Source organism: Acidovorax kalamii (assembly GCF_002245625.1).
Classification (GTDB): domain Bacteria; phylum Pseudomonadota; class Gammaproteobacteria; order Burkholderiales; family Burkholderiaceae_C; genus Acidovorax; species Acidovorax kalamii.
This window is the reverse complement of sequence record NZ_NOIG01000013.1, coordinates 114,632-170,686: the sequence shown is the minus strand read 5'-3', so window position 1 is coordinate 170,686 and position 56,055 is coordinate 114,632. Positions and strand designations below refer to the sequence as shown.

Annotated in this window: 52 protein-coding genes and 1 pseudogene (2 of these 53 only partly in view); 29 read left to right on the top strand and 24 right to left on the bottom strand. The window is 60.2% G+C overall.

The window, feature by feature from the left end; genetic code table 11:
- Positions 1 to 122: the 5' end (the start) of an Lrp/AsnC family transcriptional regulator gene (locus CBY09_RS21595; protein WP_094291713.1), read on the bottom strand. The gene continues 370 nt to the left of window position 1, outside the view; 122 of the gene's 492 nt are visible here — the first part of the coding sequence; its start codon is at positions 120 to 122; the stop codon falls past the left edge of the window.
- Positions 123 to 257: 135 nt separating this feature from the next.
- Between CBY09_RS21595 and glmS the strand changes: the two genes are divergently transcribed.
- Complete coding sequence (gene glmS / locus CBY09_RS21590; protein WP_094291629.1) at positions 258 to 2,183, top strand: glutamine--fructose-6-phosphate transaminase (isomerizing); 1,926 nt, start codon at positions 258 to 260, stop codon at positions 2,181 to 2,183.
- Positions 2,184 to 2,530: 347 nt separating this feature from the next.
- On the opposite strand, the gene CBY09_RS21585 is transcribed toward glmS, so the two are convergent.
- Positions 2,531 to 4,051 carry an alpha/beta hydrolase family protein gene (locus tag CBY09_RS21585; protein ID WP_094291628.1) on the bottom strand — a complete coding sequence of 507 codons (1,521 nt, stop codon included), beginning with the start codon at positions 4,049 to 4,051 and terminating at the stop codon, positions 2,531 to 2,533.
- Between the two features lie 132 nt (positions 4,052 to 4,183).
- Here CBY09_RS21585 and CBY09_RS21580 point away from each other — a divergent pair, with 132 nt between their 5' ends.
- Together CBY09_RS21580 and CBY09_RS23555 are read left to right on the top strand one after the other, a co-directional pair.
- Positions 4,184 to 5,182 (top strand): helix-turn-helix transcriptional regulator, encoded by a 999-nt coding sequence (locus tag CBY09_RS21580; protein ID WP_165773962.1) that lies wholly within the window; start codon positions 4,184 to 4,186, stop codon positions 5,180 to 5,182.
- A 227-nt stretch (positions 5,183 to 5,409) separates the two neighbouring features.
- Positions 5,410 to 5,518: pseudogene (locus CBY09_RS23555) on the top strand (DNA/RNA non-specific endonuclease); the annotation flags it as partial.
- A 792-nt stretch (positions 5,519 to 6,310) separates the two neighbouring features.
- On the opposite strand, the gene CBY09_RS21570 reads toward CBY09_RS23555, so the two are convergent.
- The 8 genes from CBY09_RS21570 to CBY09_RS21535 all read right to left on the bottom strand — a co-directional run bounded on the left by CBY09_RS21570 (position 6,311) and on the right by CBY09_RS21535 (position 16,809).
- Complete coding sequence (locus tag CBY09_RS21570; RefSeq protein WP_094291625.1) at positions 6,311 to 7,636, bottom strand: MmgE/PrpD family protein; 1,326 nt, start codon at positions 7,634 to 7,636, stop codon at positions 6,311 to 6,313.
- 1 nt (position 7,637) lies between these two features.
- The gene (locus CBY09_RS21565; protein WP_165773961.1) at positions 7,638 to 8,381 is read right to left on the bottom strand and encodes an alpha/beta fold hydrolase; all 744 of its coding nucleotides are present in this window, start codon (positions 8,379 to 8,381) and stop codon (positions 7,638 to 7,640) included.
- Between the two features lie 144 nt (positions 8,382 to 8,525).
- Positions 8,526 to 9,503, bottom strand: coding sequence for a Bug family tripartite tricarboxylate transporter substrate binding protein (locus CBY09_RS21560; protein ID WP_094291623.1), 978 nt, complete (start codon positions 9,501 to 9,503; stop codon positions 8,526 to 8,528).
- A 99-nt stretch (positions 9,504 to 9,602) separates the two neighbouring features.
- On the bottom strand, positions 9,603 to 10,808 hold the full coding sequence (gene pcaF, locus CBY09_RS21555) for a 3-oxoadipyl-CoA thiolase (protein ID WP_094291622.1): 1,206 nt from the start codon (positions 10,806 to 10,808) through the stop codon (positions 9,603 to 9,605).
- A gap of 64 nt (positions 10,809 to 10,872) precedes the next feature.
- On the bottom strand, positions 10,873 to 12,936 hold the full coding sequence (locus CBY09_RS21550) for a 3-hydroxyacyl-CoA dehydrogenase NAD-binding domain-containing protein (RefSeq protein WP_094291621.1): 2,064 nt from the start codon (positions 12,934 to 12,936) through the stop codon (positions 10,873 to 10,875).
- On the bottom strand, positions 12,936 to 15,020 hold the full coding sequence (locus CBY09_RS21545) for an acetate--CoA ligase family protein (protein WP_094291620.1): 2,085 nt from the start codon (positions 15,018 to 15,020) through the stop codon (positions 12,936 to 12,938). The genes CBY09_RS21550 and CBY09_RS21545 overlap by 1 nt, the downstream gene beginning before the upstream one ends.
- A gap of 5 nt (positions 15,021 to 15,025) precedes the next feature.
- Complete coding sequence (locus tag CBY09_RS21540) at positions 15,026 to 15,826, bottom strand: enoyl-CoA hydratase/isomerase family protein (protein WP_094291619.1); 801 nt, start codon at positions 15,824 to 15,826, stop codon at positions 15,026 to 15,028.
- A gap of 17 nt (positions 15,827 to 15,843) precedes the next feature.
- The gene (locus CBY09_RS21535) at positions 15,844 to 16,809 is read right to left on the bottom strand and encodes a Bug family tripartite tricarboxylate transporter substrate binding protein (RefSeq protein ID WP_420807472.1); all 966 of its coding nucleotides are present in this window, start codon (positions 16,807 to 16,809) and stop codon (positions 15,844 to 15,846) included.
- Positions 16,810 to 16,990: 181 nt separating this feature from the next.
- Here CBY09_RS21535 and CBY09_RS21530 point away from each other — a divergent pair, with 181 nt between their 5' ends.
- The 6 genes from CBY09_RS21530 to CBY09_RS23785 all read left to right on the top strand — a co-directional run bounded on the left by CBY09_RS21530 (position 16,991) and on the right by CBY09_RS23785 (position 24,984).
- Positions 16,991 to 17,800, top strand: coding sequence for an IclR family transcriptional regulator (locus CBY09_RS21530; protein ID WP_094291712.1), 810 nt, complete (start codon positions 16,991 to 16,993; stop codon positions 17,798 to 17,800).
- 374 nt (positions 17,801 to 18,174) lie between these two features.
- Positions 18,175 to 19,254, top strand: coding sequence for a porin (locus CBY09_RS21525; protein WP_094291617.1), 1,080 nt, complete (start codon positions 18,175 to 18,177; stop codon positions 19,252 to 19,254).
- A gap of 191 nt (positions 19,255 to 19,445) precedes the next feature.
- Complete coding sequence (locus tag CBY09_RS21520) at positions 19,446 to 21,815, top strand: penicillin acylase family protein (protein WP_094291616.1); 2,370 nt, start codon at positions 19,446 to 19,448, stop codon at positions 21,813 to 21,815.
- Positions 21,816 to 22,221: 406 nt separating this feature from the next.
- On the top strand, positions 22,222 to 23,082 hold the full coding sequence (locus CBY09_RS21515) for an alpha/beta fold hydrolase (RefSeq protein WP_094291615.1): 861 nt from the start codon (positions 22,222 to 22,224) through the stop codon (positions 23,080 to 23,082).
- 101 nt (positions 23,083 to 23,183) lie between these two features.
- Positions 23,184 to 24,167, top strand: a complete 984-nt coding sequence (locus tag CBY09_RS21510; RefSeq protein WP_094291614.1) for a Bug family tripartite tricarboxylate transporter substrate binding protein — start codon at positions 23,184 to 23,186, stop codon at positions 24,165 to 24,167.
- A 229-nt stretch (positions 24,168 to 24,396) separates the two neighbouring features.
- Entirely contained in the window at positions 24,397 to 24,984 is a 588-nt protein-coding gene (locus CBY09_RS23785) for a hypothetical protein (protein WP_133066329.1), read from the top strand.
- 36 nt (positions 24,985 to 25,020) lie between these two features.
- Here CBY09_RS23785 and CBY09_RS21505 read toward each other — a convergent pair whose 3' ends face one another.
- Positions 25,021 to 25,923, bottom strand: a complete 903-nt coding sequence (locus CBY09_RS21505; protein WP_094291613.1) for a LysR family transcriptional regulator — start codon at positions 25,921 to 25,923, stop codon at positions 25,021 to 25,023.
- Positions 25,924 to 26,048: 125 nt separating this feature from the next.
- Between CBY09_RS21505 and CBY09_RS21500 the strand changes: the two genes are divergently transcribed.
- The 4 genes from CBY09_RS21500 (at position 26,049) to CBY09_RS21485 (ending at position 29,409) form a co-directional block, all read left to right on the top strand.
- Positions 26,049 to 26,846 (top strand): SDR family NAD(P)-dependent oxidoreductase, encoded by a 798-nt coding sequence (locus tag CBY09_RS21500; protein WP_094291612.1) that lies wholly within the window; start codon positions 26,049 to 26,051, stop codon positions 26,844 to 26,846.
- Between the two features lie 26 nt (positions 26,847 to 26,872).
- Entirely contained in the window at positions 26,873 to 27,838 is a 966-nt protein-coding gene (locus tag CBY09_RS21495; protein ID WP_094291611.1) for a Bug family tripartite tricarboxylate transporter substrate binding protein, read from the top strand.
- 53 nt (positions 27,839 to 27,891) lie between these two features.
- Positions 27,892 to 28,419, top strand: coding sequence for a carboxymuconolactone decarboxylase family protein (locus tag CBY09_RS21490; protein ID WP_205734191.1), 528 nt, complete (start codon positions 27,892 to 27,894; stop codon positions 28,417 to 28,419).
- Positions 28,420 to 28,503: 84 nt separating this feature from the next.
- Positions 28,504 to 29,409: an amidohydrolase family protein gene (locus CBY09_RS21485; RefSeq protein ID WP_094291710.1), complete on the top strand. Its 906-nt coding sequence runs from the start codon at positions 28,504 to 28,506 to the stop codon at positions 29,407 to 29,409.
- 320 nt (positions 29,410 to 29,729) lie between these two features.
- On the opposite strand, the gene CBY09_RS21480 is transcribed toward CBY09_RS21485, so the two are convergent.
- The gene (locus tag CBY09_RS21480; RefSeq protein ID WP_094291610.1) at positions 29,730 to 30,353 is read right to left on the bottom strand and encodes a tyrosine-type recombinase/integrase; all 624 of its coding nucleotides are present in this window, start codon (positions 30,351 to 30,353) and stop codon (positions 29,730 to 29,732) included.
- A 361-nt stretch (positions 30,354 to 30,714) separates the two neighbouring features.
- On the opposite strand from CBY09_RS21480, the gene CBY09_RS21475 reads away from it, so the two are divergent.
- On the top strand, positions 30,715 to 31,779 hold the full coding sequence (locus tag CBY09_RS21475) for a DMT family transporter (protein WP_094291609.1): 1,065 nt from the start codon (positions 30,715 to 30,717) through the stop codon (positions 31,777 to 31,779).
- 72 nt (positions 31,780 to 31,851) lie between these two features.
- On the opposite strand, the gene CBY09_RS21470 is transcribed toward CBY09_RS21475, so the two are convergent.
- Positions 31,852 to 34,260 (bottom strand): heavy metal translocating P-type ATPase, encoded by a 2,409-nt coding sequence (locus CBY09_RS21470; RefSeq protein WP_094291709.1) that lies wholly within the window; start codon positions 34,258 to 34,260, stop codon positions 31,852 to 31,854.
- A gap of 183 nt (positions 34,261 to 34,443) precedes the next feature.
- On the opposite strand from CBY09_RS21470, the gene CBY09_RS21465 reads away from it, so the two are divergent.
- The 3 genes from CBY09_RS21465 to CBY09_RS21455 all read left to right on the top strand — a co-directional run bounded on the left by CBY09_RS21465 (position 34,444) and on the right by CBY09_RS21455 (position 37,872).
- Entirely contained in the window at positions 34,444 to 34,635 is a 192-nt protein-coding gene (locus tag CBY09_RS21465; RefSeq protein WP_094291608.1) for a heavy-metal-associated domain-containing protein, read from the top strand.
- Positions 34,636 to 34,736: 101 nt separating this feature from the next.
- Positions 34,737 to 35,297: a Cu(I)-responsive transcriptional regulator gene (gene cueR, locus CBY09_RS21460; protein WP_338025277.1), complete on the top strand. Its 561-nt coding sequence runs from the start codon at positions 34,737 to 34,739 to the stop codon at positions 35,295 to 35,297.
- 202 nt (positions 35,298 to 35,499) lie between these two features.
- Positions 35,500 to 37,872: a heavy metal translocating P-type ATPase gene (locus CBY09_RS21455; RefSeq protein WP_094291607.1), complete on the top strand. Its 2,373-nt coding sequence runs from the start codon at positions 35,500 to 35,502 to the stop codon at positions 37,870 to 37,872.
- A gap of 30 nt (positions 37,873 to 37,902) precedes the next feature.
- Here CBY09_RS21455 and CBY09_RS21450 read toward each other — a convergent pair whose 3' ends face one another.
- Positions 37,903 to 38,502, bottom strand: a complete 600-nt coding sequence (locus CBY09_RS21450; RefSeq protein WP_094291606.1) for a Spy/CpxP family protein refolding chaperone — start codon at positions 38,500 to 38,502, stop codon at positions 37,903 to 37,905.
- A gap of 70 nt (positions 38,503 to 38,572) precedes the next feature.
- Between CBY09_RS21450 and CBY09_RS21445 the strand changes: the two genes are divergently transcribed.
- The 5 genes from CBY09_RS21445 (at position 38,573) to CBY09_RS21425 (ending at position 45,807) form a co-directional block, all read left to right on the top strand.
- Positions 38,573 to 39,241 (top strand): Crp/Fnr family transcriptional regulator, encoded by a 669-nt coding sequence (locus CBY09_RS21445; protein WP_094291605.1) that lies wholly within the window; start codon positions 38,573 to 38,575, stop codon positions 39,239 to 39,241.
- A gap of 33 nt (positions 39,242 to 39,274) precedes the next feature.
- Positions 39,275 to 39,730, top strand: a complete 456-nt coding sequence (locus tag CBY09_RS21440; RefSeq protein WP_094291604.1) for a hypothetical protein — start codon at positions 39,275 to 39,277, stop codon at positions 39,728 to 39,730.
- A 75-nt stretch (positions 39,731 to 39,805) separates the two neighbouring features.
- The gene (locus tag CBY09_RS21435) at positions 39,806 to 41,131 is read left to right on the top strand and encodes a TolC family protein (RefSeq protein ID WP_205734189.1); all 1,326 of its coding nucleotides are present in this window, start codon (positions 39,806 to 39,808) and stop codon (positions 41,129 to 41,131) included.
- A gap of 12 nt (positions 41,132 to 41,143) precedes the next feature.
- Positions 41,144 to 42,661 (top strand): efflux RND transporter periplasmic adaptor subunit, encoded by a 1,518-nt coding sequence (locus CBY09_RS21430; RefSeq protein ID WP_094291603.1) that lies wholly within the window; start codon positions 41,144 to 41,146, stop codon positions 42,659 to 42,661.
- Positions 42,658 to 45,807, top strand: coding sequence for an efflux RND transporter permease subunit (locus CBY09_RS21425; RefSeq protein ID WP_094291602.1), 3,150 nt, complete (start codon positions 42,658 to 42,660; stop codon positions 45,805 to 45,807). The genes CBY09_RS21430 and CBY09_RS21425 overlap by 4 nt, the downstream gene beginning before the upstream one ends.
- Positions 45,808 to 45,926: 119 nt before the next feature.
- Here CBY09_RS21425 and CBY09_RS21420 read toward each other — a convergent pair whose 3' ends face one another.
- Positions 45,927 to 46,430 (bottom strand): hypothetical protein, encoded by a 504-nt coding sequence (locus CBY09_RS21420; RefSeq protein ID WP_094291601.1) that lies wholly within the window; start codon positions 46,428 to 46,430, stop codon positions 45,927 to 45,929.
- A gap of 18 nt (positions 46,431 to 46,448) precedes the next feature.
- Positions 46,449 to 46,772: a heavy-metal-associated domain-containing protein gene (locus CBY09_RS21415; RefSeq protein ID WP_094291600.1), complete on the bottom strand. Its 324-nt coding sequence runs from the start codon at positions 46,770 to 46,772 to the stop codon at positions 46,449 to 46,451.
- A gap of 458 nt (positions 46,773 to 47,230) precedes the next feature.
- Between CBY09_RS21415 and CBY09_RS21410 the strand changes: the two genes are divergently transcribed.
- Positions 47,231 to 47,842, top strand: coding sequence for a LysE family transporter (locus CBY09_RS21410; RefSeq protein WP_094291599.1), 612 nt, complete (start codon positions 47,231 to 47,233; stop codon positions 47,840 to 47,842).
- Positions 47,843 to 47,868: 26 nt separating this feature from the next.
- On the opposite strand, the gene CBY09_RS23930 is transcribed toward CBY09_RS21410, so the two are convergent.
- The 5 genes from CBY09_RS23930 to CBY09_RS21400 all read right to left on the bottom strand — a co-directional run bounded on the left by CBY09_RS23930 (position 47,869) and on the right by CBY09_RS21400 (position 49,752).
- Complete coding sequence (locus CBY09_RS23930; RefSeq protein WP_165773960.1) at positions 47,869 to 48,024, bottom strand: hypothetical protein; 156 nt, start codon at positions 48,022 to 48,024, stop codon at positions 47,869 to 47,871.
- Positions 48,025 to 48,037: 13 nt separating this feature from the next.
- Positions 48,038 to 48,514, bottom strand: a complete 477-nt coding sequence (locus CBY09_RS23780; protein WP_133066328.1) for a hypothetical protein — start codon at positions 48,512 to 48,514, stop codon at positions 48,038 to 48,040.
- Between the two features lie 245 nt (positions 48,515 to 48,759).
- Positions 48,760 to 49,131 (bottom strand): hypothetical protein, encoded by a 372-nt coding sequence (locus CBY09_RS21405; protein ID WP_240515808.1) that lies wholly within the window; start codon positions 49,129 to 49,131, stop codon positions 48,760 to 48,762.
- A 63-nt stretch (positions 49,132 to 49,194) separates the two neighbouring features.
- Complete coding sequence (locus CBY09_RS23775) at positions 49,195 to 49,416, bottom strand: hypothetical protein (protein ID WP_133066327.1); 222 nt, start codon at positions 49,414 to 49,416, stop codon at positions 49,195 to 49,197.
- 27 nt (positions 49,417 to 49,443) lie between these two features.
- Positions 49,444 to 49,752, bottom strand: a complete 309-nt coding sequence (locus CBY09_RS21400; protein WP_056058069.1) for a hypothetical protein — start codon at positions 49,750 to 49,752, stop codon at positions 49,444 to 49,446.
- Positions 49,753 to 49,841: 89 nt separating this feature from the next.
- On the opposite strand from CBY09_RS21400, the gene CBY09_RS21395 reads away from it, so the two are divergent.
- The 4 genes from CBY09_RS21395 (at position 49,842) to CBY09_RS21380 (ending at position 52,757) form a co-directional block, all read left to right on the top strand.
- Positions 49,842 to 50,765 carry a DUF72 domain-containing protein gene (locus CBY09_RS21395; RefSeq protein ID WP_094291597.1) on the top strand — a complete coding sequence of 308 codons (924 nt, stop codon included), beginning with the start codon at positions 49,842 to 49,844 and terminating at the stop codon, positions 50,763 to 50,765.
- 236 nt (positions 50,766 to 51,001) lie between these two features.
- The gene (locus CBY09_RS21390; protein WP_094291596.1) at positions 51,002 to 51,295 is read left to right on the top strand and encodes a DUF4148 domain-containing protein; all 294 of its coding nucleotides are present in this window, start codon (positions 51,002 to 51,004) and stop codon (positions 51,293 to 51,295) included.
- A 276-nt stretch (positions 51,296 to 51,571) separates the two neighbouring features.
- Positions 51,572 to 52,375 carry a DNA/RNA non-specific endonuclease gene (locus CBY09_RS21385; protein ID WP_240515807.1) on the top strand — a complete coding sequence of 268 codons (804 nt, stop codon included), beginning with the start codon at positions 51,572 to 51,574 and terminating at the stop codon, positions 52,373 to 52,375.
- Positions 52,359 to 52,757 (top strand): HU family DNA-binding protein, encoded by a 399-nt coding sequence (locus tag CBY09_RS21380; protein WP_276208315.1) that lies wholly within the window; start codon positions 52,359 to 52,361, stop codon positions 52,755 to 52,757. The genes CBY09_RS21385 and CBY09_RS21380 overlap by 17 nt, the downstream gene beginning before the upstream one ends.
- A 120-nt stretch (positions 52,758 to 52,877) precedes the next feature.
- On the opposite strand, the gene CBY09_RS21375 is transcribed toward CBY09_RS21380, so the two are convergent.
- A complete protein-coding gene (locus CBY09_RS21375; RefSeq protein WP_094291594.1) occupies positions 52,878 to 53,147 on the bottom strand; it encodes a hypothetical protein in 270 nt (89 codons plus the stop codon).
- 78 nt (positions 53,148 to 53,225) lie between these two features.
- Here CBY09_RS21375 and CBY09_RS21370 point away from each other — a divergent pair, with 78 nt between their 5' ends.
- A complete protein-coding gene (locus CBY09_RS21370; protein WP_094291593.1) occupies positions 53,226 to 53,687 on the top strand; it encodes a helix-turn-helix domain-containing protein in 462 nt (153 codons plus the stop codon).
- 42 nt (positions 53,688 to 53,729) lie between these two features.
- Here CBY09_RS21370 and CBY09_RS21365 read toward each other — a convergent pair whose 3' ends face one another.
- Positions 53,730 to 53,966, bottom strand: a complete 237-nt coding sequence (locus CBY09_RS21365; RefSeq protein ID WP_094291592.1) for an MbcA/ParS/Xre antitoxin family protein — start codon at positions 53,964 to 53,966, stop codon at positions 53,730 to 53,732.
- Positions 53,967 to 54,095: 129 nt separating this feature from the next.
- On the opposite strand from CBY09_RS21365, the gene CBY09_RS21360 reads away from it, so the two are divergent.
- Positions 54,096 to 55,241: a hypothetical protein gene (locus CBY09_RS21360; protein WP_133066326.1), complete on the top strand. Its 1,146-nt coding sequence runs from the start codon at positions 54,096 to 54,098 to the stop codon at positions 55,239 to 55,241.
- Between the two features lie 237 nt (positions 55,242 to 55,478).
- Here CBY09_RS21360 and CBY09_RS21355 read toward each other — a convergent pair whose 3' ends face one another.
- Positions 55,479 to 56,055: the 3' portion of an NACHT domain-containing protein gene (locus tag CBY09_RS21355; RefSeq protein WP_094291590.1), read on the bottom strand. The gene runs 3,701 nt beyond the window's last position; 577 of the gene's 4,278 nt are visible here — the last part of the coding sequence; its start codon lies beyond the right edge, outside the window — the gene reads right to left on this strand; it ends in the stop codon at positions 55,479 to 55,481.

Genomic DNA, 56,055 nt, shown 5'->3' with positions numbered 1-56,055 from the left:
AGACAGGTGGGGGGCGACACATGCACCTGCTCGGCCAGCGCCTGGTTGCTTTGTGCGGCGTCGGTTTGCAGCAGGTTGAGCAGCTGCAGGTCGGTGGCATCCAGTGTGATTTGTTCCGTCATCATTGTTATTTTGAACTTAAATTTCATCAATGGGTTTCAATGAAATTTAAGTTCAAATTCATCTGAAAATTAATCAAACATTTCTTTTGTGGCTGCCTACCATCGCTCCATCGTTTTCCAACCAAGGCATTCACTATGTGCGGCATCGTCGGCGCAGTCTCCACGCGCAACATCGTTCCTATCCTCGTGCAGGGCCTGCAGCGGCTGGAGTACCGGGGTTATGACTCCTGCGGCGTGGCCGTGCACGGCGCCAGCATCGACGCCTCGCGCCACGGCACCGCACGTGGCGGCTTGCAGCGTGCCCGCAGCACGGCCCGCGTGGCCGAGCTGCTGGAGCAGGTGCAGGCCGAACATGTCGATGGCGCCACCGGCATCGCCCACACGCGCTGGGCCACCCACGGCGCCCCGGCCGTGCACAACGCCCACCCGCACTTCAGCCACGGCCTGGGCGTTGACGCTGCCACCCAGCAGGCGGGCCGCGTGGCGCTGGTGCACAACGGCATCATCGAAAACCACGAAGAACTTCGCCGCAGCCTGCAGGCACGCGGCTACGTGTTTGCCAGCCAGACCGACACCGAGGTCATCGCCCACCTGGTGGACAGCCACTACAGCGGCGACCTGTTCGAAGCCGTGCGGGCCACAGTGGCCGAGCTGCACGGCGCCTACGCCATTGCGGTGATCCACAAGGACGAACCCCACCGCGTGGTGGGTGCGCGTGCGGGCTCGCCGCTGATCCTGGGGGTTGGAAACGCAGGGGCGGAGCATTTCCTGGCCAGCGACGCGATGGCCCTGGCAGGCGTGACGGACCAGATCGTCTACCTGGAAGAGGGCGACCTGGTGGACTTGCAACTGGGCCGCTACTGGATCGTGGGCAAGGACGGCGCCGCGTTGACCCCCGCGCAGCGCCCCGTGCGCACCGTGCAGGCCCACAGCGGCGCGGCCGAGCTGGGCCCCTACCGCCACTACATGCAAAAGGAAATCTTCGAGCAGCCGCGCGCGATTGCCGACACGCTCGAAGGTGTGGAGGGCATCGTGCCCGAACTGTTCGACGGCGCGGGCCAAAACGGCCAGCCCGGCGCGGCTGCCTGGCGCGTGTTCAAGGAGATTGACAACGTCCTCATCCTGGCCTGCGGCACCAGCTACTACAGCGGCTGCGCGGCCAAATACTGGCTCGAAGAAATCGCCGGCATCCCCACCCAGGTCGAAGTGGCCAGCGAATACCGCTACCGCACCAGCGTTCCCAATCCGCGCACCCTGGTGGTCACCATCACCCAGAGCGGTGAAACCGCCGACACGCTGGCCGCGCTGCGCCACGCGCAGAGCCTGGGCATGCAGCACACGCTGACCATCTGCAACGTGGCCACCAGCGCCATGGTGCGCGAATGCAAGCTGGCTTACATCACGCGCGCTGGCGTCGAGATCGGCGTGGCCAGCACCAAGGCCTTCACCACGCAGTTGGCGGGCCTGTTCTTGCTGACGCTCGCGCTGGCGCAGAGCAAGGGCCGCCTGAGCGAAGAACAGGAAGCCGCCCACCTCAAAGCCATGCGTCACCTGCCCATGGCCCTGCAGGCCGTGCTGGCACTGGAACCCCAGCTCATCAGCTGGGCCGAAGACTTCGCCCGCATGGAAAACGCACTCTTCCTGGGCCGGGGCCTGCACTACCCCATCGCGCTGGAAGGTGCCTTGAAGCTCAAGGAGATCAGCTACATCCATGCCGAGGCCTACCCGGCCGGTGAACTCAAGCATGGCCCCCTGGCCCTGGTGACCAGCGCCATGCCGGTGGTGACGGTGGCGCCCAACGACGCGCTGCTCGAAAAGCTCAAGAGCAACATGCAGGAAGTGCGCGCCCGCGCCGGCGTGCTGTATGTGCTGGCCGATGGCGACACCCACATCGAAAGCAGCGAAGGCATCCACGTGATCCGCATGCCGGAACACTACGGTCCGCTGAGCCCGCTGCTGCACGTGGTGCCGCTGCAGCTGCTGGCGTACCACACGGCATGTGCGCGGGGAACGGATGTCGATAAGCCCCGCAACCTGGCCAAAAGCGTCACAGTGGAGTGAGCGTCAGATAGTGGCTGCGACCTCTGATCGTAAAAATAAACTCTGTAACCTGTAAATAAAACCTGTGATGGTGCAGCGCATCTGCACCGATGGGCTCCAAGCGCCTCAGTTGAGGCGCTTTTTTATTGTCAGATCACAAAGCTATGGGGGAGTTGGATGCTTTGAGTTCATCGCACCCTGACTGGGGTGCATTCGACCGTTGCTTTTCAATGGTTACTCATCAATCGGCTGGCGAACGCACCACAGGCATGGACCATCTTCGTCAACGGTGGAACAGTTGTTCAGAAGCAGTGCACCCAACACGAGCAAGGTGCACGGACCATTGCGTTTCGAAGCACGCTGGCTGCTCACGGTTGAGCGGCCAGAACGTTCTGAAAGTAGCTGCGCGCCGCAACTTCGCACAGCGGATACACCAGGAATGGGTGGTATGCAAACGCGACAGCTTGCGCTGGGTCGGTTTTTGCTGCGATGGCCGCATTGATGGTTTCCGCCTTGGCCTGGGTGAAAGCCGACTTCACCGATGCGAACGGATCGTGGGGGCCCGACGGCGTCGAGTCGACATCGAGCACGGTCAAAAGCGATCGCGACATCCCCTTGGCGAGAAAGTAAGCCTCGGCCGCCTCGGTGTTTTTCGAGAACACGACAGGGTCGGCATTGCCGCCGCACAGCATCGTGGGCACGTTGGGCGCGTACGTGCGCAAATCGTTCTTGAGCATGGCTTTGCGCAGCGGATGCGCGGGCGTGCAAGGCGAGGGCATGCCCGCAGCGGTGTTGCAGGGGTTCTGCTCCGCGTCGCGCAGGTAGCCTGTGCGGAAGCTCGATTTGATCAGGTTGCCTGGTCCGAAGTACGGAGCGAACTGCGGCGCCGAGGGGCCCGGCATGGAATCCGCCGCAAACAATGCAGCCGCCGGCAGCTTTCCTGTGGCCAAGAGATTCGTGATCGTTGCACCCGGTCCCGGCAGCAGCGATTCGATGCCAGTTGCATACGGCGCCTCATACAGATCGCTCGGAGACGCATACAGCCCGCCATAGGATTTTTGGTAGCTGGTGAAGGTGAGCGGCAGAAACACGGTGCCAAGCATCAGCGGGCTGCCGGCAAAGACCGTGTCAGAAACCAACGACATGGCATACGGGCCCGCCCCGCTGGCCAGCGCGGTGACCTGAAATTCGGAAGCGTAGGTCGTCTGCATCGCGCGCTGTGTGGCCATCGAAACGTGGCCTCCCTGAGAGTAACCCGTAATCAGCAGTTTGTTGGATGGCTGCGCTCCGACGGCCGAAAACGCTTTCTTGGCGGCGCGCATGCCATCCACCATGTCATTAGCCTGCTGCTCTGCATTGAGGTACGGGTGGTAGCCCAGCGATGACGTGCCGTAGCCTGCGTAGTTCGGCGCGACCACGATGAAGCCTTGTGCGGCATAGGTGGCGGCGGGCACGCTGGCCTGGAAGAAATCACGGATGTTGGCCATGTTGAAGGCCTTGTCCGTTTCGGTGCCGTGCGCATACAGCACCACCGGACGTGGGCCGGAACAGGCTGAATCGGAGCCGGAAGGAACCAGAATGGCGCCCGTGGAGTCGGTTGACTCGCCCGCCCCGCCAACGGTCGCGTATTTGATGTTGTAGACCGAGATGGCACATTTTGGCGCGCCAGTGATTTTGGTAAGGCCCGGATGCGTGGCTTCCAGTATCTGCCCGAACTGCGCAGGTGCAATGGTTGTGGTTGCGGTGCCGTCCATCTGCGTGACGGGCACCCGATTCGGATCGGCGAGGAGAGATCCCCGGCTCTGCATATCGTCGCTGCCCCCGCCGCAGCCCACCAACACGGCTGTTGCGAGCACCGCCGCCGTGAGTTGGAAATGTTGTTGTTGCATCTTGTCTCCTTTTGTTAGAAAGAGGGGGCATAGTAGGAAGGCGCGCCGCGCTTTGCGAGATCTACAGATGTAGACGGTCATAGCGGCGGGCAGTTTGAAAATCGCAAGATCCGGACTTCCATGGCCCCGCACATGAGCTCCTCTGCTTCCACGACCAACTCCGATGAATGCGTGCTGAGCGATCAGTTGCTTGCGCTCGGCCGGCTCGCGCGCGGTGAGCCGCCTACGGGGTTCCTGCGCGCGGCGGTGACGCTGATGGGGAAGTGCCTTCGCTACCGCAGCGCCTGGTGGGGCTTGTGCTTCGACCGCGGGCCCGAAGAGATGCCCGACATCATTCAGGCGGAGGCCATTGGCCTGCCTGAATCGTTCGCGGCTGACTGGCGGCGGGTGGAATCTGGCAACGTCTTCGCTCGAACCACAGTGCGCGAGCGCGGGGTAGTCCAGCGCCTGGCGTCTGCTTGCAGCGGGCCTGCAGAGGCCACCGCCCTGGCGGAGCTGGCGCGGCAGCTGGATATCGAAGGAGCCATGGCGCTGTGCCTGGAGGAGGAGGCTAGCGGCCAACTATTCTTCGTGGTGCTCTACCGTGCCGCTGGAGACCAGCCTTTCAGCGACGCGGAAGCGGCGATGTTCCGCGAACTGGTGCGCCATGTTGCCCAGCTGTGGCGGTTCGCGCTTCAGGACGCGCTATGCCAGGCGGAAGCCAACAGTCTCGGCCGCATGGCATTGGCCCGGCGCGATGGCCAGATCGTCTACGCCGGTAGCCAGATCAGCGAGCAGCTCTCTGCCCACTGGCCCGCTTGGGATGGGTTGCAGCTACCGGCCGAGGTGGTGTCGCAGTTGCAAAAGGCGCCCTTCACACAGCGCATGGGCCTGACCCGCCTCGTGGTTACGCCGTTGGCCGACCATCTACAGCTGGCCATCGAGTCCGCCGACGTGCCCACAGGCCTGCTGACGCCGCGTGAACGCCGTGTGGCGCATCTGTTCGCTCAGGGCATGAGCTACAAGGTGATCGCGCAGCAGCTCTCGCTGAGCCCCGCAACGGTGCGAACCTACCTTCGACAGGCCTACCTTCGCCTGGGCGTGAAGACCAAGATGGAGTTGCACGGTGCGCTGTCTGGGCGTGCACGTTGACAGGCAAGTCCCCCCCCTGCGACTAAACATCAAACGAAGATGTCGCCAGTTTCGCAATGGATTGGTGGACAACGAATACATCCGCTGGTGCGAAGAAAGCTGGAACAATATTTCTCCTAAGCCCCTTCGTCTCGTCGAATACCAGGTGAACCTCGGATGTGTTGTAGAAGCAGCCGAAGTTTTTTTCCGCACCCTCAGGGGGTCACTTCTGTGTGGAAATCAACGACCAGCACAACGGTGGCGCCTGGAACAAGATCGAGCAGGACACGCGGCACTACGTGAAGCGGGCCAAGGGAGATGTGTTTGTGATCACCGGACCGGTGTTCACGGATGGGCGCGCCGATGTTACGGAATCGGATACGAAAGCCGCCTATGCTTCATCCGGGTACTTGGCTCATCGCACCGACGTGGAAGCATTGTGGCGCCATTCCGTCGGGGGCAAAGATATAGATCCAGATTTGCTCAAGCCGTTGCGTGTCGAGGATCTGGCGGGAAACGTGGTCGTTGCAGAGCACAATCGACAATTTCAACCAGCGCGTCAACGAACGGCATGTCGAAAGCATGCTAACCCCTAGTGAGCGAGATGCTCTTGCAAAACTCGCCCCTCCAAAAAAACCAAGACTGCAGGCGGGAAGGTACGCCCATTGCGTCCAGTGGCGGCGACCAAGCAGGCACTGCTTGATGCGTTCGAGCACGTGGCCAAGAGCGTGATGATCGACAGTCAGACTTCCTCTAAGATCTTCGACGGACTTTATTTGTAGACGCCTGAACGTGGCAGTCCATTTGAGGTTTTCCGACAGACTTTCACGTAGTGCTTGCACGTAGAAGAATCAACGACTTAAGCCTGGTGATCTCGACGAACTTTATTTGTTGGAGTCAATGGCTGACTCCAACAAATAAAGTTCGTCGGACGTAAATAAAGTCCGTCGGGGAAATTCCGTATTGAGAAATTAATCCTGCCTCATTTGAGGCGGTTCATGTATCGATGCATGCGGAGGGGAAGGGCGGTGGGCTTCTTCAGGCTGATAGTACTCATTCGTGATCGAGATGCGAACGGCAGCAACCGCTGCATTGCGGTCGCCTAGCGCCAGTTCTTAGAACACTCCAAACGAACTAGCGCTGATGGACCTAAAACAAATCGTTGCGACTGTCGAGAGCCCAGATCTTCTCCAACAGGGCCCTAGCTTGAGTTGCACCAATGATCGGTTCTGCAAGCTCCAAGAATTTGCCTTCAAGTTCGGCATCTGTGAGAGCCAGCTCAGGATCTCCCTTGCGGTTGGGCTGCAAATGTGTAAGCCGACGACCATCCACAGTCTCTATCTCGATGCGGGCGGAGCGCTGCCCTGGGAATGCTGCGTCAAGAGCCGGATCCACCTCAACAGTCATACGCTCCATCAGAGCGCGTGTACGTTCATCATCCAGTCGATCTGGCTCGTAAGCCGCCAAGCGAACGCTGCCATGTGACAGCGCAGTGGCGACGACATAGGTCAGGCTGAATCGCGCTTCATTGGCCGTTGTGGGGGTGGTGTAGCAAGCAATGTCCAGAGCGGGGCGGTAGGTCGCAACCCGCACGCTCTTGATTTCGTCCGCCTGAAGATTGTGGCGCTCTCGCAGCTCCAGCGCGCCATCAATGGCTGCAAAAGTGTGTCCGCAGCCAATGTGATTTTTGAAGGTCAGTCGAGTGATGTGGAAATCCTGGCCCAGCGTTGCACCGACGGTGGACCAATCTGGGCCGTTGCTCATGGCTTGCCCAAGACCGGTGTCTCCATCCAGCACATCCAGCGATCCGGTCAAGCCGCGCGAAGCCAGTTGTGCCGCAAGTAAGCCCGCCTCGGCGGCGCGCCCTGCGTGCAGTGGCTTGGACATCGAGTCCATGCGGAAAGCCTGCTGAAGCCCTGCCGCAAACGTCGCGGCAGTTGCAAGCGCATGGGCGAACGCGGGGCCGTCGAGGCGCATGACTCCGCCCACGGCAGCCGCCGCACCAAAACTGCCTACCGTGCCGGTGCTGTGCCAGAACTTGTAATGAGGTCGGCCCATGACCACCCCGATGCGAGTGGAGACCTCGTACCCAAGCACAACCCCCCGCAGAAATTCGAGGCCGGAGACGCCAAGGTCGTGCCCTGCAGCCAGCGCGGCCGCAATAGTCGCTGCGCCAGGGTGGTACATCGCGTCGCGAAAGCTATCGTCTACCTCGGCCGCGTGTGCTGCAGCGCCGTTGATGAGCGCGGCCGTACGTGCCGTACTTCTACGTCCGTTACCTAGGAGGGATCGACCACGGTCGAGGTCATCTGCGAGGGTCTTCTCCAGGATAGCCACGGGCGGCGTATTCAAACCTGGGAACAAAGAGGCGTACCAATCGATCACTGCACGCTTGGCGTGGTGAATAACATCACCAGAAAGCGGCTGGCGCTGGAATTCGGTGGCATACCGTGCGAATACTTCTGTAGCGTGCATTTCAGGTTTCCTGACAAGGAGAAAATTTTTGATCAAACCAGTTCAACAACAGGCTGTTCACATCGCTGGCCGCCTCGTACTGCACCCAGTGGCCTGAACGGGGAACGACCACCGAAGTGCAAGGTCCACGGCGCTGCATGAGCATGGATGCAGTGGAATGTGGATGGGCAGTGACGTCATGCTCCCCCCAAGCAAGCAGCACAGGGCCTGTGTACCTTTCCAGCAGTTGTGGCAACTGAGAGGAACGGGAGATACGCTTACTATGAAACCGAGTCTGCAGGCATGACTGCGTATGGATCGCGAGAGCTGTGGTGTCGAGACTGTTGACGTTGTGGAGCATGTGCATCATCAGGTTGTGGCGCATAGCTGCGTCAAACTCCACCCAGTCCTCTCGCTCAAGCGCAGGCTTCCAGTTGCGCAGTTCGCCCTTGGGACGGCGTTTACTTCCATGGCCTGCAGGCCCCAGCAGCGCAAGGCGTGAAATGGCACCGCGTTCGACTGACAGCCCGGCAGCGACCAGACCGCCAAAAGAGAATCCAGCCACACCTACCGGAGTATCCGGCCCCACTAACCGATCAAGAGAATGGCCGACCAGAGCCACCATCGCCTCAAGCGTGTGATCCGCCGGTAAGGATGAATCGCCATAGCCAGGCAGATCGGGCACCCAAACCGTATGGCGCGTGGCAAGCACCTCCACGTTACGTGCCCAGTGCCGCCAGTTGCCATGCCCGCCATGCAGCAGCACTACTGGACGTCCCTCCCCCCATCGACGCCAAGTCATTTGGAGTGTCGAACCGGCCAGAGAGACCTCCTGGCGGACCGCCGAGCGCTCAAGGTCGGCCAGCAGAGGCGCATCGGGTGGTGAGAATGAAAGGGCGGCTCCCATCGCTCAATCCACCTTGATAGACTGCTCTTTGACGACCTTGCGCCACTTGGCAACTTCAGCACGTACGATGCGCGCGGTTTCCTCGGGAGGGTCTAGGGTAACGGCCAGCCCTTCTGCTTGTGCCCGTTGGCGAAATGCGTCTGCTTCAGACGCGCGTTTAAACGCCGCGTAAAGTTGGTTCACAACCGGCGCTGGCGTTCCAGCAGGCGCGAAAATTCCGTACCAGACATCCGCCTGGTAACCCGTTACACCGGCCTCTGCAAAGGTGGGCACATCGGGCAGCAGCGGCGAACGTTTGCCGCTGGTCACACCCAAAGCTCTTAGCTTTCCACTGGCGATGAACGGGGCGACGCTGGGCAAAGTGCCAAAACCCACATCGATCTGGCCGGCTAAAACGTCCGTCACCAGCGGGCTCGCGCCTCGGTACGGCACGTGAATGACATACATGTTGGCCATGCTTTTGAGCAACTCCGCAGCCAAATGCGTGGAAGTGCCGTTCCCGGCCGAACCATAGGCCACCTTGCCTGGATGGGCCCTGGCCTGCGCAAGGAAGTGGGCGGCCGACTTCAGCGGACTGTCTGACCGAACCACCGCGACATTGGGTGCGCGCCCCAGCAAGGTGATGGGCGCGAACGCGGAGTCTGCTGCATAAGGCAATTTTGCGAATAGGCTAGGCACGATTGCGACAGCGCTAGTGTTCAACAAGAGCGTATGCCCATCGGGCGGGCTTTTCGCGACGAGGTCGTTGCCGATGACCGTACCTGCACCCGCCTTGTTTTCCACAAGCACCGGCTGGCCAAGCTCTCGCGAGAGTGCTTCACCCAGTGTGCGCGCCATGGCGTCTGTGCCACCTCCCGCGGGAAACGGAACCACAAGGCGGATGGGTTTGCTGGGGAACGTCTGTGCAACCACGGCAGAAGTTGCCAAGGCCAGCCACAGGATTCCCAGACCTGACATCCATTTGCGGACCATCCGATTCATCTTGTCTCCTTGTTCTTGTCTTGCGCGATGAAGGTTGTGCCCAAGAGCATCGTCTGAAGGCTGTCATAGCCTCCTGCGCGCGTCAGGCTCAGGGGAGGCTCACACTCTCTCCAAGATCAGCGCGATGCCCTGCCCCACTCCAATGCACATCGTGCAAAGCGCGTACCGGCCGCCCGTGTCGAGAAGCTGGTTGACGGCAGTAGTGGCCAATCGGGCGCCAGAAGCCCCCAGCGGATGCCCCAGGGCAATGGCGCCCCCGTTCGGATTCACGCGTGGGTCATCGTCCTCCAAGCCCAGATCGCGCAGAACTGCGAGCCCTTGCGCCGCAAAGGCTTCGTTCAGTTCAATCACGTCGAGCTGTGCCAGGGTCAATCCAGCCAGCTCCAGAACCTTGCGTGTGGCAGGTGCGGGGCCCATGCCCATGATGCGTGGCGCCACACCGGCCGTGGCCATGGCAACAACACGGGCGCGCGGTGTAAGCCCATGCCGTGCGGCTCCGTGCTCGTCGGCGAGCAACAATGCGCAGGCTCCGTCATTCACGCCCGAGGCGTTGCCGGCGGTCACCGTGCCATCGGGCCGCACCACGCCCTTGAGACGGCTCAGCGCTTCCAGGCTCGTCTCGCGCGGGTGTTCGTCGCGTGTGACCACCAGCACGTCGCCTTTCTTTTGCGGCACCGTGACCGGTACGATCTCGGCATCAAAGAAGCCGCGTTGCTGCGCAGCGACCGCATTGCGCTGTGAGGCCAATGCCATGCGGTCCTGGTCTTCGCGCGATATCTTGAAATCCGTTGCCACGTTCTCGGCCGTCTCGGGCATGCTGTCCGCGCCGTGCAAGGCCCTCATCTTAGGGTTGACCAAGCGCCAGCCGATCGTGGTGTCCTCAATCTTCGCCGCGCGCGAGAACGCACTCTCGGCCTTGCCCATCACGAAGGGCGCACGGCTCATGCTTTCCACGCCCCCCGCCAACATCAGGCTGGCCTCTCCAGATTTGATGGCCCTTGCGGCTGTGCCCAGTGCATCCAGCCCCGAGCCGCACAACCGGTTGACCGTGCTGCCGGGCAGGCCCACGGGAAATCCCGCCAGCAGGGCGGACATGCGGGCTACGTTGCGGTTGTCTTCTCCAGCCTGGTTGGCGCAACCGTAGACGATATCGGCCACGGCCTCCCAATCCAGGTTTGGATGGCGCGCCATCAAGGCCTGAAGGGGTACGGCGCCCAGGTCGTCGGCGCGCATGGATGACAGGCTACCGCCATAGCGTCCGAAGGGGGTGCGAACAGCGTCGCAGATGAAGGCATGTCGGGTCATCGTGACTCCAGGTTGATGATGCACAGCAAGGTTCAATCGAGGACATGGCGAACGGCTTGTCTCATCAGCGTGAGCTGGCGAGTAAAGGGCGTGGGTCACCGATCCTTGATCCAGGGCCGCTGATCTCGGCGAGCCACGCGAAGTCAGCGCTCAGTGCAGTCTCGCCGCGCTCGCGGGCCCAGAACACCACGCCGCCTTCCCAACGCGGAAATCCGTAGCCGTTGACCAGGGCGAGGTCCACATCCGTGGCATGAGAGGCCACGCCTTCGGCCAGCAGCAGAGCAGCCTCATTGGCCAGCGCTAGCAAGACCCGGCGCACGATCTCTTCATCGGAGATGATGCGCGGCGTGATGCCCTTTTCCGCACGTGCTTGCTCGATCAATGCATGTACGGCCTCATCCACCATGGGCTTGTTGCCCTCTGCATAGCGGTAGTAGCCTGCGCCGGTCTTGCGCCCTAGGCGACCAGCTTCGCACAGCCGATCGGCGACGTGCACATAGCGCGCTGCAGGGTCGCGCGTTGCAGCCTGGGCCTGGCGCATGCGCCAGGCAATATCCAGCCCTGAAAGGTCGGCCACAGCAAAAGGCCCCATCGAAAAACCGAAGTGCTGCAGCGCCGCATCGACTTGCTCAGGCCACGCACCCTCCTCGACCAAAAACTCGCATTGGCGACGGTAGGCTGCGTACAGCCGGTTGCCGACGAAACCGAAGGCATTCCCCGTCAGCAGCGGCAGTTTTCCAAGCTTCTTGGCCACTGCCAAACCTGTAGCCAGCGCATCGGGCGCGGTAGCCTGGCCGCGCACCACCTCCATCAAGCGCATGACATTGGCTGGGCTGAAAAAATGCAGACCTATCACGTCTTGCGGACGCGATGTAGCGGCAGCGATGGCGTCCAGATCCAGATAGGACGTGTTGCTCGCCAGCACAGCGCCGGGGCGGGCTAGGCCGTCGATGCGCGCGAACACCTCGCGCTTGACATCCAGGTCTTCGAACACAGCCTCTATCACCAGATCGGCCTCGGCGATGTCATTCCATTGCAGACTGGTGCGCAAACTCTCCTGGCGCGACTGTGCAACGTCGGTTGCCATCTTTCTGGCGCTCACGCGGGCGGCGTAGTGCTCGCGGATGCGTGAGCCACCGCGATCCAGCGCGCCACCATCCTGCTCCAGCAGCAGCACCCCATAGCCTGCGTCCAACGCAGCGATCGCGATACCCGTTCCCATGGTGCCTGCGCCGATCACAGCGATGGTCTGCACCGTGCGGGTTGCCGCGCCCAGCAGCTCCGGGTGCTTGGCACTTTCGCGCTCTGCAAAGAACTGGTGGCGCAGAGCCGAAGCCTCTCGCGAGGTACGCAGCTGCTGGAAGGCCGCGCGTTCACCGGCCAGCGCAGTGTCGAAGTCTTGCAAGGCCGATGCCTTGATGGCGTCAATCGCCGCCACCACAGCCGGGCGATTTTTACCAGCCTTCAGCGCAGCCGCTACTGCATCGGCCACGGCCTGGGGTTCGCCTGCTAGGACTGAAAGTTCACGCAACCGATGCTTGCGCCCCGCCAGGCTTCGCGCATGCGCCACGGCCGCATTACACAGATTTCCTTCAGCGATCTGGTCGACAAGGCTAGCAGCAAGCGCTGCGGCCCCCTTCACGCGCTCACCGCTGCAGATCATGGCCAGCGCGCGTGGCACACCGACAAGCCGCGGTAACCGCTGAGTGCCTCCAGCTCCAGGAATAATCCCCAGCGTGACCTCAGGCAGACCCACCACTGTCTCGGGAGCAGCGATGCGCGCGTCACAGCCCAACGCAAGCTCGAAGCCGCCGCCCAGCGCCGCGCCATGGAGAGCTGCCACAAAGGGCTTGGGGCAGGCTTCTATGGCAGCAATCACCATGGGCAACTGCGGCTCTGCAAGCGGTTGCCCAAACTCGCGGATGTCCGATCCCGCGATGAAGGTGGTGCCCGCCCCGATCAGCACTGCAGCCACAATGCGCTCGTCGCGAGCCACCTCATCAATGGCGTTCAACAATCCAGCACGCACTGCGGCAGAGCCTGCATTGATCGGCGGGTTGTCGATCCAAATGACAGCCACGTCGCCGTCACGCTCCAGCCGTACCTGAGCTCTTGCATTGGCAGTCATCAGGCGAGCACCACGACACCGTCGGCAGCACGAACGCCTTGGCCTTTGGGCAACACGAACACCGGGTTGATTTCGGCCTCGACCAAACGTTCGCCGAGCTGGGCCGCCATTTGCGAGAAAGCAACGATGGTGGTGACCAGTGCGTCAACGTCGGCCAGGGGGCGACCACGGAAGCCGTCCAGCAGCGGCCAGGTCTTAAGCTCCTGCGCCATGGCCAGCGCATCGGCCCGCGACAACCCACCGGTAGGTGGGAGCAGACGCATGGTCGTGTCCTTGAACAGCTCGGCCGTGACACCCCCCATGCCTAGCAGAATGGCGGTGCCCAGTGCGTCGCGGTGCATGCCAAGAATCAGCTCTGTGCCGCCACCCACCATCTCCTGAACGAGAAATCGCTTGGGAAGCACACCCGCCTTGGCCTCCACTTCAGACCCCATTGCAGTAAGGCGCGCACCAATGGTCTCTGCCGACAAGTTGACGGCCACGCCCCCCACGTCGCTCTTGTGCGTGATCTCGGACGAGAGAATCTTCAGCACCACGCGACTGCCCATCTCCCGTGCTGCAGCCTCGGCCTCCGCAGGGGAGTGAACGATGCGTTCGCTCGCGCACGGCACACCAAAGCGCGTGAAAAGTTGCTTGGCTTGGTATTCGTCCAGGGAACCTGCTGGCAAGCCGTCTACCGACACCACTGCAGCAGGCGCGCTGGAATCGACCTGGGGTTTCAGCTCAGTCGCCTGGAACATTGCGCGCAGTGCAGCCGTGCAACTCTCAGCCGCCGCGAACGCAGGCACTCCGCGCTGCGTCAACAGTGCACCCACCTCTGGTGCATGGGGGCTGACGTAGGCGATCACTGGTTTGTCAGAGTTAGGCAGACAGTCCTGGATGGCGCCAGCCAGCAGCTCCGGCATGGCAAGGCTGGAGGAGCCCACGATTATGGTGAGTGCGTCATAGCTAGGACTCTTGAGCAGCACATTGATGGCTCCGCGCAGCAGGTCGGGCTTCAAACCTGCCAGCGTCACGTCGATGGGGTTGCGGTCCAGCACGGCATGGTCGCCAGTCTGCAGTGCGCGCAACGCCTCGGCTGTGGCTGCATCAGGCGCGGGGGTGTCAAAACCAGCCATGCCCAGATCATCGGACACCAGCGTTCCTGCACCTCCGGTGGAGGTCAAGATGGCGACGCGCTTACCGTGCAGCTTGCGGCCGGTAGCCAGAGCGGCGGGAATGTCCAACAAGTCAGCGAAAGTTTGCGCGCGGATCACGCCCACCTGCTTGAACAGCGCGTCATACATGCGGTCTGCACCAGCCAGCGCTCCAGTGTGCGACACAGCCGCTTTTGCGCCCGCTTCAGAGCGCCCGATCTTGAACGCCACCACAGGCTTGCCAGCGCGCGCGGCCTTGAGGCAGGCGCTGCGGAACTTGGCGGGGTCGCGCACGGTTTCCACATACAGCGCAATCACCTTGGTGGCCTCATCATCGGCCAGGTGGTCGATGAAATCGGCCAGCTCCAGATCCACCTCATTGCTGGTGGAGATCAGTTTGGACAAGCCCACACCACGCGCCGCTGCTCGCGATAGTAGTGCCCCCAAAATTCCACCACTCTGCGAAACGACGCCAATTCCACCGACAGGGAAATGCTCCATCTCCAGCGCACCTGTGGCCGACAAAACGATGTTGTCAGTGAGGTTGACGAGGCCGATGGTGTTGGGCCCCAGAATGCGCATGTCGCCAGCAGCCTCAATGAGTTGCTTTTGCCGACGTGCTCCGTCCTCTCCAGTCTCGGTATAGCCGCTGGCCAGCACGATGGCTGCAGCACAGCCCCGGGCTGCGAGATCCCGCACAGCGAGGTGTGCGCGCTCTGCCCCCAACAAGACAATACCGACGTCCGGCACTGCAGGCAGCGAAGCGATGTCCGGGTAGCACACCAAATCACCGATGCGATCCACCTTGGGATTGACCGGGTAAATGTCACCGGCAAAGCCGTGCTTGAGCAGATAGGAAACAGGGCGACCGGCGGTTTTTGAGGCATCGGCAGATGCGCCAATGATGGCCACACTGCGTGGCTGGAGAAGGCGGGAGATGGCGTTCATGGGAATCACTCTTTGCTGGCAGTTGCCGAAGCTTTGGCCAGAAAGGCCATGACCGAATCGCGGTGCTCTGTACTCGTGTAGCAGATGCCTTGGGCCTGACTGCCTTGGGCGAACACCTGCTGGGCCGACATCTCGAACGTCTGGTCCAGAATCGTCTTGCCCAGCGCGAGCGCAGTAGCAGATCCCTTGCTGAGTTCGGCCGCCCATGCCTGCGCGTCCGCCACCAGCGTATCTGCAGAGGTCTTGCGGTCCACGATACCCATGGCCAGTGCCTCGTTCACATCTACTTTGCGACCAGTGAAGATCAACTCCTTGGCCTTGGGGAGTCCCACACGGCGGGGCAGGAAGTACATGCCGCCCCCATCAGGGATGATGCCGCGGTGGATGTAAGACCAGGAGAAGTTGGCCCATTCATTGGCGATGATGAAGTCGCACGCGAGTGCCGTGTCAGCACCCAGACCAGACGCTGCGCCGTTGACGGCGGCGATCGTGGGTTTGGGCATCGTGTGCAGCAGGGTCTGCGTGTGGTGCACGCGCTGCTGGCGGTGCCAGCCGTTGAAGGCAATTTCCCCAGCAGGCGCTTTCATTCGGCGCTCCATGCCGGAGATATCTCCACCGGCGCAGAAGCCCTTTCCATTGCCAGTGAGCACCAGCGCGCGTATCGATTTGTTCGCGCTGACGTGCTCCAGCGCCGCGATGAACTCGGTGCGCATGTCGTCGCTCATGGCGTTGCGTTTTTCTGGGCGATTCAGTGTGAGTGTCGCGATGCCATTGGTGACGGTCAGTTCAATGAGCTCTATGGTCATTTTCAGCTTTCGAAGGGCTAGTCGTTGGTGATGTTGTTGTCCTTGACAACCTTGCGCCAGCGGGCTTCTTCACCCTTGGCATAGGCGCCAAAATCCTGCGGAGAACCGCCCTTGACGACGAGTCCTTCGGCTTCCATCTTCTTGCGGAAGGCTTCCGTGAAGACAGCCTTTTTGGCGGCTGCGTTGAGCTTCTCGATCACATCAGCGGGCGTGCCTGCGGGAGCAAAAAGGCCGTACCAACTATCGGCAACGTAGCCGGGCACGCCGCTTTCTGCGACCGTGGGTACCTTGGAAAGAACATGCGAGCTTGATCGGGTGGCGGTCGTCACGGCGAGTGCGCGCAGCTTGCCGCTCTCGATCATGCTTCCGACGGCAGCCGCAGTTGCGAACATCACATCGACCTGTCCTCCCAGCAAATCGGTCAGGGCAGGCCCAGCGCCGCGATAGGGGATGTGAATCAGGTTGGCACCGGTAAGGTTCTTGAAAAGTTCACCAGCAAGATGCGCGGAGGTTCCAGCACCTTGCGAGGCAAACGAGAGTTTTCCGGGGTTTGCCTTGGCAGCTGCGATGATGTCTTTGACAGACTTGTAGGGACTGCTGGCGCGCACGACCAGTACGTTGGGCGATACACCTACGAGCATCACCGGGACGAAGTCCTTGTCGTGGTTGTAAGGCAGCTTGGGCTGAATGCTGGGATTCACCACATGCGCGACGGTGGCCATGACCATTGTGTATCCGTCTGGCGCGCTCTTCGCAGCGGCATCGGTCCCGATCAGGGTCCCTGCGCCTGGCTTGTTGTCAATGATCACGGGCTGGCCGAGCTCTTGCCCCATGACCACCGTCATGGATCGAGCGACCAGATCCGTTCCGCCGCCAGGCGCGAAAGGAACGATGATGCGAACAGGTTTGTCTGGGAATGCAGCATGGGCGGGGGCGTTATGCAGACCGATAGAGGCTGCTGCAATCGCAATGACCAAGGCGATGCGCGAACGCGCTGATAGCAAGGATTTGTGCACTTCTTTGTCTCCATTTATTAGGGATTTGACTAACCGCAAGTGACCTCAAGGAGCGGCATGATCGGCCGCCTCACTCACGGGGTTAGATTAAGAGAATGACTTTCCCGGTGCATCCCCGCTATTCCACTGGTTGGAAATGAATGCCGTAATGAGCTCCGTCACGAATCCCTCTTCCCGCGTTGCTGTGAGACGCAAGAACCATGAGGAACCCACGCTGAATCGGTCACTAGAGCGCGGCGTGGAGATACTCCGCGCGTTTCGGCCAGGGGCAGACCTTCTGGGAAATGGGGAACTTGCAGAGCGCACTGGCCTGTCCCGGGCAACCGTCAGCAGGCTGGCGCAGACCTTGGTTCAATGTGGTCTGCTGGAACATGACGGACCGCGTCGTGCGTACCGGCTTGCAGCCCCAGTGCTGAGCTTTGCGCACGCAATGCGATCAGGGTCGCCCGTGCTGCAGATAGCGGCCCCACTGATGCGTACTGCAGCGGAGAAGCTCCGCGTCAATGTGGGGCTAGCTGTTGCAGACCGAGAGGAGATGGTCTATCTCGAGTCCATACGCTACAACCGGAAAGTTTCGCTTCGCAGCGTGGTAGCAGGCCAGCGGGTGCCTATCGAACTGACATCATTGGGACGCGCCTATCTTTGCGCGCTCTCCGAATCTCAGCGTCGGGAGCTGATGACGAGGCTGGGTCAACAGCGCCTAACAGGCTGGAGGACCTTGCGCGAGGAGATCCTCACTGCGGTGCAACTGTTCGGGAAGAAGGGGTACTGCACTGCTTCCTGGCAACCCGAGGTGGTGGCTCTAGCGATTCCCATCGTCACTCCCGGCAGTGCCATCTACGTCCTCAACATGAGTGTCACCACCCAGCAAAGTGCGTCCGAGATCGAAGAGGAACTGAGCGCGCCGCTCAAAGCGCTCGCCGGGAAGATCACAGAGGCCGTCCGACGCCTCGATTGAGCCTGTGAAGCGTCTTGGTGCTTTGCCGCCTCTCATCAAGAGCGCGCAAGTGACACATCTACTCGGGGTTGGAATGGATTCCGTGGGATTTTTCAGCCAGCCTAGAGCCTCTATCTTTGCTCGTAATGAGCGATGGCCGCTACTTGCAGCGCCCTCAACAAAACGTGTGGCTGCGCTACAGCCGCTGGTCCTTTTCACAAGTGTTCCATCCTTTGGAATGGAATGGATGCCTTTCTTTGTACTGCTCCCTAGACTCTTCTGGCAGCGAGGCAGTTCATAAATCAACGGTCTCTGGTTCGCGGTGTAAGCCCGCTGCAAAGTCCGGCCGCAGGACCCGACGTTGGAGATCGCTGCAAAATCAAAGGAGACTCCACATGGGAATTTTTCCACGGCTTGGCCTGACTGTGATTGTGGGCGCGCTTGCTGCGGGCTCTGACATTGCCCAAGCCCAAGATGGCGTCACGATCTACGGCGTTGTTGACGCGGGCATTCGCTATGGACAGGGTCTCGATAGCGCTAACAATGGCTCGGCAGCTTCTTCAACTACGCTGAATAGTGGAATCAATACAACCAGCCGGCTGGGATTCAGAGGAAGGGAAGATATAGGCGGAGGGCTCAAGGCAATTTTCAATCTGGAGTCCGGTATCAACGTGGACACCGGAGCGATGGCTAACTCCACCAAGCAGTTTGACCGCGCTTCTTGGGTGGGATTGCAAGGCGAGTGGGGAGCCCTCACACTAGGACGGCAGACGACCTTGTTGGCGGACGTGGTCTCAGCGGTGGATCCGTTGGGTAGTCGATACGCAGGATTCAATCCCAACATCGGCACAGCAGCTCTGAGCGCGCATCGCCTATCCGGAGAATACGGGCCAGCTGGCGCGACGACTGGTGCCTATCGCCTCGACAACGCGCTTAAGTACGTGGGCAGATATGGCGATTTCAGCCTTCGCGCTATGCACGCCTTGGGCGAACAAAGCGCAAGCGAATCAAAGCTGTCCTCGTCAGGAGTCGGAGCAGGCTTCCAATCCGGTGGCTACAACGCGGCCGCGGCTTACACAGAGTTCAAGAACGTCAATGGCCTTACTCTGAAAGGCTACGTTGGTGGTGTCGGTGCAATGTTTGGTAAAGCGAAGCTCTCAATCACCTATGGCAGTCACGAGGCACAAACCACCGCCACCGCGTCAACCAGAAACAAGACTTTGGGAATTGGCGGCACGACGCCATTGACCGGAAATCTGGATCTTGTAGCAGCCTACTACCGCGTTGAACGCAATCGCAGCGGCTCACCAGAGGATGGCTTCGATCGCCTCATCGCATTCCTCGAGTACAAGATCTCCAGACGCACGCTGGCCTACATCGAGTTGGACCACACCCGGTGGAAGAACGGATACCAGGGCGCAGGATTCAAAGCCAACGGGTCAGGCGCCTCAGCAGGCATCAAACACGTTTTCTGATCGCCCATCGCTCTGGCTGGAACAGTGGATAAGCCACTGAATTCTGCGGCCTACACCGTCTTAGGAGCTCACCGCAGAAGCCTCTCCCTGCACAACGGTATACGACTGAAGCGCAGAGCTGCGGTGAACAGAAGCCTGTCTCCGATTCGTGTACTCGATTGCGCAAATACCACTCCAATCTCGAGAGAACGATGATCAACAATCTGTCGAAAACGCATCAACACACCGAGTTGCACGCGAAAGCAAGAGCGGTCCGTGCCGCCGTAGGAGCCGCTATCGTAGCAAGCTTGGCAGCCGGGTGCGCAACCACCCAATCGCCAGAGTCACTGAAAGCCACCATCCGCCGCACCGAAATGGGCGTTCCTCACATTCTGGCGGACAACTGGAAGAATCTGGGATACGGCGTAGGCTACACCCAAGCCAAAGATCGAATCTGCGACCTTGCAGAGCTCTATGTCACAGCGCGTGCTGAACGCTCGTACTACTGGGGCGGAGCAAACGGGAACCTCGAAAGCGATTTTTATCGTCAGCGTCTAATAGATAGTGGCGTCACCCCCGCGTTGTTACGCGATCCGGAAGTCTCATGGGACCGAGACTACCGAGATTTGGTAAGCGGCTTTGTTGCCGGCTACAACAAGTATGTTCGTGAAACTCCATCTGCAAAGCTGCCGGTTGCCTGCCGCAATCAGCCATGGGTCAAAGAGATCACGGAGCTCGACTACTTTTTGAACCGTGCTGCTGGACGTCGCGGACCACTCGACTATGTTCCTGAGATCTCGAATGCATCCCCTCCGAAGCCGGAAGGGGCGATAGCAGCAGCTTTGCAGTCGACAGACCGGGATCTCGTTAGTTTTGACAGTTTTGCCGACGAACACGCCACCGTGGATGGCAGCAACGGCTGGGCACTTGGTCCTGCTACAACGCAAAACGGATCAGCCATGTTGCTTGCAAGTCCCCACTGGCCGTGGGAGGCTTTCAACAAGCCAGGCTTCTGGGCGCAGCGCGTGACAACGGCCCACATGACTATCCCCGGGGTGTTCAATCACATCGGCGTATCACGACTCGGCAGCGCCGTTCAACAGATTGGTCATAGCGAACACATCGCCCGAACACACACGGTGTCCGCAGTGCAACGTGACGTGGTCTACAAGCTCAAACTTGATCCTAGCGATCCTACGCGCTATCTCTACGACGGTCAGTCGAGAGCTATGGAGCGACACCCGGTGACTGTGCGCGTGCGAGAAGCCGATGGCAGCATCATCTCAAAACAACGCACTCTGTATTGGACGCACTTTGGCCCCGTACTGCTGAGTAAGGATAGGCCCTGGGACACGTCCACCGCATATACGCTGCGCTCCGTCATGACAGCGTTGGAGCGCTTGAAAGTGGAAGAGCACAAGCTGGCACTTGATCGCGCTAAATCGACCTCGCAGGTACTAGAAATTTTGTCCCGTTATCAGGTGCAGGACACGAACACCATCGCCATCGATCGGCAAGGCAATACATTGTTCGCCGATATTGGAAATATTCCGCACCTGGACAATGCACTCATCGCCCGATGTGGATCGACACGGCAACTCGATGGCTCGCGCTCGGAGTGCGAACTCGGGACCGATCCTGACTCTGCGAGAGCGGGAATTTTTGGACCAAAACGTGGAGCAGTGGTTCACCAGAAGGCCTTTGTGGCCAACAGCAACAACCCCCCGCGCTATGCCAATCCAGAGTTTCCACTTACGCATCTCGATGATGTTTTCGGAAAACCGGGAGTCCCGCTGAGCCTGCGCGCTCGACTCGGCCTACGGCTGATCGAAGAGCGTATGGCAGGCACCGACGGGATGGACGGAAAGCGCTTTAGTTTTGAGAATCTGCAGCAGATGTTTCTTCGCACACGTGTGCACTCTGCCGAGTTGGTTCTAGACGACTTGCTCAAGGCTTGCGGCCCTCGGCCAGAAGTCACGCTAGCGAACGGAAGCTTAGTCGACCTGCGCAAAGCGTGCGCCGTGCTTTCCAAGTGGGACCGAACCTATAAGATTGACAGCAAGGGTGCACACATATTCAGGGAGTTCATCCGGGAAGGTGGAGTGCAGTTCTTGGATAAGGTGGATCCCACACGACCTCTCGCCACACCACGTCAGCTCGACGTCAACAACCCCACTGTGCTCCAGGCGTTGGGACGAGCCGTTTCTCGTATTCAAAGTGCAGGCATTGCGCTTGACGCAGAGCTGGGCAGCATACAAACGGCTCGTCGCGGAGACCTTCGTATACCGGTTCCAGGCGGTGCCTCGAACGATGGCGTTTTCAACTACATGGACGTTTCACCATTGATGTCTGGTACCTACGACGCAAAGGGAGCCACGGGACTCTTTTACTTCGTCGAGTTCGGTCCGAAGATTCGCAGCCGCGGTATGTTGATCTACGGAATATCCTCGGATCCAGACTCGCCGCATTTCGCGGATCAGATGGAAGCCTATAGCCACGGCAAAGTGCTTGACTGGCGCTTCGATGAGGCGGACATAGCTTCGGATCCCTCGCTTCGCACTTTGACGATATCAGGTCGTTGACGCGACGCCAATACGGGGCCGAACATCCCAATCGGCCCCGGGTTCATCACGGTTTTGCAGTTCTTGCAAAGGTGAGCGGTCCATGGACCAGTGTTGAAACGTTAGCGCCAAAGTCATATTCGGTTGGACCGGCGGATTTTCAGATCCGCCTGTTTTCGTTGTGGTCGATGTGAATTCACCGCATCCACTGGCTAGCCCCTTCACAACGACACTCCCAGTGTCTGCGCTTGGGGCGCTATCAAATCGCCCAAACCCTTCGTTCGGCAGTTCAATAGCACCTTCTCGTGTCTGTCCTCAAGGAATGCTTGGAATCGCCTCTCACCTCCGAGATGCCATAGGAAGAAAACATAGCTGGTATAGGAGCTAAACCCTTATTCAGCATCCAGTGCACGACCAGACTCTGGGTATGAACAACACATCGACAAAAACCGAGACAAGTACCGCACTACGCAAACTGGTGCGATACCACGAGAGGCGCTCAAGCGCCGAGGTGCAGATTGAGTATGCAGACCAAGGAATTGGTCCAGTCATATGCATCTTGCCTTCTTTGGCGCGTTCGGGGCGAGACTATGACGTCGTTGCCAGCCTCCTGCAAGACCAAGGCTTTCGCGTCATCCGTCCAGAGCCACGTGGTGTTGGCCAAAGCCATGGGCCTATGGAGGAGCTCAGCATTCACGACTTTGCTGAGGACGTGGCGGCTGTGCTTGATCATGAAAATACCGGCCCGATCCTGGTAGTTGGACACGCCTGGGGGAGTCAACCCGCTCGCATGCTGGCCGCAGACAGGCCAGACCTGATCCGCGGGGTTGTGATGGCAGCAGCATCCGCTGGAAAGATGCCTCCCGGATCAACCGAAAAACCGTACAGCCGACTACGTGACGCAATTGACGGTTCCAGCGACTTTAGTCTGTCCGAGGAGCAGCGGATGGATTGCCTGCGCCGTGCGTTCTTCGCGCCGGGCCACGACCCTCGGGTCTGGCTCGACGGTTGGAGTGCCGCCACACATGAGGCACAAAGTCACGCACGCATCACAACGCCAGTAGATGAGTACTTCTCGGCCGGATCCCAAGTGCCGATCTTAGACCTGCAGGCAGAACATGATGCGGTGGTAATACCCAACGTCATGAAGGCATATCTGGGTGATCGCGTGACTGTCCAGGTGATCCGCAACGCAGGCCACGCCATGGCACCAGAGCAGCCACACGCCATGGCTGAGGCGATTGCGGCATTCGCCCGTCGCGTCTATTCCTCACAGCTCAAAGCATAGGCCCTGAGGTACCGGGGCCAGCCGCACCAAAACGCAAAAGCGGCCCCAAAAGTGGGGGCGCCTAGTGGGGCAACTTCGCCCATTCATAACAAGGAGACAACATGAACCAGTACTTCATTCAAGCCGCTTTGAAACTCGCGTTCGCGTGTACCGCACTATTGGCATTTGGCACCGCAAGCGCACAGGATTACCCCAACAAGCCGATCAAGATGGTGATTCCGTACACGCCGGGAGGCTCCATCGACACGGTGGGCCGTATGGTGGCCGACCAACTACAGCGACAGCTTGGCCAGCCCATAGTGATCGAAAACACCCCCGGTGCGTCTGGCATTCTGGGAGCAATGAACGTCAAGAAAGCCAAAGCCGACGGCTATACCCTTCTTTTCAACGCCTCCAGCCAAGCCTATCTGCCGCTCGTGATTGCCAAGAAAACCTATGACGCTGAGCGCGACTTCACACCCGTCGGCCAGATCGGATTCGTGCCACTTATCGTTGCGGTCAACAATGAAGTACCCGCTAAGACCATCGGTGAATTCGTCCAACTAGCCAAGGCCAATCCGGGCAAATACACCTGGGCGACCTCGGGCCTGGGCACCACCAGCCACTTGAGTGAAGAGATGGTTAACCGAGCACTGGGCTTGCAGATGGAGATCGTGGCGTACAAAGGCGCAGTGCCGCAACTGACTGACGTCATTGGCGGTCATGTCTCTGCGGCCATCTCACCCATGCCAGGAGTGACACCCTTTGTGCAGGCGGGGCGGCTGCGGCCACTCGCGGTCACAAGCAGTTCTCGCATTGCTTCGCTGCCCAATGTGCCCACTCTGGCTGAGAGCGGCATGCCCGGCTTCGAGCTGCTGTCGTGGTACGGCATCTGGGGACCAGCAGATCTGCCAGCAGCCATCACCGATCGGTTGAACGCGGAGATCGGCAAGGCCGTGCAAGCGCCCTCCCTCAAAGCCAAGTTCGCGGAACTGTCTTTTGTCCCTACACAGTCCACACCTGCACAATTCAAGCAATTGATCGCTAGCGACCTGGCCAAGATTGGCAAGGCAGTCAAGGAAGCCGGCATTCGCATCGACTTTTGATCCTGTCTACGGCACAGATTGCACTACATGTGCCCCTCAGGGCTCCGTCTTCTGTTGGTGCGTGCGAGCTCCGAGGTCATTGCAGGCACTGCGGCGTTCAATCTGAGCGCGCTGACTGACCTGAGCGTGAGTTAGAAAGAGATTGACCTCGCCTGAGTTGGCGCGCAAGGGGTCGGTTCACAGTGCGATGTACCCCAAGTTACCCGAGGAACCAATGCCATCTGCTCTCATGCCGACCGACGTCGTTCTGGTACGCGCGCGATGCCTGAACCTCGAGGTTGCTCCGCTTGCTCGGGACCTGGCGAAGGCGCCCATTTGCCTCGAACTTGGAGCAGGATTCTGCAGGTCGGCCTGGTCGGAACCGTCTGGCATCGCCTACCTCTACCTAAGCCTTCCGCACAGGACGGCCTTGTCACTCAATACACTGGCTCGGCAATTCGATGCGCTCGGCAGTTCAGCCCAATTGAAAGTGTCACGCCTGGCGCTAATGGCCGACATTCCTGGCGCCAGCAGAGGTCACAAGGCAAACATCCACTATGCAGTGGAAATGACGCCTGAGGAATCTTGGGAACTTGAACTTCAGCGCTGGTACGACAGCGAGCATTTGCCAGGACTAGCCAGCGTACCCGGCTGTGTGCACGCCCAGCGATATTGGAACTACGACGAAGGACCTCGATCTCTCGCCTGTTACGACCTCGTGGACGAGAAAGTGGTGGATGCCCCTGCTTGGCTGGCTGTTCGCAATACCACTTGGAGTGCACGCATGAGGCCTCGTTTCACCGCCACTATCCGAACGACGTTTGCCCTGCAGTCTTGAGGTGGCACACTCATCGGTTGTACTTTCAGCGACGGGTCAGTGTCCAGCTCCACCACCATTTCTAAAGTCTAGTTCTCGTAGCAGCTTTGCTGTTTCAGCCACCAGCCGGGTCGCGGGACGCGCTCGCGGTATCGCGAGGACCAGTTGATTGCGGATTGCTGGCGGTCCGATAGGAGCAGCCTGGATCTCGTCCGGCCGACGACTGAGATGCAGCGCACTGTCGGGCAGGATTGAGCAAGCAAGTCCCTCCTCAACTACAGTCAGAGCCGTGTGCACGGCTCCGACTTCCGCAACAACATTCAAGACAATTCGACGGGGAAGCAGCACCGCGTCTACCAAAGTCCGAATCGGGTTGTGCGACCCGGGAAGTACCAGAGGAAAATTCGCCAGCGTAGAAAGCGCGACTTGCTCTGTGAGACGGTAGGCCTTTGGGGCGACCAGCATCATGCGTTCACGCATGAGTTGCTCGTACGACAGCAGTGGTGTTGGCGCGGGGTCAAACAATAGACCCAGGTCAATCCGACCTGCGATCATGCCCTCACGTAGCGACAGGCTCAGGCCCTCAACAATCGATAGGAGAGCATTCGGAAACCTCTGCCGAAATTCTTTCATGAGCGCTACTGATAAGCCCATGGCCACTCGATTGGGCAAACCCACCACCACACGACCCACCGGCTCGGCGTGCATCTCCTTCAGATCAGAGAGGGCTTGACTGGCGGCGTTCAACATAACGCGCGCATGCGCCAGCAGGGCGTGACCTGCTGGTGTTGGCGTCACGCCCCGCCCCGTGCGTTCCAACAATCTCTGCCCTAACTCCTCCTCCAGCAGCGCAACCTGGCGGCTAACGCTGGGCTGTGCAAGATTCAACGACGCCGCAGCGCGGCTAAAGCTACCCTGCTCGGTCACCGCAACGAAGTACTCCAGTTGCCGTAGGTCCATAGCCAAAAAACATAGCTGATATAGAAGCCATCGAGTTTAACTTCTCTGAAGCTCCACGCACACTGGCTGTCATATAGCCACTGGGAAAGCGACGTTCGGGTTGTGGCCCCATAAAAGGAGCAAGCATGAAGAGGTTTGAATCAAAGGTTGCCATCGTCACCGGAGCAGGTTGCGTAGGTGCTGGCTGGGGCAATGGGCGCGCGATGGCTGTGCGCTTGGCCGAAGAAGGTGCCCGGGTCCTTGCTGTGGACCGCGACCAGACACGCCTTGATGAAACGCTCTCCCTGGCAGGCGACGCGGCAGCATCCATCACCACCTGCATCTGCGATGTGACCAATGCTGCCAGCGTACAAGCCATGGTGGAGGCGTGCCTGAGGGCTTATGGCGTGCCCGACGTTCTGATCAACAACGTTGGAGGCTCTGCCGCTGGGGGGCCTGTGCAGCTGAGTGAAGAGGCCTGGGACAGTCAGATCGACATCAATCTCAAAAGCGTCTTCCTGGCGTGCAAATACGTGCTGCCACACATGGTCGAACGCAAGCGCGGTGCCATCGTCAACGTAGCCTCCACTTCGGGCTTGCGCTGGACAGGAAGCGCCCAAGTCGCTTACGCGGCCAGCAAGGCCGGAGTCATCCATCTCTCAAGGGTGGTCGCAGTCCAGCATGCACCTGACGGAGTACGTGTCAACACGGTGGTGCCTGGACAGTTACATACCCCAATGGTGGAGGTGCGTTTGGCCAAGCAACGTTCAGGCGGTGACGTTGAGGCGTTGTTAGCTTCTCGCGTGAAGCGTATCCCTTTAGGTTTTATGGGTGATGGACGAGACACCGCAAGCGCTGCTTTGTACTTGGCTAGCGACGAAGCACGTTTCGTCACAGGCACAGAACTAATCGTAGACGGCGGCATGACGGCGCGTTGCGACTGACACAGCCTTCCGACCAGGAGACATCCATGAGAAAAGTACATGTGCTCATAGCCACAGCCGTGTTGGCTTTGATGCCCCTCGGTTTTGCACTTGCTACCGAAAAACCTTTGCGTATCGTGAGCTCATTCAGCCCAGGCGGACCGGTCGATTTCGTCGCACGAACATTGGCGGAACAGTTAGGACGAGAACTCAATCGACCTGTGATCGTGGAAAATAAACCTGGAGCCAACGGTGCTCTGGGCGCAATGGAATCGCTCCGCTCTGAGCCTGACGGTAGTACGTTGTGGATCACCAGCGTTGGCGCTGCGGCCATCAACCCTACGATAGTCACCAGGCTACCCTACAACACGCAGCGCGATTTTTCCCCGGTATCTCTGGTTGCCAACAACGTTGAAGTGCTGGTAGTGAACGCTCAAAACCACGCGGTTGACGCCGCGGAGTTCATCAGAACCGTCAAGGGCACCAGCGAACCAACACCAATGGCGTCCTCCGGATCCGGCAGCATTCCCCATCTGGCGCTCATACAACTGGAGCAGTCCACGGGGGCCAAGTTTTTGCATGTGCCCTATAAGGGGATGGCGCCTGCATTTACTGACCTGATGGGCGGCCAGGTCAAAGGTGTTTTTGCCGACGTACCAGCCATCATGCCGCATGTCCAAGGCGGTCGGCTCAAGGCCATCGGAATCGCGTCGAGCAAACGCCACCCTGCGCTGCCAGATGTCAAGACGTTCGAAGAGCAAGGCATTAGAGCAGTAGACACGAACAATTGGTACGCCCTGTTCGTCTCTGCAAAAACACCGCCCGTCGTCGTAGCCACCCTGAACCGGGCCGTCCGGAATGCATTGGCTAATCCCGAGGTAAGCGCCAGGCTCCTGAAGGGTGGCGCTGAGCCCAAGTCCTCAACACCGCAAGAACTTGCGGATTTGCTGAAGTCCGATACGACCAAGTGGGCAGCGTTGATCAAAGCACGCAACATAAAAACGGACGAGTAAACGCTGCCCAAGTGGCATATGAAGATCGGCTTGCGCGTCGAGAAAGAACATCCATGACAACAGATCACATCCGCGTTCCATTGGTAACGCCTGGCACGCGCCCAGAACTGAATGACATCGAGTCGCGCATCATGGCTGAGCGCGGTCGCATTTCGCTCCTCTATCAAGTCTTGCTCAACAGTGCGCCCATCGCCGAAGGCTGGGAATCGATGCTGACAGCAGTACGCAACCGCACTAGCGTTCCTACCTCCCTGCGCGAAATGATCATCCTGCGGGTCGCAGTACTCAATGACGCCGCATTTGAATTCGATGCTCACGCGCCTATCGCACTCAAGGCTGGCTTCACACAGACCAAAATCGATGCACTAAGAGAACACGCGATTGGAGATCAATTTACCCAAGAGGAGCAGTTGCTACTCGAGCTAACCGACCGAATGACAAGAGATGTGAAGGTGCCCGAGGAGTTGATGAATCGGGTGAGCGCTCATCGCGACCCAGGTGCTGTAGTGGAACTTGTTGCCACCGTCGCTGCCTACAACATGGTTTCTCGCTTCCTTGTGGCACTGAACATTTCGCATTGATCCAAACGGTTTGGCTTTCGCGTCCGAAGGTTCCCAATGATCGACAGCCATCGTATGCCTCTGAAAACTCTAACAACACACGTCATGAACACTGCTGCATCGAGTGCCTCCCCACCTACTAGGACCTACCTGGAAAGCCCCACCATCACTCACCTGCGACTTCCACCGCTCTCGTGTGATAGCCACGTTCACGTATTTGGTCCAGTCGCCAAGTTTCCGTACGCTCAAAACCGTCCATCCACGCCTGTGGAAGCTCCGAAAGAAGCGCTTTTCGCATTGCACAGGCGCATGGGCATAGTGCGCTGCGTGATCGTTCAATCCGTCATGCACGGTACAGACAATCGTGTCGTCGAAGACGCAATTGCAGCTGGTGAAGGACGCTACTTAGGGGTGGCGTTGGTGAAGCCTGATGTTCCTGATGCCGAGTTGCAGCGATTGAGCCTGGCCGGCTTCCGCGGCGTGCGTTTCAATTTCATGCGACACATTGAGAACGGCACGACGCTAGATGAAGTAATGAAACTGACCCCGCGTCTCGCTGCGGTGGGAATGCACCTGCAAATTCACTTCGATGGCCGATTAGTGCACGAGTTGGCTGCGCCCCTAAAGCTGAGTGCAGTGCCCGTGGTAATCGATCACATGGGCAGGGTTGATGCCACGAAAGGTACTGAGCACGGCGACTTCCAAGCGCTTCTTCGGCTGTTGGACAATCCTCGCTTCTATGTCAAGGTAAGCGGCATTGACCGCATCGACGCAGAGTCGCCGCCTACAAAAAAGTACCGATATGGTGTTGCTCTCGCGCGTGCTCTGGTTGATCGCTTTCCAGAACGCTGTGTTTGGGGAACGGACTGGCCACATCCCAACCATACTCACATTCCAGATGACGGAGTCTTGGTTGACGCACTTGCTGAAATTGCGACGTCCACTAAGAGTTTGGATCTACTGCTTGTGCATAACCCCCAGCAGCTCTACCGGTTCGAAGTTAGTTCATAAAGCCAATCATGCCGATGGAAGACCAGACGCAGACTGCAATTTGGAATGTGGATTCAAACTCAGCGGAACTGCATAAGTCTCTGGTCATTTGAACGCCCGTAGCAGGAGATTGCGCTAAAGCGCTTTTGGGAGCTCGTTCCCAAGGAAACGTAGCAGCCTATTTCCGCTTCAGGCTGGTTGCGGTCGTTCAGTGTGAGTCGCCCAATGACTGGTCCGGTCAAAAGCGGAAATTTGCCAACTCACGTACCCTGTGGTTAGAAGTGGGTACTATCGCCCATGGACGCGCAATTGCGCGTCCGTCGGAGCGACTCAATTGCCGACTAGATTTCAGTCTGCTCGGAGATTTCAAGCGCATCATCTACCTCAATGCCGAGATAGCGCACGGTGGACTCAAGCTTGGAGTGACCAAGAAGAAGCTGCACAGCGCGCAAGTTCTTTGTTCGCCGGTAGATCAGCGTTGCCTTGGTTCTCCGCATAGAGTGCGTGCCATATTCTGCTGGGTCAAGACCAAGCTCCTCGACCCAGCCACCTAGTATCCGCGCGTACTGTCGCGTCCCCAAGTGCGGTGAGTCGTGAATGCGGCTCGGGAAGAGGAAGTCGTCGGACTTTAGCCCTGCAACCTTGATCCATTTCTGCACAGCGTCACGGGCAACTGCTGTGATTTCAAATTGGACGGGGCGTTGAGTCTTGTGCTGCATCACGACAGCGCGGGTTGCAACTTGCTCACCGTGGCAGATGTCCCGAACTTTGAGGGCAACGAGGTCACAGCCGCGAAGCTTGCTGTCGATACCAAGGTTGAAGAGAGCAAGCTCGCGAACGCGATTTTCCATCTGAAGGCGCACGCGCAGAGCCCAGATATCTTTGAGCTTGAACGGAGCTTTCTGACCGACAATCTTGCCTTTGTTCCAAGGCTCATGGCGAGAGGCGTTGGCTTCGGATCCCATGATGGTCTCCCATCGAGTTGAGGGGAGAGGACGATGCTCCTGATCGAATTCAAAGTCTTTGCTTCTGCTCAACTAGTTTGCTGACTCGCAAGCAGCATTGGCCGACTGTCTGCTCAGCATTCCGGTAGATGCGGGTGTCTGCCGGACCGTGTCGAGTAGTGCTCCACAATTCTCAGCAACTTTCTGCAGTATCCGGGACGACTGAATTTGGATAGGCCGATGACCGCGATTCCCGAAAGCTGACCATCCCCTCTTCGCCAAGAAACCGACCGCTGGCCTTGGTGTCTGACCTTGACGAACTTTAGGGTTCATCAAGAAGGAGAATACCTCCACGACGGTTCATGACGAAATCACCTGCACCATGACGCGTGAACTTTTGCACCTCCCCGCCTTGCGCGGCGGCTTTCTCGCCCTGTTGGCGGCGGTTCTTTTCGGCATCAGCACGCCTGCGGTCCAGAGGCTAGGTGCAGGGCTGGGGGCGTTCACGACGGCCGCGCTTCTGTACTCTGGAGCAGCTGCAATCGGAGCCTCGTCCTTGCGAACTGCAGCCCACGAGGCAAGGTTGCAGAGATCCGACGCCTGGCGCCTCATAGCTATGGCGGGGTTCGGTGCCGCCCTGGGCCCGGTCGCCCTGGCCTGGGGCCTGCAACACACGAGCGGCGCAAGCGCATCACTCATGCTCACGTTGGAAGCGCTGTTCACCGCCACGCTGGCATGGTGGCTGTACAGCGAAACTATGGATCGCCGAGTGTGGGCCGCCATGCTCTTGCTGTTCGCAGGAGGAATGGCGCTCGTTCTGGACCAGGCCCAGCAGGGGGGCGTGCAGCTAATGGGACTACTTGCCGTGCTGCTGGCCACCGTCGCCTGGGGGGTGGACAACACCCTGTCCCGTGGGCTGGCTGAGCGCGACCCCGGCCAGGTGGTGATGGCCAAGGCTACCTTGGGAGCCGTAGCGACGGCAGCATTGGCTGTTTCTACGGGTGAGCCCTTGCCGTCGTTGTATGCGGCACTCGGGCTTCTCGCCGTTGGCGCCACGGGCTACGGCCTGAGCCTGCGCTTTTACCTTCTTGCCCAGAGGGCGTTTGGTGCGGCGCGGACGGGCTCGGTGTTCGCCTTTGCGCCCTTCATTGGCGCTGCAGTGGCCTTCGGCTTAGGGGACCGCTCTGCGGGATGGTTGATGCTGCTGGGCGGGGTACTGATGCTGGCGGGAGTGGTACTGCACTTGACGGAAAGACATGGTCATGAGCACTCACACGAAGTGCTTGAGCATGAGCATGCCCACCGGCACGACGACGGGCACCATTCACATGTGCACGATGTGATGCCAAAGGGCAGCCACAGTCACAAGCACACCCATGAGCCTATGACCCACGCTCACCCCCACGCACCAGATGTGCACCATCAGCACGTTCACAGAACCTCTTGAGTTCGACCGGATAGCGATGGACATACGCGGTCTGCATCTGACAGGATCCGTTGTCGGATCTGGCGCTAGTCCTTACCTCTTCCAAGAACGCAGCAGCAACGCATTGGTCACCACACTCACGCTGCTGAGGGCCATAGCTGCTCCCGCCACCATGGGATTCAACAGGCCAAATGCAGCCAAGGGGATCCCGACCACGTTGTACGCGAATGCCCAGAAAAGGTTCTGACGGATCTTTGCGTACGTGCGCCGGGAGATGTCGATGGCATCTGCGATCAACGCGGGGTCACCATGCATCAGCGTGATCCCCGCAGCATGCATGGCCACGTCGGTGCCCGTGGACATGGCAATTCCCACATTCGCCGCAGCCAGAGCGGGCGCGTCGTTGATGCCGTCACCCACCATCGCAACGTGCCTGCCACCTGACTTGAGCTGCGCCACGATATCCGCCTTGCCTTCCGGCAGCACATCAGCACGAACCTGATCGATGCCCAACGCGCTGGCTACTGCGCTTGCGCTTCCCTTGTTGTCCCCGGTGACCAAGACGGTCTGGATGCCGAGAGCATGCAGTTGGGCAATGGCCAGTTGTGAGCTTGGCTTCACTGTGTCTCCAAATGCCAATAATCCCATCACCTCTGGCGCATCGGTCACGTCAGCCAACCAGGATACTGTGCGGCCCTCTTGTTGCATCAGTGCTGCAGCCCCGGTCAGACCGGCCATGTTGACACCCAACTCCTCCATGTAACGTGTACTCCCGAGGCGGATCTGGCGTCCTTTGATGACAGCAGACATGCCTCTGCCAGCTACCGCTGTGACCTCAGTGGCACGAGGAACGGTCACACCCTGGGTGCGTGCAGCGTCCATCACGGCCTTGGCCAGTGGATGCTCGCTGCCGTTCTGAATGGCCGCAGCAAACGGCAGTAACTGATCCTGGAGGCCTTCGGCAGGCATCGCAGCCGTCAAAGTGGGCTTCCCCTCGGTCAGGGTGCCGGTCTTGTCGAACGCCACGGTGTCGATGCGGTGGGCAACCTCCAGTGCTTCTGCATCCTTGATCAGAATACCGTGGCGTGCTGCAACGCCGGTGCCCGCCATGATCGCGGTGGGAGTAGCCAAACCCAGCGCACAAGGGCACGCAATGACAAGTACCGCGACAGCATTGAGGATCGCCTGTTCCCAGTTGCCAGTGGCGAAGCCCCAGCCCATCAGTGTGATGGCAGCAAGGCCGAGCACCACGGGCACAAAGACCGCACTCACTTCATCCACTATCCGCTGGATGGGAGCCTTCTTCGCCTGCGCCGACTCAACCATCCGCACGATGCGCGACAGAGTTGACTCTGCGCCAATCGCAGTCGTCCGTACCAACAACAAGCCCTCCGCGTTCACGGCGCCTCCCGTCACCTTGTCGCCGACGTGCTTCGCAACGGGCAGGCTCTCCCCGGTGATCAATGACTCATCCACCTGGCTTGCGCCTTCGATCACCGAGCCGTCTACCGGGACTCTCTCCCCTGGGCGGACAACCACCGTATCACCTACTTTCACGCGTGAGAGTGGTAGATCAATGTCACCGGCATCAGTGCGCACACGCGCAATTTCTGGGCGCAGCGCATGCAGCGCCCGGATCGCTTCGGTGGTTTGTCGCTTGGCTCGGGCTTCCAGCCACTTCCCGAGGAGCACTAGCGTGACAATGACAGAGGAGGCTTCAAAGTACAGGTGGGGTGTGCCGTGCTCAGCGTGCTTGACCAGCAGGTACAGGCTCAAACCGAACCCGGCCGACGTACCCAATGCGACCAGCAGATCCATGTTGCCTGCGCCTGCACGAAGAGCCTTCCAGCCAGCGCGGTAGAACCTCGCGCCCAGCCAGAACTGCACAGGCGTGGCCAGGGCCAGTTGAATCCAGCCGTTGAGTGTCCAGTCTTGACCGAACAGCATGCCAAGCATGGGCAATACCAGGGGGAAGGACAGACCAGCGGCTAGAGCGACAGGCCACCAGGGCGCCGACTGCTTGTCGTGTTCAGTGGGAGTGTTCGTATCCGCCACCTGCGCCTCATAGCCCGCCTTTACAACGGCGGCTACCAGGCGTTCGGGAGGCAATCCTGCATCGAAACGAACCTGCGCACGCTCCGTGGCTAGATTGACTTCCGCATGCTTGACGCCTGGTACACCCTTCAGCGCTTTTTCGACACGTCCCACGCACGACGCGCAGGTCATCCCGCCGATCAACAGCTCCACGGACTCTTCCGCTATTGCGTATCCAGCCTTTTCGACAGCCGCAGCCAAGGCCGGGACCGGCACCGTGGAGGCGGCAACCACGGAGGCGCGCTCAGTAGCAATATTAACGGTCACCTCACTGACCCCAGGGACGGCTTTGAGGGCCCTTTCAACCCGTCCAACGCAAGAGCCGCAGGTCATGCCAAGTATCGGAAGATTCAGGTGTGCGATCGATAGTGAGGCGGACGGCCCCGCTTCATGGGCAGAGGTATTCATAGCAATCTCCATGTGGTATTCAACTCCGGCGTTAACCGGCAGAGTTCGAACTTTCAGGGTTGACACGATGGGAGACGCAAGCGAGCCGGCGCTCCTTGTTTGAATATCTGTCTGGCCACTTGACCTTGCCCCAGTGGCAAACCGGAGACTGAAAGCCTCTTAACTTTTTCCAAGAGGCGAAAAATGCATGAATTCCAACTCCCCGACATGACCTGCGGACACTGCGCTGGTATGGTGAGCCAGACGCTGCAGATGACAGACCCTGAATGCAAAGTGCAGGTGGACATGTCCAAACGTATGGTCACTGTGCAAAGTGCGGAAGATCGCAAGACACTGGTCGAGGTACTGACTGAAGCTGGATATCCGCCCGCCTGATCTAGGCTTTACAGAACGTAGTATTCAGAGCGCTTGACATTGACACGGTGGTAAGGATGAAAGTCCTTGCTACCGTGTTATTCCATTGCACAGGAGCATCCATGACCACACTCATGAACATCGGCGATGCAGCCAAGGCGGCAGGCGTATCCGCCAAGATGATCCGCCACTACGAGCAAACAGGTTTGTTGCCGGAAGCCGAACGCAGCGAGGCCGGCTATCGAAAATACGGTGAACGTGAAGTCTCGGTACTGCGCTTCATCCGGCAGTCGCGCCGCCTCGGCTTCTCCATGCCCCAGATTGCAGAGCTGATCGGCCAATGGGGCGACACACACCGCACCAGTCGGCAGGTCAAAGCGATTGCCGAGCGCCATCTGGCAGATCTGGAGGAAAAGCTACGGGAAATTGTCGAGATGAAATCGGCGTTAGAGCAGTTGGTTTCTGTGTGCGCAGGTGACGATCATGCCCATTGCTCGATTCTGGAAAACCTCGCCGCAGACAGTCCCTCGGCCCCCAATCACAGCGCCAGTTTTGTCAAACCGAAGCGTCGTGGTGCCAAGGCCTCCACTGCGCACTCTGGGGTAGCGGAAAAGCAGACAACCAGTCATTTGGATCTCATGACTTGGATGCGTGGCGTACATGTACATCGTGGCGCGCACTGACATCTAGATAGCCAGGAGCCGTTCACATGAAGCGGCTGCTGCAGGTCGTCGTGCTTAGGCCGCAGCGTATCGAGGGTCATGATTTCTTGTGATCCTTGCCAGCGCTTGAGTCCGGGAGTTGGCGGGAAGTCTGACTTGGGAAGTACTGCCAACAGGAACGCGGGCGACGCGGCCACCCAACACATTAACCGGAGTTCCATCCATGTCATCCCCAACATCGCACGAGCACACCCATCACGAACACCACCATCATGATGGGCAACACGGGAACCAAGCAGGGTCTTCCGTGGGACTGACGGATCCCGTGTGTGGGATGGGGGTGACAGAACAATCGCATCACTCGACCGAGCATGAAGGACGTCCCTACTACTTTTGCAGCGCCAAATGCAAAGCACGCTTCATGGAAGCGCCGCAAAAATTTCTCTCGACTTCTATCAGCGAGAGCACGCATCAGCCCGAGCCCGAAGCGGCACAACCGCGCACAACCTACACCTGCCCCATGCACCCGGAGGTGCAGCAAGACCATCCCGGCAATTGTCCCAAGTGCGGCATGACACTGGAGCCCATGCTGCCCACGCTGGATGAGGGAGAGAACGCCGAACTTTTGGATTTCCGGCATCGCTTCTGGTGGACGCTGCCCCTCACCGTCGTGGTCACTGTTTTGGCCATGGTGGGGCACCGGTTGCAGTGGTTCGAGATGGCCACACAGAGCTGGATTGAACTGGTGCTGACGGTTCCCATCGTGCTGTGGGCTGGCTGGCCCTTCTTTGTACGTGGCGCCCAGTCCATCGCGAACCGCAGTCCCAATATGTGGACACTGATCGGCCTGGGCACGGGCGCCGCTTTTGCTTACAGCGTAGTCGCCACCGTTTCGCCCGGGCTGTTTCCAGCCTCATTCCAGGCCATGGGCCGCGTGGCGGTGTACTTCGAAGCTGCAGCCGTCATCATCTCTCTCACGCTGCTGGGCCAGATGCTGGAGCTGAAAGCACGCTCGCAGACTTCTGCCGCCATCAAATCGCTGCTGGGCCTGGCCCCCAAGACCGCGCGGCGCATCGACGCCAACGGTCAGGAGAGTGATGTTCCCTTGTCCCATGTCCATGTGGGAGACCTCTTGCGCGTGCGCCCCGGTGAGAAGGTGCCGGTGGATGGCGTGGTGGTCGAGGGGCGCAGCGCGGTGGACGAAGCCATGCTCACTGGCGAGCCGGTGCCCATCGTCAAGGGGCCTGGCGATGCCGTCATCGGTGCCACGCTCAATACCAACGGTGCGCTGGTGATCCGCTCCGAGCGGGTGGGTTCGGCCACCATGCTGTCGCAGATCGTTCAGATGGTTGCGCAAGCACAGCGCTCACGGGCTCCCATGCAGCGCATGGCCGACCAGGTGGCGGGCTACTTCGTGATGGCTGTGGTCGGTATCGCGCTGGTCACGCTGTTTGCGTGGGGCCTTTTCGGGCCGGAGCCACGTTGGGTCTATGGCCTGGTCAACGCCGTGGCCGTGCTGATCATTGCGTGCCCCTGCGCGTTGGGCTTGGCAACACCGATGTCCATCATGGTGGCCACAGGCCGGGGCGCGACCAGTGGCGTGCTGTTCAGGGACGCTGCAGCCATCGAGAACCTGCGCAAGGTGGACACGCTGATCGTGGACAAGACAGGCACGCTCACCGAGGGCAAGCCCTCCTTTGAACGTGTGGTGGCCATGCCTGGCCTGTCCGAGGACGAAGTGCTGCGCCTGGCGGCCAGTCTGGACCAAGGCAGCGAGCATCCGCTGGCCGATGCCATTGTCCAGGCGGCCCGCGCCAAGGGCCTGGTGCTGGACAAACCCGAGGACTTCGAGTCCGGGTCGGGCATTGGCGTACGTGGACGGGTCGCCGGGCGCCAGCTCGCCCTGGGCAACACAGTCCTCATGGAGCAGGTGGGCGTTTCTGCGGGTCCGCTGCTTGCGCAGGCGGAGGCCTTGCGCGCCACAGGCGCCAGTGTGATGTACCTGGCGACTGACGGCCGGCTTCAAGGCCTGCTGGCGGTCTCGGATGCCATCAAGGCCAGCACGCCGGAAGCCTTGGCCACTTTGCATGCGGCAGGACTGCGCATCGTCATGGCCACGGGCGACGGCATGACCACCGCCAAGGCGGTGGGGGCAAAGCTGGGGATTGATGAGGTCCATGGCGAGGTCAAGCCTGCCGACAAGCTGGCTCTGGTGTCCCGCCTGCAGGCCGAGGGCCGTGTCGTTGCCATGGCAGGGGACGGGATCAACGATGCGCCCGCCCTTGCCAAGGCAGACGTGGGGATCGCGATGGGCACTGGCACCGATGTGGCGATGAACAGCGCCCAGGTCACCCTGGTCAAGGGTGATCTGCGGGGTATTTCCACAGCACGGGGAATGTCGGAGGCGACGGTGGGCAACATGAAGCAGAATTTGATGTTTGCCTTCCTCTACAACGCGCTGGGCATACCGATTGCGGCAGGGCTGCTGTATCCCTTCACCGGTTGGCTGTTATCGCCGATGATCGCGGCCTTGGCGATGAGCCTGAGTTCGGCGTCCGTGATAGCGAACGCCTTGCGGTTACGTACCGGCCGATGAAGGAAACAGCAGGCCTGCTGGGCAGCTGCGTCAATTTGCCACGTGGTTGGGGACGGTGCCGGCAGGCGCTGTGTAGCCGCGCAGTTCTTGATAGCGCGCTATTTGCAGTGGCGTTAGGATTGCGACCGTTCGCAGGTGGTAGTTCAGATGCGAAGCGCGAAGCGAAGCATGAGCGAGCGCAATGCGTTCTACTGCTTGAGTCACGCTGGCTTCGCTGGGACAGCCTCTCTTGAAGAGGCTGTCCAGTTCCCTTTCGGTCTCAATTGCGGCCTTCCCGAGTCGTTGAGCGTCGGCCTTCATCTGTTCCGTAAGCGCCATCGTTTCGCGTTGTTGGCTTTGTGTCAGCCACAACTTTTCGCCCAGCTCCACAACGTGGGAGGGGCCAGGGAAGCCGTTGAGTTCGGCTGCAAGTGCTAGTGACATGCCTCTTCCAGCTTGTAAGTCTTCGATTTGTTGCGGAGAAAGCGCTTTGATTTCGCGCTCTTGATAGCCAGCGTATTGCGAGGATCCAGTGTGCTGAGCAAGCTGAGCAAGCTGAGCAGGTTGGCCTGGATCAGGATGCTTGTGGGACTGGGCTGCAACAACGGAGGCAGTGCCAACCAGAAGGAAATATGCGAGTAGCGTTTTCATGTGGGATCTGAAGGGAGTTGGAGCCTAAATCTTCCTTCGATTGTTTCCAGATGAATATGATTGCAGTCATATGAAAACGTCGTCACGTGAAGTCATAGAGGACTGCATTGCGCCTTCGGACAGCGCGTTTGGTGTCACGCCCTCGCTGCGTCGTCTGGCTTCGGGGCAGATGCTTTTTCGCGAGGGTGCTGCAAGTGCGGGAGTCTTTCGCCTGCGGTCCGGCTGTATGCGCCTAATTCGCACCACCCTCACTGGAGGTCAGGCCACGATGCACACAGTCCGGCAAGGCGAGTTTTTTGCCGAAGCTTCACTGTTCTCAGCCAAATACCACTGTGACGCGGTAGCACTGGAATCCTCGGAGGTACTGGTTTTTCGCAAGGAGGCATTGGTCGTCCAACTGCGCGAGTCGCCTGAGCTGTTGTGGACATTCACGGCCGAGTTGGCACGGCGCGTTCAAGGACTTCGGACCAGGTTGGAGATAAAGCAGACGCGATCAGCAGAGGAGCGGATTCTGCAGTTCATAGGACTTCACTGTGACGCGTCCGGTTTTTGGACTCAACAAGGAACGCTCAAGCATCTTTCCGAAGACATCGGCCTTACTCACGAAGCGCTTTACCGGGCTCTTGCTCGCCTGCAGCGACAGGGGGCCATCTTGCGCCTAAAAGATGGGTTGAAGATATGTCAACCGGGGGTTCTGGCCCCCAGCGCCGAACAGATTGGGAGTATTGATCTGGGTTAACCACTCGCTGACGATCTTCGGTACGATCACACTATGACCTTTGTCAGAAGCACTTGTTCGCGCCAAGGACGCTGGATAACCAGCGTTCTGGTCGCGGCATTGCTTTTGATGCAGTTCGCGTTGGCCGCCTATGCCTGTCCCAAGCTGGACTCCGCAGCCCATACGGCATCGATGCAAAAAGCGGGCATGGCTATGGAAGATGCCGTCGGCATGCCCTCCATGCCTGATTGCCACGCGATGGGGGGCACCATGGATGAGCAGGATCCTCAGCTGTGCCGAGCCCATTGTGATGGCGACAGCTTGTCCTCCCCCTCGCTCCAAGGTCTCGATCTGCAGGCGATCGCGGCGCACGCTATCTGGGTTGCCTATGTGCTGCCTGTGATCCTGGACTCCGAGCGCCATATTGACCCTCGGGCTGTCTACGCAGAGCTGGACAGTCGAGCGGGCTCTCCCCCCATCTATCTAACCCATCAGGTCTTTCGAAATTGATCGTGCACGTCTTGCGCGCTGCCTTGCAGCGTTTGCGCAAGTCTGACTTCGTGCCCCTTCATTTCGAGGACCATCATGCCCAACATCTCCTTCGGCGCTCCCTGCGAGCGCCTGTCTGCGCACCAGCGCATTCGTCCCATCTCGCAGCGCATCCAGGTGCGCAACCTCCACCATCTGCGCCTGGGCGCTCTCGGGTTCCTGCTGGCCGGCATCGGCTTGGCTGGCAACCAGGCCCACGCCCTGGGCTTTGCAGAGGCCTTGGATCTGGCGGAGCAGCACAGCCCTCGCATCACGGCCCAGCGGCTGCAGATTGATGCGGCCAGCAGTTCCCAGAAGTCGGCGGGAACGCTGCCGGACCCCAAGCTGTCGGTCGGTGTCGAGAACTTCCCTATCAGCGGCATGGACCGCTTCAGCCTCACACGCGAGTCCATGACCATGCAGCGCCTGGCGCTGATGCAGGAGGTGCCCAACCGCGCCAAGCGCGACGCCCAGATCGCCGGTGCCGAGGCCAAGGTGGAACGCGAGCGCGCCGCCCTGGGCGTCCAGCGCCTGCAGATCCGCCAGGAGCTGAGCCAAGCCTGGATCTTGGCCCAGGCCATTGAACAGCGCGACCAGGTGCTCGCCGGTCTACTGAGTGAGAACCAGCGCCTGCAGGACAGCCTGCCTACCCGCATCGCGGGGGGGGCGGCCCAGGCGGGAGACCTCCTGATGGCCAGGCAGGAAGCGCTTGCGCTGTCGGACCGCAGGGACGATCTGCAGCGGGATCGGTCCAAGGCCAGGGCGATGTTGCGGCGCTGGGTTGGCGCCCGCGCCGACGAGGCACTGCAGGGAACTCCTGGGCCGCTGAGCCTCCCCCTGGACCAACTGCGGTCAGAGGTACACCGCCATGCCGAACTGACTCAGTACCCCGCCATGCAGGCCATGGCCCTGGCGGAAACACGCGAAGCCCAGGCAGAAACAAAGGGTGATTGGTCCTGGGAGGTCGCCTACAGCCGCCGCGACCGCCGCTGGGGCGACATGGTGTCGTTCCAGGTGACCTTTGACCTTCCCTGGCAACAGGAGCGACGCCAGGCACCCCAGATCAAGGCCAAGCAGCTGGAGCTGCAGCGCCTGGAAGCCGAGCAGGAAGACGTGACCCGCAGGCACTTGCAGGAGCTGGAGGACAGCGCCTCTGAGCTGGCGGCTCTGAACAGCCAGATCGAGCGGCTGCAATCGGCTGGCATGGGCTTGGCGCAGGGGCGCGCTGAACTCGCGCTGGCCAATTACCAGTCTGCCAAAGGCGACTTGAGCGCCGTGCTGGCGGCAAGGGCCCAAGTGCGGGAGACGCACTGGCGGCTCATTGATTTGCAGGCACAGCGGGACATCGTGATTGCTCGCCTGAACAGCCTGATCGCCGACTGAAGGGAGAACCACATGACCAATACCGTTTTCAAGAAGACCGCTGTGGCTATGGCACTGGTGGCTGCTGGCGTCGCCCTTGGCTGGGGTATCTCCCAGTGGCGCATGGCGAGCAGCTACGCATCTGGCGCCGCTCCTGCCTCGGCAGAAACTACCAAGACCGACCGCAAAGTGCTGTACTGGTACGACCCCATGGTGCCAACGCAGAAGTTCGACAAGCCAGGCAAGTCGCCCTACATGGACATGACCCTGGTCCCCAAGTACGCCGATGAGGACACACAACAAGGCACCGGTTTGAATGTCTCTGCCCAGGCGGTGCAAGCCCTCGGCCTGCGCACCGCCACGGTGGAGCAACGCGACATTGGGGCCAACGTGGACGTGCTGGGCACGGTCCAGCTCAATGACCGGGATGTGAGCATCGTCCAGGCGCGCTCAGCCGGGTTCGTGGAGCGGGTCTACGCCAGGGCCCCGGGCGACGTGGTGGCCGCAGGCGCGCCATTGGCCGATCTGTTGCTGCCTGAATGGGTGGCTGCGCAGCGCGAGTTTCTCGCGGTCCGGGCGCTCAAGGACGAGTCGCTGACGGCAGCAGCGCGCCAGCGGCTGTCGCTGCTGGGCATGCCTGCCTCGCTCGTGGCCCAGGTGGAGCGCACGGGCGAACCTCAGGGCCGCTACATGGTGACCTTTCCACAGGCGGGGATGGTGGCCGAATTGATGGTGCGCCAGGGCATGGCGGTCTCTGCGGGGGCCAGCCTGGTGCGCGTGAACGGTCTGGCCAGCGTCTGGATCGAAGCAGCCGTTCCTGAAGCGCAAAGCGGTCCGTTGCAGCTGGGGCAGGACGCCCAGGTCCGCCTGGCCGCGTTTCCGGGCGAAACCCTCAAAGCCCGTGTCGTGAGCATCCTGCCAGAGGCCAACCGGGACACCCGCACGGTGCGCGTGCGGCTGGAGCTTCCCAACCCCGCCCAGCGGCTGAAGGCGGGCATGTCCGGGCAGATCGTTCTGGCTGGACGCACACAACCAGCGCTGCTGGTGCCCAGCGAAGCGGTGATCCGCACCGGCAAGCGGGCGCTGGTCTACGTGGTGGACGGTCCTGGCAAGTACCACCCCGTCCAGGTGCAACTCGGCGCGGAAATCGATGACCGCCTCGTCATTCAAAGCGGACTTACCGCAGGACAACAGGTGGTCGCCTCGGCACAGTTCCTGATCGACTCGGAAGCCAGCCTGCGGGGCATCTTGCCTGCACAGCCTCAAGGCAGCGGCGCGCAACCCATCGCTGAACAGGGTTCCTCGGCCTCTGCGGCTCCGGCGTCCAAGAGCTTTACGGTGCGAGGGGTGGTCGATGAGGTCACGCCAACCGAGCTGACCCTTACCCACGAGGCGGTGCCTGAACTGAAGTGGCCCGGCATGACCATGCCATTCAAGCTGGCAAACCCAGAACTGGCCAAAGCACTGAAACCCGAGCAGCAGGTGAAGTTCACCTTCCAGCAGCAAGGCAAGGACTTCGTGATCACTGCCGTGGAAAGGATCAAGCCATGATCGCGCGTCTGATCCGCTGGTCGGTGGCGAACCGGTTCCTGGTGCTGCTGGCAACCGTGATGCTGAGCGCCTGGGGCGTGTGGGGCGTGCGCAGCACCCCCGTGGATGCACTTCCCGATTTGTCGGATGTCCAGGTCATCATCCGCACCTCCTATCCCGGCCAGGCGCCGCAGATCGTGGAAAACCAGGTGACCTACCCGCTGGCCACCACCATGCTGTCCGTTCCGGGCGCCAAGACGGTGCGCGGCTTCTCGTTCTTTGGCGACTCCTTCGTCTACATCCTGTTCGAGGACGGCACGGACCTGTACTGGGCGCGTTCCCGCGTGCTGGAGTACATGAATCAGGTGCAGGGACGACTACCCGCAACGGCCAAATCGTCGCTCGGCCCCGACGCCACCGGGGTCGGCTGGATCTACCAATATGCGCTGGTGGACCGCACCGGCAAGAACGATCTCGCCCAGCTGCGGGCCCTGCAGGACTGGTTCCTGAAATTCGAACTCAAGAGCCTGCCCAATGTCGCGGAAGTGGCGTCGGTGGGCGGCATGGTCAAGCAGTACCAGGTGGTGCTTGATCCGATCAAGCTCGCAGCCCAAGGGCTGACCCAGGGGCAGGTGCGCGAGGCCATCCTGGGCGCCAACCAGGAAACGGGAGGATCGGTGCTGGAGTTGTCCGGGGCCGAGTACATGGTGCGCGCCAGCGGCTACCTCAAGACGCTGGACGACTTCCGGGCCATCCCGTTGGTGTCGCGCGCCGGGATTCCCGTGCGCCTGGGCGATGTCGCCACGCTCCAGATCGGGCCGGAGATGCGGCGCGGCATCGCTGAACTCGACGGCGAGGGCGAGGTGGCCGGTGGCGTGGTGGTTCTGCGCTCGGGCAAGAATGCCCAGGAAACCATTCAGGCCGTCAAGACCAAACTCAGCGAACTACAAGGCAGCCTGCCCCCGGGCGTGGAGATCGTCACCACCTACGACCGCAGCGCACTCATCGAGCGGGCAATCCGCAACCTCACCACCAAACTCGTGGAGGAGTTCATTGTGGTGGCCCTGGTCTGCGTGGTGTTCCTCTGGCACCTGCGTTCTGCGCTGGTCGCGATCATTTCTCTGCCGCTGGGGATCATGGCGGCGTTTCTGGTGATGCGCTACCAGGGCATCAATGCCAACATCATGTCCCTGGGCGGGATTGCCATTGCCGTGGGCGCCATGGTCGATGCGGCAGTCGTGATGATCGAAAACGCCCACAAAAAGCTGGAGGCCTGGCAGCACAAGCATCCCGACCGCCAGCTTGCCGGGGAGGAACGCTGGAAGGTGATCACCGAAGCCGCTGAGGAGGTGGGCCCCGCGCTGTTCTTTTCGCTGCTCATCATCACCTTGTCCTTCGTTCCCGTTTTTACGCTGGAAGCACAGGAAGGCCGCCTGTTCGGACCGCTGGCGTTCACCAAAACCTATGCGATGGCCGCAGCTGCGGCACTCTCGGTCACGCTGATCCCGGTCCTGATGGGCTACTGGATCCGGGGACGTATCCCCGATGAGCAGAAGAACCCGATCACGCGCGCGCTGATCGCCGTGTACCGGCCTTGCCTGGAGTGGGTTCTGCACCGCCCAAAATCCACCCTGGTCATCGCCGTGCTGGCGCTGACGACCACGATCTGGCCTCTGTCGCGGTTGGGGGGCGAGTTCCTGCCCAGGCTGGACGAAGGTGATCTGCTGTACATGCCGTCGGCGCTTCCGGGTCTGTCGGCGCAGCGGGCCACCGAACTGCTGCAACTGAGCAACCGGATGATCAAGACGGTGCCCGAGGTCGAGCGCGTCTTCGGCAAGGCGGGCCGCGCAGAGACCGCCACCGATCCGGCCCCGCTGGAAATGTTCGAGACCACAGTGAAGCTCAAACCCAGAGACCAATGGCGTCCAGGTATGACCCCCGAGGGCCTGATCGAAGAGTTGGACAAGGCCGTCAAGATCCCCGGCCTGTCCAATATCTGGATTCCGCCCATTCGCAACCGTATCGACATGCTCGCGACGGGCATCAAGAGTCCCATCGGGGTCAAGGTGACCGGCAACGACCTGAAGGTGATCGACGGGATCGCTGCACAGGTCGAACAGGTCGCCAAGGGCATTCCGGGAGTGACTTCGTCACTGGCCGAGCGCCTGACCGGGGGCCGCTATGTCGATGTCCGCATCGATCGCACGGCCGCAGGGCGCTACGGGCTGAATGTGAGCGAAATCCAGGCCGTGGTCTCCGGGGCGATCGGTGGTGAAAACGTGTCTGAAACTGTCGAGGGCCTGGCCCGCTTCCCGATCAACCTGCGCTATCCGCGTGAATGGAGGGACTCCCCGGAACGCCTGGCCCAGTTGCCCATCTCCACGCCCATGGGGCAGCATATCACGCTGGGTACGGTGGCCAGCGTCTCCATCACCGATGGGCCGGCCATGCTCAAGAGCGAGAACGCCCGCCCATCGGGCTGGGTGTATGTCGATGTGCGAGGGCGCGATCTGGCATCGGTGGCCAATGACCTGCGCGATGCGGTGAGCCGCCAGATCAAGCTGGAGCCCGGGGTCAGCATCACGTACTCAGGTCAGTTCGAGTACCTGGAGCGGGCCAATGCCCGCTTGAAAGTAGTGGTGCCTGCCACCTTGCTGATCATCTTCGTGCTGTTGTACTTGACCTTCTCGCGCATGGGTGAGGCGGGACTGATCATGGCGACGCTGCCATTCGCGTTGACCGGGGGCATCTGGTTCCTGTACCTGATGAACTACAACCTGTCCATCGCCACCGGTGTGGGCTTCATCGCCCTGGCGGGGGTCGCGGCAGAGTTCGGGGTGGTCATGCTCATCTACCTCAAGCACGCACTCGCAGAGAGATGTCCAGACGGCAGGCAGCCCACGCTGGAAGAGCTGCTGGATGCGATCCGGGAAGGTGCTGTGCTGCGCGTGCGCCCCAAGGCCATGACCGTGGCTGTCATCCTTGCGGGCCTGGTGCCCATCGTGTGGAGCAGCGGGACAGGCTCGGAGGTCATGAGCCGCATCGCGGCCCCTATGCTGGGCGGTATGGTGACAGCGCCGCTGCTGTCCTTGTTTGTGATTCCTGCGGCCTATGTGCTGATGCGAAAGCCGAGAAAACGCGATCAGCTGGACACTGAGGCCTCGTGAGGCTGGCAGGGTGCCCCCTTTAGGGGCATCGAGTTTGCTGATCGAGAGGCTGCGTGGCCACGCCAGGCAATGCTGCCTCAATCGAACTGGCCCGCCCCTCAGGATGCTCGCAGGGGAGGCTACTTGGATGGCATGGCCGCTTGGCGGTCCACCATCATTTGCATCATCTGTTCCATCATGGCCATGCGGCGCTCCATTTGAGCGTGCATGCCCATCATGCCTCCCATGCCCGAGTTTCCAGAGGCTGCAGGTGCGGCAGGTTTGGCCTGCGCTCCTTGCTGCATCATCCCCATACCCATGCCACCAGAATTACCTGCACCCATCATGGCCATGCCGGACTGCATGAGCTTCATGTGTTCATCCATCAGCGCAGAGCGGTCGGAGGGAGTTTTGGCCGCCTGCATTTTTTTGTGCATTTCCTGCATCGCCTTCATCTGACGATCAAAGGCCTCGGGTGCTGGCGGGGTAGTAGCTGCCGGGGCAGACTGGGTGGCTACGCCACCGCTCTGCGCATCACCTGGGTGGTGGCCTGCGTGTTCGTCAGCAGGTTTTGGAGATTGCGCGATGGCACAGCCCGCCACGAAAAGGGTTGTCAACAGCCCAGCGACGATAGTCAGACGCATGATGGTCTCCTTGTTGGTTCAACTGCAGCATGACGACGTACGGTTCGCAGCGCCTTGATTCACATCAACAGAGGTTGTGGACCGAGACGCACAGCAGCCACCACCGGTTGTTCGGCGCGATGAAGTCCCCACCACGGCGTCTGCTTTGTATCCGGCACGCTCAAGTGCAGAGCGGACAAGCTCCACAGTGCCGTCTTCGGCTTGCCCATGAACGCGGACCTGCCGCGCGGCCACATCGATTTCTACTTCGACGCCCGCTGGCATTTGAGCCTGAGCGATTGCTCGACGAATGCGCTGAGCGCAACCGCCGCATGTCATATCAGGAACATTGAAATGGACCATGTGAGCCTCCTTTGGTTGATTCACTGTTTGACTATGAACCTTTCCACGATGAGAAGGTCAAGCTCATTCGCAAAGATCAAACAGGCATAAAGATCGAGAGCGGCAATCGCTCAGGCAGACAAGGCGGTGGCTGATTCGATCATGCTTGACGAGGTACGCTTAACGTCTTGCCGAGCCGGCTGCGAAGCTCGCGAACCTGCTTGCACTGGCTTCAAGGCGCAACCGTGTCAGGAGCTAACAGGTTGGTGTTTTGCATCTCCATCCAGAAAAAGGCGCACCACTCCGAACGTCCGATGAGAGATCGTCAGCGGACTTCCATGGCGGTAGGGATAGCGACTGCAACCGCTGCATTGCGGTCGCCGCCCGATTCGATCGATGGGGCGACGGGTTTCATCCGCGTGGGTTTCAGGGTGGTCTTCCCCAGGTAGCATCTTTCGCTTGCCAAGAAAGGCCGCCACATGCTCGCGACACTGCTTGCTATCACATTGCTGCACTGGATCGTTCTCGTCACGCCGGGCGCCAACGTCCTCGTCGTAGTGAGCATGGCGGCGAGTGGGCAGCACAAAGCTGCAGCCGGCGTAACCACGGTGGCTGGGATATGGTCAGCTTTGGCCGTCATGGGTGTCGGAGCCATTTTTTTGGCTCTGCCCACTTTGCGAGTCTTAGTGCAGTGTGCGGGCGGCCTGTATCTGTTCTATGTGGCCGTGCGCCTATGGCGTAGCCAGCAGATTGATGCGACGACAGGTACGGCTGATCGCGTGAGCCCGTTAGCTGCCTTTCGCATGGGGTTCCTGACGAACATCCTCAATCCGAAGTCGGCCCTGTTCTTTGGCAGCGTGTTCGCCACGGCACTACCGCCCAATCCGTCCGCCGAGTTGCTGGCAGCATCCGTCGCCCTGGTGTTTGTCAATGCTCTTGTGTGGCACCTCTTTTTAGCCTTTGCCTTCGCGGCCACGCCTATCCAGAACGCCTACGCATGCCAGCGACAACGGCTGAACAAGGTTGCCAGTGTGCTGGTTGGCTTTTTTGGTGTGCGGCTGCTCGTGACCGCCTGCCAGAATCGCAACTGACCGCAGGCCCACGGCAAACCCGTGAGTCAGGCGACTGCGGCTTTGGTCGGTGCCCAGATGGCTTCGTGTGGTTTTCCGATTTTCACTGTGCCCGCACGGGCGCTGGAGTGTTGAACACGAACAAGGAGCTGAGGGGTCAGAAGGTCAAATTGCGGGATGTGCTGAAGATCTGCGATTTTCATGGGACGAAGAGGGTCAATAGCCTTCAGCACCCGCCACTTCGACAACACGTGCCAGATGGCCTTGCTCTATGGCCTGACGCGGCGTTAAACCGCCCAGAGCGCCCGATGGTGTCTCCAAGAAGGCGAGCAGCACCCAGCCCTCATTGGTTCCCAAGGCTTTTGAAAGCTTGGGCACGGCATCCCATAGGGCAGGTTCAAACTGCCAACTTGGCAACTTGAAACCACGCCGGGGTTGGGTCAATCCGATAGCCCGTCCTTTGGCGATCCACGCATTGATCGTCACTCGGGTGGTACCAACCAGATCGGCAGCCATGTCTGTGCTGAGCATGTCCTTGGCTTCCAAGCGCGCCATCCGGGCAGCCAGGCTGCCAGCCAACAAGGCCTTGGTCTGAGCAGCAGACGCGTAGGGCGACGGATGTTCAGCTGCGCTTGGGGCGTTGTTTGTGCGGTGGCGAGTCGTTGAGGCTGATGTCGTCGGGGGTGTTTTCATGGGGACTTCATCAATGGCGCCCTATGGCGCGTTGTGGCCGTTGACCTTGCTGCTAAAACAGGAAGTGCACGACAAGGTCAATGCAAGAGCCTGCTTGAGCTTAGCCATCGGACGTGGGAACAAGTCGAACACCTCGGCACTATGGCGGGCCGGTACTCCAAGAACCGCAAGGCACATCTCAAGCGCCATGACGTCGAAATGAGCTGTCCGACGAGCGAGCAGGTTGGACAAGACCCATTGAGACATCAGGTTGCCCAAGCGCTATCACTCACAGTCCATTGCAGCTCATCCACCACCCTGCGCATGATCCACACACACTGCGCATCGGTGCACCATCGCTTGGCCAGCAGGCCCTTCAACGCAGCCTTCACTGTTGCCTCCTGGTTGCCTTCGTAGGTGGCGAGTTTTCTCTGGCAGTAGGGCACCATCTGTGAGACCAGATCGTCACACATCTGGAAGGCCGCCATGACCTCTCCTGGCGAAGTGCCAGGGGCATAGAACTTCCCACCTTCCTCGACCAGGTTCATCTTGGGCTGGGCACCCGCAACAGCAGAAGGTACTGCAGTCACCGGAAAGTCTTCCGGCACCCCGGGATAGTTGGCACGGTCTATCGACATATCGACTCCTTGCTGGCTGATGCACCATACAACCGCAAGCCGGTGCGGTGCAATCGAATTGCTTCAAAACGGCGCAGGCGACTCCACCAGCTCCACAGGCCCGGGCCCCGCATACAGCACTTCCCCCGTGTGCTTCACCATCACCCGCCAGATCTCACCCTCCTGCGTGACCACATACGCCCCCGCCTCCAGCGGCAGCACGGTCTCCGTCGGGAACACACCACCGGCTCTGCCCGGTGGCGTGCACATCAAGGTCGGGTAACTCCAGGGCGCGTCGATCCGCATGGCATGTCCTCATGCGGATCACCGCCCTCACACCAGCCGAACTTCAAAGTACGCCCCATCCCCTTCGCCCAGATCCCGGAACCCCGCCTGCTTGGCTGCCGCACTGGCCTTACCCCAGGCCTTGAGCAAGGTGAGATCACCAGGAGACACCACCTCGGGCGGCGACTCTTCCAGGCTGTGCATGGTGTCCAGGGCGGCGGCGACTTGCTCGGGACCACCGAGCTGCTTTTCCAGGGCTTGGGCATACCGGGTTTCTGCGGCAATCCGCTCCTTGGCAGGGATCTCTTCGGGGTAGTCGCGCAGGGTGACGACATAGGTGGATTCGATGACTTGCATGGCGCTGCTTCTCCTGTGGTTGAATACTGTATGAATATACAGCTTTTGCCGCAAATGCGCATGTAGCATGAACCCAAGGAGGCCTCCCCATGGAGCACTCTTTTGCACCTCACAGTCCCGGCTTCAATCCCCTGGTCGGGACCGCCTCCTGGTCGGACAAGACGCTGCTCGACTGCGGCAAGTTCTATCCGCCCACGGCCAAGACACCCGAAGCGCGGCTGCGCTTTTACGCCTCGCAGTTCAACCTGGTGGAGGTGGATACCAGCTATTACGCCATCCCTGCGGTCACCACCGCCCAGCACTGGGCAGAACGCACTCCGCCCGGGTTTGTGTTCAACGTGAAGGCCTTCAGTCTCTTCACTGGACAGTGGACCAGCACGGATGTCTTGCCCAAGGACATCAAAGAGGCATTGGGGCCTGGGCGGCGCATGGTCTACAAAGACATGGCGGTGGAGTTTCGGGAGGAGCTGTGGAAGCGGTTTGTGGCCTGCATGGTGCCGTTGCAGGTCAACGGCAAGCTGGGCCTGGTGCATTTTCAGTTCTCGCCGAAGGTGGTGCGCCACCCCGTTGCCATGGCCCACATCGAGCACTGCCTGGAACATCTGCCGGGTCATACCCTGAGCATTGAGTTCCGGCATCCGAGTTGGTGGGAGAACGATGCGGTGACGGCAGACACCTTGGGCCTGCTCAGGAGCCTGGGACTGGTCCACACCATCGTGGATGGGCCGCAAGGATCGCCGCACAGTGTTCCAGCAATCTGGGAGACCACCCATCCCGACCATGCACTGCTCAGGCTCCATGGGCGCAATGCAGTGGCGTACGGGATGCCCGCCAGGTCAGCGGCCGAGCGGTTTGACTATGCGTACACCTCCGCCGAGTTGCAGGGTCTGGCCCATCGGTACAGCCCGATTGCGCGGTCGGTGCGGTATCCGCATGCGGTGTTCAACAACTGCATGGAGGACAAGAGCCAGCTCAATGCGCGGGAGTTTTTGGTGGAGTTGAAGGCGAGCTGAGGGAGTGCTGAATGGGAAGCGAAGGCGCGGAGGTACGGCGTTAAAAGGTTCCGAAAGATTGTTTTCAATACTGGAACAGTTAGTTTGCGACTGGGTGGTTTTTCCTTGAACACCATCGGCGTACAGTTCATCCCATCGATGAGCCGAACCCGCAAGGCGACTCACCGAACCGGTTCAGGAATGGTTTTTGACCCGGCTTTTTTGAGACGCTTTTTTAGCTTTTAAGGATTTTCATCATGAACAAGACCGCCCGTTTCCTCTCCATCGCCGCTGTTGCTGCTTTCGCCTCGTTTGGCGCCCACGCTGACGAAGCCGATGGCTCGCAATTCGCCCTGAAGTTCGACACGAACCGCACCCGCGCTGAAGTGCAAGCCGAAGCCGTAGTGGAAGCCAAGACCCACAGCATGGAACCCGCAGGCTCGCGTGTGGTGACCTACAAGTCCAACGCCGACCGCGCTGCAGTGCGTGCCTTGGCTGCCGAAGCCGTGCGTACCGGCCAGATCCCCCACGGCGAATTCAGCGCCATGTAATGGGTAGACCGACTGCTTGAGTTGGATTGAAGCAGTTGCGGGACTTCCCATGGTGGTGGCACTTTGCATTTGCGGGTGCTGCTGCCATGGGGAGTGTTAACTGAACCGCAGGGGCGGGCAGGCAGATCGGGCTCCCTTTGGGAGCCCTTTCTGTTTGTGGACTCCATCTCTGCAAGCAGCTGTAAAACCCTGCGGGATCCGAGCATTCGGGCCCAAAGTGAGAGGTGAACGGTGCTCCAATCGGGCTCCGTCAAATTCGACTCGAATGCCTCTTCTGTGAATCGTTTCTTCTCTTGGCCAGGCCGTGTGCGCCTGGCGGCAGTGCTGGCCCTGTCTCTTGCTGGCGCTGCTCTCCCGAATCTCTCCTGGGCACGGTCTCCGCAGTTCGACAGTGCGGCCCTGCTCACGCCCGAGCCCACCTCTTTTGCGCAGTGTCCGCAGTTCTTTGCGAATGGCACACCACCCGCCATCACGCCCCGGCCGCAGTTGCGGGAGCTTTGCTATGAAGCCTTTGCGGTGCTGCACTCCGGCACCACCAAGACACCGGTGTTTGTGGCCCAGCGCCTGAACCGCAGGCTCATCGAGGATGCGGACGAGAAACGGGCCAAGCGCTTCTTTGCGGATGCGCGACTCCCGAGTGGCGAGCGGGCGGAGCTGGAAGACTACAAGAACTCAGGCTACTCCCGAGGGCACATGGCACCTGCGGGAGACATGCCGACGCCTACGGCCATGGCCCAGAGCTTCAGCTTGGCGAACATGGTTCCCCAAAACGCTCAGCACAACGGTGGCGCCTGGAACAAGATCGAGCAGGACACGCGGCACTATGTGAAGCGGGCCAAGGGGGACGTGTTCGTGATCACGGGGCCGGTGTTCACGGATGCGGGGCCACGCATTGGAGCCAATGGGGTGAAGGTGCCGACCTATCTGTACAAACTGGTCTATGACGCCACGACCAACAAGGCCTGGGCGCACTGGCAAGAGAACCGGGAGGGGGAGACCGTGGGACGGCCGATCAGCTACCAGGAGCTGGTTAAACGCACGGGCGTGGAGTTTTTGCCAAGAAGTGCACTGCAGCATTGAGTCGCTGCAAGGGCCGTGTCAGCGGCGGCGGTATAAATCGATCCTTTCCAACCTCTACACGTCAGCATCCATGAACCGCGCAGAACTTGTTGAAATCCTGGCTTCCAAGAATGATCTGTCCAAGACCGCTGCCAATGCAGTGCTGGAAACGCTGATCGATACCATCCAGACCGCCGTCAAGAAGGGCGATGCCGTGCAGCTAGTGGGTTTTGGGACCTTCAAGTCGGCCAAGCGTGCGGCACGCACGGGCAAGAACCCATCGACCGGTGCTGCGCTGAAGATCCCTGCGAGCACGGTGCCGAAGTTTGTGGCCGGCGCCAAGTTCAAAGCGGTGGTGGATCCCAAGGCCGCGAAGCGCAAGGCGGACAAGGCTGGGAAGTAAGTACCGCTCGTTCGATCTCTACCGGAACAAACCGCCATAGGCTTGGGCCTTTGGTGGTTTTGTTTTTTGAGACGCTGAGGGCCTATCGATTGATAGCGTGCAAATGGATCTCAACAGCTATCAGACGATCTTCCAACCCATCTCTCGGCTGAGTTGCACCGCAGCAGCTTTGGTAGGCACGGCGTCCATCCAGAACGAGGGATCGTCCAGCACACGGACGACCCATTGCGGCTCACCTGTTTCGGTAGTGTGCTCGATGATCACCTCCAGCCTGTCTTCCAAGGCATAACGGATGGCCGTTGCATAGCTGACAGGCGCTTCCTTCTTGAACTCCTTCGCCCAAGGCGTTTGTTCGAGAGTTTCCTGTGTCCAGCTGGGTTTGGTGATCATGGTGTGGAATCTTACGAGGTGGGGGTGTCGATTTGGTGCTCTCGGTGGCAGGCAGGGGCATCTCGTACCATCAGGACTATGAATACATTTTCTAATGCCTTTCGCGCTGAAGTCGTTCGCATGGCGCGCAAGGAGCTCAAGCCTGAACTGCAGGGCATGCGCAAGGCGATCACTGGCCACCGCTCGGAGATCGCGGCACTGAAGCGGGAAGTGAAGAGCCTCACCTCGCAGCTGAAGGCGGCTCAGCGCCAGACCAAGGTTGGGGGCGTGGCTGCGCCATCTGATCAGCCCAAAGTGTCGAAACGCGCCGCGCGCGAGGATTTCGTGTTCGCGCCGGAGATGCTGGCGCAGATGCGCAATGCATTGGGCGCCACCCAGCTTCAAATGGCGGCCCTGCTGGCCGTCTCTCCACTTTCGTACTCGCGATGGGAGAAGGGGCAGGCCCAGCCCCGGACCAAACAGCTGGCAAAGATTGAAGAACTGGTGAGCATGGGGCCAGCCAAGGCCGAGAAGAAGATGCGCCAGGCCGCGAAGGCCTGAGGTCCAGCCGCGCGGCGTGTGTGGCGCACGACCTTGCAGGAACTAGGCGAAGCTGCCTTTCTGGATTTGCAGAAGCGTTGCTTGGATCAACGCCAGCCCTTCGGGTTCTTGCAGGACATCCCGCGGGCGGCGGTTTCCGAAGGCGGGGAGTGGCGCCGCCAGCCACTCCTGCAGCCAAGCCTCGGCGCTGAAGCCTTCAGGATTGCCAGACTCCATCACGATCTGCTGGACCAAGTCCGTCAGAACTTGTGGGGGATGTACGTCGTTGGGGTGGGCCATGCTGCATTCTGGTCTCGTGCCCCGGCACTCGCAACCCTGGGGCTGGGCCTCAGTGTGAAGACTTCGCCCCGCGTGTTTGCCTACCACGCGCGTGTTAGATAACATGGCCGTGTTACTACCGTCGCCGCCATGCCCTCCCCCAAGACATCCAAGCGAACTGAACAAGCAGTGCAGCGCGTTGCTGAGCTGTTCGAAGCCAAGGGTTGGAAGGTCCAGGCCAGTGAACCCGGCAGCACGGGGCCGGACCTTGTCGTTCGGCGGCGGGGTAAGCGCTACGGGGCGGTACTCAAAGCCACATCCGAGGGACGGGCGGACCGGGTGATTCCGCTGTTGTCCCAAGCCGTGCTTGAGGCCCGGGCATATGCACTTCAGTCGCTTGGATCCATGCCCCTGGCCGTGGTGCATGTGGACCATGCGCCGAGAGCGCTCGTTGCCAATGTGATGGCTTTTGCGCAGGAGTTTGGGGCGGAGGTTGCCGTGGGCTTCGTGTCAGCGGAGGGGGCAAGTGAGTTTCTGGGGGAGGGATTGGATGGCCTCAACGTCTCCGCGCCCTTCAGACCACGACAGGTCAGAGGCACTCAGATTCGCACGGACAACCTGTTTTCTGATCTGAACCAGTGGATGCTAAAGGTCTTGTTGGCGTCGGAGTTACCAGAGGGGATGCTGAACGCTCCCCGGGGCCGGTACCGCAATGGGGTGGAGCTTGCGCGGGCGGCGCAGGTTTCTGCCATGACCGCCTCCAGGTTCTTGCAGCAGCTGCGGCGCGAGAGATTCCTGCTGGAGTCCGAGGAGTTCCTCACGCTGGTGCAGAGAGAGGAGCTGTTCGAGCGCTGGAGTTCAGTCGCGCCCCACGGCACGGCAGATGTGCCTGCCCGGTTCTTGGCCAACATACAAATTGGCGAGCGTGTACAAGAGCTTTTGAACAAAGTTGAAGGAGATGCCTGCCTGGGGCTGTTTGCGGCAGCGGATGGGCTACGCGTTGGGCATGTGAGCGGCGTTCCCAGGTACATCTGCGTTCGCAGCATGCCTCGGTTCAATCTGGCTTCTCCGGGGATCAACCCATGGAATGCCCTCCAGCCGTTTCCAAAGGAAGCGCCGCACGTGTTGCTCCGAGTGGCGAAGTTTCCGGAATCGACGTTTCGTGGGGCGGTACGGCGGGATGGGGTGATGGTGGCCGATGTGATTCAGGTTTGGCTGGATGTGTTGAATCACCCGACGCGGGGGCAGGAGCAGGCGGAACACATTTTTAGGAAGGTGCTGCGGCCTTTGGTTTGAAGCGACTGTCGTGCACATCGCGAAACAGGGTGGATTGAACGATCACTATGCAGCGGGTGCAGTCGCTCATATCCGCTAGCCGAACTAGCGCTATCTGAGACCAAGCGGTCATCGGGTTCGGACGCCGCGCGCTTGTTCGGTCGGTCGCTTAACAAGACGCTGCACCCATTGTGCACAAAGTCTCCGGGCCCTCGCCGCGGGCGTTCCTGAGTGATCCGTTCCGAGCTGTTGCAATCACTATGTCTTCTTGTTGGTCTTAGTCACAATGGTCTTCTTCGCACGGCCTTTCTTGGTGGCTGCCCGGAAATCTTCCGGCGTCGTCGCATCAATTCCGATGACGCGCAGGTAGCGCGTTCGGTCCTTGGCCTCGAGTTGCTGCGCCTTATCCGTCAGGATCGCAAGGACCTGCTGGAAGTTCAGCTTCTTATTCGTGGCCGGGTCAGTCCACTCGCGCCCCTTGGTCTGCAAGACCAGCACCAGGAAGCCAGTGGTCGCCTTTCGGTGGCGCATGTACTGGCCAACCAGCTGCTTCTCCAACGCGACCAGGTAGTCGGCCAGCGTCCAGCGCTCCGACATCTTCAGTTCGATGGAGGCTCGCCAATCGTCCTTGCTGCACAGGATGTCTCGGCGCTTCGCCTCGGCGGTGTGGGATTCGACGGTCACGGAGTACCGCGCGCGAGCATGATGGTTCAGCTCGCTGGCTAGGAGCTTCTGGAAGTGCGCTTCCAGCGCCATGCCCGCCTTCTCGCCTTCCTCTCCCTTCTTGTTGACTCGCGTGAAGTCGAGCTCACTAAAGAAGCTGCGCAGGCTGTGC

Excerpts from the sequence above, each read along its gene's own strand:
- glmS (WP_094291629.1), top strand. The coding sequence starts at position 258 with ATGTGCGGCATCGTCGGCGCAGTCTCCACGCGCAACATCGTTCCTATC.
- CBY09_RS21585 (WP_094291628.1), bottom strand. The coding sequence starts at position 4,051 with ATGCAACAACAACATTTCCAACTCACGGCGGCGGTGCTCGCAACAGCC.
- CBY09_RS21580 (WP_165773962.1), top strand. The coding sequence starts at position 4,184 with ATGAGCTCCTCTGCTTCCACGACCAACTCCGATGAATGCGTGCTGAGC.
- CBY09_RS21570 (WP_094291625.1), bottom strand. The coding sequence starts at position 7,636 with ATGCACGCTACAGAAGTATTCGCACGGTATGCCACCGAATTCCAGCGC.
- CBY09_RS21560 (WP_094291623.1), bottom strand. The coding sequence starts at position 9,503 with ATGAATCGGATGGTCCGCAAATGGATGTCAGGTCTGGGAATCCTGTGG.
- pcaF (WP_094291622.1), bottom strand. The coding sequence starts at position 10,808 with ATGACCCGACATGCCTTCATCTGCGACGCTGTTCGCACCCCCTTCGGA.
- CBY09_RS21550 (WP_094291621.1), bottom strand. The coding sequence starts at position 12,936 with ATGACTGCCAATGCAAGAGCTCAGGTACGGCTGGAGCGTGACGGCGAC.
- CBY09_RS21545 (WP_094291620.1), bottom strand. The coding sequence starts at position 15,020 with ATGAACGCCATCTCCCGCCTTCTCCAGCCACGCAGTGTGGCCATCATT.
- CBY09_RS21540 (WP_094291619.1), bottom strand. The coding sequence starts at position 15,826 with ATGACCATAGAGCTCATTGAACTGACCGTCACCAATGGCATCGCGACA.
- CBY09_RS21530 (WP_094291712.1), top strand. The coding sequence starts at position 16,991 with ATGAGCTCCGTCACGAATCCCTCTTCCCGCGTTGCTGTGAGACGCAAG.
- CBY09_RS21525 (WP_094291617.1), top strand. The coding sequence starts at position 18,175 with ATGGGAATTTTTCCACGGCTTGGCCTGACTGTGATTGTGGGCGCGCTT.
- CBY09_RS21520 (WP_094291616.1), top strand. The coding sequence starts at position 19,446 with ATGATCAACAATCTGTCGAAAACGCATCAACACACCGAGTTGCACGCG.
- CBY09_RS21515 (WP_094291615.1), top strand. The coding sequence starts at position 22,222 with ATGAACAACACATCGACAAAAACCGAGACAAGTACCGCACTACGCAAA.
- CBY09_RS21510 (WP_094291614.1), top strand. The coding sequence starts at position 23,184 with ATGAACCAGTACTTCATTCAAGCCGCTTTGAAACTCGCGTTCGCGTGT.
- CBY09_RS23785 (WP_133066329.1), top strand. The coding sequence starts at position 24,397 with ATGCCGACCGACGTCGTTCTGGTACGCGCGCGATGCCTGAACCTCGAG.
- CBY09_RS21505 (WP_094291613.1), bottom strand. The coding sequence starts at position 25,923 with ATGGACCTACGGCAACTGGAGTACTTCGTTGCGGTGACCGAGCAGGGT.
- CBY09_RS21500 (WP_094291612.1), top strand. The coding sequence starts at position 26,049 with ATGAAGAGGTTTGAATCAAAGGTTGCCATCGTCACCGGAGCAGGTTGC.
- CBY09_RS21495 (WP_094291611.1), top strand. The coding sequence starts at position 26,873 with ATGAGAAAAGTACATGTGCTCATAGCCACAGCCGTGTTGGCTTTGATG.
- CBY09_RS21490 (WP_205734191.1), top strand. The coding sequence starts at position 27,892 with ATGACAACAGATCACATCCGCGTTCCATTGGTAACGCCTGGCACGCGC.
- CBY09_RS21485 (WP_094291710.1), top strand. The coding sequence starts at position 28,504 with ATGAACACTGCTGCATCGAGTGCCTCCCCACCTACTAGGACCTACCTG.
- CBY09_RS21480 (WP_094291610.1), bottom strand. The coding sequence starts at position 30,353 with ATGGGATCCGAAGCCAACGCCTCTCGCCATGAGCCTTGGAACAAAGGC.
- CBY09_RS21475 (WP_094291609.1), top strand. The coding sequence starts at position 30,715 with ATGACGCGTGAACTTTTGCACCTCCCCGCCTTGCGCGGCGGCTTTCTC.
- CBY09_RS21470 (WP_094291709.1), bottom strand. The coding sequence starts at position 34,260 with ATGAATACCTCTGCCCATGAAGCGGGGCCGTCCGCCTCACTATCGATC.
- CBY09_RS21465 (WP_094291608.1), top strand. The coding sequence starts at position 34,444 with ATGCATGAATTCCAACTCCCCGACATGACCTGCGGACACTGCGCTGGT.
- cueR (WP_338025277.1), top strand. The coding sequence starts at position 34,737 with ATGACCACACTCATGAACATCGGCGATGCAGCCAAGGCGGCAGGCGTA.
- CBY09_RS21455 (WP_094291607.1), top strand. The coding sequence starts at position 35,500 with ATGTCATCCCCAACATCGCACGAGCACACCCATCACGAACACCACCAT.
- CBY09_RS21450 (WP_094291606.1), bottom strand. The coding sequence starts at position 38,502 with ATGAAAACGCTACTCGCATATTTCCTTCTGGTTGGCACTGCCTCCGTT.
- CBY09_RS21445 (WP_094291605.1), top strand. The coding sequence starts at position 38,573 with ATGAAAACGTCGTCACGTGAAGTCATAGAGGACTGCATTGCGCCTTCG.
- CBY09_RS21440 (WP_094291604.1), top strand. The coding sequence starts at position 39,275 with ATGACCTTTGTCAGAAGCACTTGTTCGCGCCAAGGACGCTGGATAACC.
- CBY09_RS21435 (WP_205734189.1), top strand. The coding sequence starts at position 39,806 with ATGCCCAACATCTCCTTCGGCGCTCCCTGCGAGCGCCTGTCTGCGCAC.
- CBY09_RS21430 (WP_094291603.1), top strand. The coding sequence starts at position 41,144 with ATGACCAATACCGTTTTCAAGAAGACCGCTGTGGCTATGGCACTGGTG.
- CBY09_RS21425 (WP_094291602.1), top strand. The coding sequence starts at position 42,658 with ATGATCGCGCGTCTGATCCGCTGGTCGGTGGCGAACCGGTTCCTGGTG.
- CBY09_RS21420 (WP_094291601.1), bottom strand. The coding sequence starts at position 46,430 with ATGCGTCTGACTATCGTCGCTGGGCTGTTGACAACCCTTTTCGTGGCG.
- CBY09_RS21415 (WP_094291600.1), bottom strand. The coding sequence starts at position 46,772 with ATGGTCCATTTCAATGTTCCTGATATGACATGCGGCGGTTGCGCTCAG.
- CBY09_RS21410 (WP_094291599.1), top strand. The coding sequence starts at position 47,231 with ATGCTCGCGACACTGCTTGCTATCACATTGCTGCACTGGATCGTTCTC.
- CBY09_RS23930 (WP_165773960.1), bottom strand. The coding sequence starts at position 48,024 with ATGAAAATCGCAGATCTTCAGCACATCCCGCAATTTGACCTTCTGACC.
- CBY09_RS23780 (WP_133066328.1), bottom strand. The coding sequence starts at position 48,514 with ATGAAAACACCCCCGACGACATCAGCCTCAACGACTCGCCACCGCACA.
- CBY09_RS21405 (WP_240515808.1), bottom strand. The coding sequence starts at position 49,131 with ATGTCGATAGACCGTGCCAACTATCCCGGGGTGCCGGAAGACTTTCCG.
- CBY09_RS23775 (WP_133066327.1), bottom strand. The coding sequence starts at position 49,416 with ATGCGGATCGACGCGCCCTGGAGTTACCCGACCTTGATGTGCACGCCA.
- CBY09_RS21400 (WP_056058069.1), bottom strand. The coding sequence starts at position 49,752 with ATGCAAGTCATCGAATCCACCTATGTCGTCACCCTGCGCGACTACCCC.
- CBY09_RS21395 (WP_094291597.1), top strand. The coding sequence starts at position 49,842 with ATGGAGCACTCTTTTGCACCTCACAGTCCCGGCTTCAATCCCCTGGTC.
- CBY09_RS21390 (WP_094291596.1), top strand. The coding sequence starts at position 51,002 with ATGAACAAGACCGCCCGTTTCCTCTCCATCGCCGCTGTTGCTGCTTTC.
- CBY09_RS21375 (WP_094291594.1), bottom strand. The coding sequence starts at position 53,147 with ATGATCACCAAACCCAGCTGGACACAGGAAACTCTCGAACAAACGCCT.
- CBY09_RS21370 (WP_094291593.1), top strand. The coding sequence starts at position 53,226 with ATGAATACATTTTCTAATGCCTTTCGCGCTGAAGTCGTTCGCATGGCG.
- CBY09_RS21365 (WP_094291592.1), bottom strand. The coding sequence starts at position 53,966 with ATGGCCCACCCCAACGACGTACATCCCCCACAAGTTCTGACGGACTTG.
- CBY09_RS21360 (WP_133066326.1), top strand. The coding sequence starts at position 54,096 with ATGCCCTCCCCCAAGACATCCAAGCGAACTGAACAAGCAGTGCAGCGC.